Here is a 50,886-nt window from a genome sequence, read left to right on the forward strand (position 1 = left end):
TTTCCAGCGCAGGTCGAAGCGCAGCGCCTCCATCGCCTCGCGGTCGGAGAGGTTGTACAGGCGCTGGAGCACCATCACCGAGGCCACGACCTCGCCGGGCACACTCGGTCGTCCCCGCTGACTGGGGAACAGACCTTCGAAGAGCTCCGGTGGGAACAACCGCAACCGATGAGCGGCGAGGAACCCGAACACGGTGCCGGGGTCAATCAGATGCCCAGCCAGCGACTCCACGTCCAGCAGCTAACGCTGATCATCCGAGTGGCCCTGCACCAGACGAGGATCCCAGCCGCCAGCCAAGATCCCCGTCCGACACCCCGGCGCTTAATTCAGCAGTCTCCTAGGTGGGCGGAGCCCTCGTGAGCACTTTCCGGGGTCATAGCCCCGGAAAATGCTCACATGCCTCCGGCACCCAGCCCCCATCCGGCGATCCCCGCGGCGACCGTCGCGGCGCTCACCAGCACGATCCAGGCCGCGAACACCCGCCGCGAGCGGATGCGGTCCCGACGCCGGGCGTGGCGCTCGACGCGGTCGCCCACGCCGTCGACGTGCCCGCGGGCGCGCCCGCCGCCGCTCCCGGCGTCCTCCCGGTCGGCGCTCCCGGCGTCGTCGGCACCGTCGGTGTCGGCACCGTCGGCATCGGCCCCGACGTCGTCGAGGGCCCCGTCGTCGGGCTCGTCGACGACCTGGCGTGCCCGCGCCCCGTCGCCCGCGGGGCGGCGCGGGGTGGGACCGGTGAACCGTCGGGTCCCGGTGCGCGGCGGCGCCGCCGTGCCGACCCGGGCCCGCCGCGGCGGGGTGACCGGGGCGAACGGCAACGACTCCTCCTGGCGCGCCCGGCGCGCCGCGTCGAGGAACGCGGCCGCGGAGGCCAGCCGCTCGTCGGGGTCACGGCGGGTGGCCGCGACGACGAGCCGGTCCAGGGCGCGGGGCACGCCGGGCGCCTGGGTCGAGGGGGCCGGGACGTCCACGTTGACGTGGCGGTACGCGACGGCGAGCGCGGTGTCGCCGCCGTGCGGCGGGACGCCGGTGAGCAGCTCGAAGAGCACGATCCCGGCGGCGTAGACGTCGCTGCGCTCGTCGGTGCGCCCGTGCTCGACCTGCTCGGGCGCGAGGTAGGCCGCGGTGCCGAGGATGAGGTCGTCCGACGTCGAGCCGCCGGTGTCCAGCGAGCCGTCGGCGGCGCCGTCCCACGCGGCGGCGACGAGGCCGAAGTCGGCGACCTTGAGCTGCCCGGAGCGGGCCACCAGCACGTTCTCCGGTTTCACGTCGCGGTGGACCATCCCCTGCCGGTGGGCCACCCGCAACGCCGCGAGCACCTGCTCGACCACGGTGAGCGCCGTCGCCGGGGCCAGCCGCACCTGCTCGCGGATCACGTCGCGCAGGGTGCCGCCCTCGACGAGCTCGAGGACCAGGAAGACGGTGCCGTCGTCGTGGGTTCCCTGGTCGTGCACCGCGACGATGCCGGGGTGGGCGAGGCGGGCGGCCGCGCGGGCCTCGCGCTCGAAGCGGCGGACGAAGGTGGGGTCGGCCGCGAGCGACGGCTCCATGATCTTGATCGCGACCGGGCGGTCGAGGCGGGTGTCCGTGCCGCGGTGCACGGTCGACATGCCGCCTCGGGCGAGCACCTCGCCGATGCGGTAGCGGCCGTCGAGCACCGTCGCCGAGGCCGCCGGGTCCGGTGACGCCGGGCCCGACGCCCGGGCCGTCCCCCGCCTCGGGGCACCTGGGGCGTCGCGGGCCATGCCGTGATGCTACGAGCGGGCGACGCCGATCCCCCGCGGCGACGCGCGGACCCGACGTGGGCACGGCGCGCCTGCGCGGAGCGGTGATGTCCGGGCGTGTCCTCTGGCACAGTGCTGGGATGACCGCCGCGCTGACCGCTCTCGTGGGACGGGAGATCGAGGCACTCACCCTCGCCGAGGCCGCCGAGCGCCTCGACGTACCCCGCACCCGCATCAGCCAGATGATCAAGCAGGGACAGCTCCTCGGCGTCCGGGAGGCCGACCGGTGGATCGTCCCGGCGGCCTTCCTCGTCGACTCCGGGGTGGTGAAGGGCCTGCCGGGCCTGATCACGGTGCTGCGCGACGGCGGCTACAGCGACGGCGAGATCCTGCGGTGGCTCTTCCTGGAGGATCCGACGCTGCCGGGCGCGCCGATCGAGGCGCTGCGCTCCGACCGCGGCGGCGAGGTCAAGCGCCGCGCCCAGGCGATGGCGTTCTGACCCGCGTCCCCACCAGGGTCGCCAGCACCGGGGCCAGCGCCGCGGCGCGCCACGCGCCGAGGGTGGCGACGAGCCCGGCGGCGACCGCCGCGCCCGTCCACGCCCGCACGTGGTCGGTCCCGTCGGGTGCGACGGTGACGGCGAGCAGCGTCGGGGCGTGCGGCGGGTCGTCGCCGAGGGCCTCCCGCCGCCACGCCGCCACGCGGTAGTCCCGCAGCGGCAGCACCTCCAGCTCCGGGGCCCGCCCGGCGACGGCGGCCGCGACCGCCCGGCAGCGCCGGCAGTCCGCGTCGAAGGCGAGGACGAGCTCGTCGGGCACCCGGCCGCCGCGTCGCACCGCCAGGTCCCTACCGGCGTCGCAGCGACCGCGCCGCGACCGCCCGCGCCAGGCCGGGCCCCGCGACCGCGGCCCGCCGGGCCTCGGACACGACGACGCGGTGGGCGAGCACGTCGTAGTCGACGGCGACGATCTCGTCGAGGATGCGGCTGTAGAGCACCGCTGCGGTGCGAACGCACGGCCGGGATACCGGGTCGAGCAGGGCGATCCCGGCCTCGGCGCGCCGGTAGATCGCGCGGGTCCGCGCCACCAGGTGGGCCAGCGCCCGGCGCACCCGGGGATCGGTGCGCAGCCGCGCCCGGCACCACGCCAGGAGCTCGCGGTCCACGTCGAAGGCCGCGAGGTCCTCGCGAGGCAGGTAGACCCGGCCGCGGTCGAGGTCCTCGCCCACGTCGCGCAGGAAGTTGGTGAGCTGGAACGCCACCCCGAGCGCGGCCGCCGCGGGCTCGGCCTCGGCGCGCGGCACGACCGTGCCGAGCACCGGCAGCACCTGCAGCCCGATCACCGCCGCGGAGCCGTGGACGTACGTCCCGAGGTCGTCGAAGGTCTCGTAGCCGTCCACCACGAGGTCCATCGCCATCGAGTCCATGAAGTCCTCGAGGTGCCGGTGGTCGATGTCGTAGCGCTCGACAGTGTGGGCCAGCGCCGCGACCACCGGCTCCTCGGCCAGCAGCGCCGCGCCGTCCTCGGGGTCGGTCGGGCCCGCGAGCGCCACCCGCATCCGCGCCCGCACCTCCTCCAGGCGGGCCACCACCTCGTCCGGCCCGCCGGCCCCCGGGGTGTCCACGACGTCGTCGGCCATCCGCGCGAAGCCGTAGAGGGCGTGGATGGCGGGCCGCTGCGCGGGGGTCAGCAGACGCGTGGCGAGGAAGTAGGTGCGGCCGTGGGCGGCGTTGAGCGCCCGGCAGCGGGCGTAGGCCACGCGCAGGCCGGGCGCGGTGATGCCGGCCGCGTCGAGCTCGCCCGCGGCGCCCCGCGGCGGCGCCACCCCCGCCGTCACGCGGCGTCCCCGACGATGCGCTGCGCGGCGAGCTTCCCGGACACGACCACCGTCGGGACCCCGACACCCGGCGTCGTGCCGCAGCCCGCCAGCACCACGTTGTCGACGCCGCGGGGGAGGTTGCCGGACCGGAACGGCCCGGTCTGGGCGAAGGTGTGCGCCGCGGAGAACGGGGTGCCGGCCGCCATCCCCAGCCGCGCCCAGTCGGCGGGCGAGATGCGGTGCTCGGCGACGACGGCGCCGGGGTCGAGCGCGATCCCGCGCGCCGCGAGCACCGTGAGGAGCTCGTCGCGGTAGCGCGGCGCGACGCGGTCCCAGTCCAGGTCCGGGGCCCGATCGGTGTTGGGGCACGGGGCGAGCACCGAGACGTAGTCGCCGCCGGCCGGGGCCAGCGCGGGATCGGTGGCGGTCGGCCGCGTCACCAGCAGGGACGGGTCGCTCATCAGCCGGCCCTCGGTGATGATCTCGTCGAAGGTGGACGCCCACGCGTCACCGAACGAGATCGTGTGGTGCCCGAGGTCGGGCTGCGGCCGGTCCAGGCCGAGGTGCACGACGAACGCCGAGGGCGACCAGCGCAGCGGCACCCCGCGTCGCGGGGTCCGGCCGAGCAGGCGGTGCACGACGGGCAGGTCGGGGGTGAGGACGACGGCGTCGGCCGGGATCCGCTCGCCCTCGGCCACGACCGCGGTGACCCGGCTCCCGACCCACTCCAGCTCGGTGACCTCCGTCCCGAGCCGCAGCTCCACCCCGGCGTCGGCGGCGGCGTCCGCGTAGGCCTGCGGCAGCGCCCGGACCCCGCCCGGGGCACCGTCGCGGCCCCGCGGGAAGTACACGCCCGCGATGGTGTCCATGTAGGCGATCACGGCGTAGGCCGCGAGGGCGCGGGCCGGCGGGACCCCGGCGTAGAGCGCCTGGAAGGAGAAGATCCGGCGCAGTCGCTCGTCGTGGAGGAACCTCCCGATCCGCGGTCCGAGCCGCCCGAAGCCGCCCAGGACGCCGAGGCGGGCCAGGTCGCGGGAGAGGACGTCGAGCGGGGAGTCGAAGTTGGCGTCGATGAACGTCGCCATCTGCACCCGGTAGAGCTCTCCGAGCCAGTCGCGCAGCCGCCGGTACCCGGCGGCGTCGGCCGCCGAGACCTTCTCGCGGAGCTCCTGCTCCATGGCCTCGGCGTCGGTGTGGACGTCGATGGCGGAGCCGTCGGCGAAGCGGGCGTGGTAGGCCGGGTCGAGGCGCACGAGGTCCAGCCGGTCGCCGAGCTTCTCCCCGACGGCGGCCAGGGGCGCCTCGAGCAGGTCCGGCATCGTCAGGACGGTGGGCCCGGTGTCGAGGCGGTAGCCCCTGTCGGCGTGCTGCCCTTTCCCCGGGAGGTCGAGCCGGCCGGCCCGGCCGCCGGGGAAGGGCTCGCGCTCGACCACCGTGACCTCGCAGCCCGCGCCCCGCAGGTGCAGGGCGGCAGTCAGGCCGGCGAGACCGGCCCCGACGACGACCACGCGGTGCGACGGGGGGACGGTCCTGCGTGGTGTCCCCATCAGCAGGACCGGTGCGCGGCGGCGCCGGCCAGGGCGGTGAGCCGCTCGCGGGCGGTGAGGTCCAGGTCCGCCCCGGCGAGGGCGTCGAGGGCCGAGGCGGTCAGGGCGTCGATGCGCTCCTCGACCTCGGCCACCACCCCGAGGTCCTCGAGCGCCGCCCGGGCGGCGCCGACCTCCTCGGCGGTGAGGTCGGACTTGCCGAGGGCGTGCTCGACGGGGGCCGCGGCCGCGGCGTCGGGGTGCTGGCGGGCGAGGGCGACCAGCAGGGTCCGCTTGCCCTCGCGCAGGTCGTCGCCCGCGGGCTTCCCCGTGACCGCCGGGTCACCGAACACGCCGAGCAGGTCGTCGCGCAGCTGGAAGGCGATCCCGAGGTCGGTGCCGAACCGCCGGTAGGCGGACACGACGGCATCGTCGGCGCCGGCGAGGGCCGCGCCGAGGTGCAGCGGGCGCTCGATCGTGTAGGCGGCGGTCTTGTACCGGCTGATGCGCAGCACGCCCTCGGGGGTCGAGAGGTCCGTGGCGTGCCCGACGACGTCGAGGAACTGCCCGGTGAGCAGCTCGGTCCGCATCGCCTCCCATACCGGGGCCGCGCGGGCCAGGGCGGCGGGGTCGAGACCGGCGGCGCGGAGCATGTCGTCGGCCCAGGCCAGCGCGACGTCGCCGACCAGCACCGCGATCGCCGCGCCGAGGCGCTCGGACGAGCCGATCCACTCGCGCTCGCGGTGCCGCGCGGACCAGATCGCGTGCACCGTCGGGCGGCCGCGGCGCAGCGAGGAGTCGTCGATGAGGTCGTCGTGCACCAGGGCGCACGCCTGGATCAGCTCGAGGGCCGACACCGCGGTGACCACCACGTCCGGCGGCGGGCTGTCGGGGGCCGCGGGCCCGCCGGCGGCACGCCATCCCCACCACGCGAAGGTGGGCCTCAGCCGCTTCCCGCCCCCGAGCGCGAGCGCGGCGAGGTCGTCCACGGCGTCGACGAACTCCGGCGCCAGCGAGGCGCACGTCTCCCGCCGCGCGTCGAGGAAGTCCCGCAAGGCACCGGTGACCGCCGCGGGCAGGTCGGCGTCGACGGTGGCGAGCACGTCCACCGGATCGTCCCAGATCAGGGGGTCGCCCGGGGTCACGAGCGTCCGGCCACCGGTCATCCGAGCTCCTCTCGCCGGGCCGCCGACCACAGGGTAGGCAGGCCGGGATTAACCGGCCGGATGAGCGTCGAACCGGCGTCGACCGTCACACGAGTGCTCCCCGTTCGCGTGGTGACTGCGTATGGTCACCGGATGGCCACTGTCACGGAACGCATCCAACGTGGGACGCCGACGTTCTCGGTGGAGTTCTTCCCGCCCAAGAACGACGAGGGCGAGCGGACCCTGTGGAACACCATCCGGTCGCTCGAGCCGCTCGACCCGGCGTTCGTCTCGGTGACCTACGGCGCGGGCGGCTCGAGCCGGGACCGCACCGTGCGCACCACCGGCCGGATCGCCACCGAGACCACGCTGACGGCGATGGCCCACCTCACCGCGGTCGACGCCTCCATGGAGGACCTGCGTCACGTCATCGGCTCCTACGCCGAGGCCGGTATCTCCAACGTCCTCGCGATCCGGGGCGACCCGCCCAACGACAAGGACGCCGAGTGGGTGCCGCACCCCGCCGGCCTGCAGTACACCGACGAGCTGGTGCACATGGTGCGGCGGCTCGGGTCGTTCTGCGTGGGCGTGGCGGCGTTCCCCTACCTGCACCCGCGGTCGGCCGACGAGGACGCCGACACCCGCTTCTTCGTGCAGAAGGTGAAGGCGGGCGCCGAGTTCGCGATCACCCAGATGTTCTACGACGCCGACCAGTTCCTCCGGATGCGTGACCGCATCGCCGCGGCCGGCTGCGACATCCCGATCATGCCGGGGCTGATGCCGATCACCACGCCGAAGTCGGCCGAGCGCGGCGCGGACTTCTCCGGTGCGCCGCTGCCGCAGGCGATGACCGACCGGCTCGAGCCGTACACCGACGACGCCGACGGGTTCCGGAAGTGCGGCATCGACCTCTGCGTCGAGCTCTCGCAGCGGATGTACGACGAGGGTGTCGGCAACATCCACTACATCAGCATGAACCGGTCGCCCGCCGTCGTGGACGTGGTGCAGCGCCTCGGCACGGCGGCCCGCTCCGCCTCGGCCTGACGGGCGCCGGGCCGTCTCAGCGACGCGCCCGCCGGTCCACCCGCGGGCGCGTCGCGGCGGCCAGTGCGAACACGACCCCCGCGGCGATGAGCACGACCGCGACCAGCAGCAGCGCCCAGCCCACCCAGGACGGCGCGTTCGGGTCGGGGTACGAGGCGACGGCGTTGACCTCGCCGACCTCCCCGGGCGTGAAGGTCCACGACACGACGCCCTGCGAGACGCTGCCGTCGGTCTGGGTGATGGTGCCCGGGAACGCCATCTTGAGCGCGACGTCGGCGCTCTCCGGGGTCACGCGGGTCAGGTCGACCTGCCCGGAGAGGATCACCCGGTCGCCCGCCCGCCGCAGCTGCAGCCGGATCGCCGAGGACGTCGTCGGGCTGATCTGCGGCAGCAGCCGCGACACGTCGTCGAAGCTGAGGTCCTCGAAGGCCAGGTGGGAGCCGACGTAGCCGTCCTGCTCGTACCGGGTGACGGTCACGTCCCCCGAGAGGTCCGAGGGGACCTGCAGCGGCGGCCCGTTGCCGCCCGGGGCGCCGTCGGGCGTGCCGACGTCGATCGTCCCGGAGACGGTGTCCTGCGGGGAGACGGCCAGCCCGGCCCGCACCCGCACGCACCCCGTGCCGAGCAGGGCCACCACCGCGAGCATCGCGGCGAGCAGGACCAGCGACCGGCGGCGGGGGGCGGGCCGACGCGTCGCCGGACGGGCCGGACGGTCGGGCGCCGGACCCGGGACGGTCGGCCGGGCGGGGAGGGGCAGCGGCACGCGGCCATCGTGCCAGGCGGGTCCGACAGCGCCCGGCGACGTCGGGTGCGGGCGCGTCCCGCGCTCAGCGGCCGGGGGCCGGCTCGAGCGGCAGCGTCCGGCCGAGCACGGCGAAGGGCCGGGGGTCGCTGGAGAAACGGTGGTGGCGCAGCAGGTCGCGGAACCCGCAGCGGCGGTAGAGCACCCAGGCGCGGGTCGGCACCGGCGCCTCCGGGGTGGAGAGCAGCACGTGACCGGCCTCGGCCCGCTCGAGGAGCCGCTGCAGCAGGGCGCGCCCCAGTCCGTGGCCCTGGGCGTCGGTGCGGACGTGGAGCTCGGTGAGCTCGAAGTAGTCGGCGAGGTAGCGCTCCGGATCGTCGTCGAGGGGCCAGGGGTCGAGGTCGGAGGAGCCGGTCACGCCGGCCAGGACGCCCGCGTCGGGCGCCCCACCGGGGCCGGCCCCGTCACGACCGCCGCCGTCGCGCCCTCCGCCGTCGCCGAGCAGGCGCCCGAGCCCGGCGCCGAACAGCCCGCCCGCCGACGCGCGCGCCGGCCGCCCGGCCCGCCGCAGCCCGCGGCGCACCTCCTCGTACCACCACTGCCCGGGCGCTCCCGGGTAGCCGTAGGCGATGCCGTGCAGCGCGTCGTGCTCGTCGAGCGCGGCCACCGCCCGCCACCCGGGGCGCCGCGAGTGCTCGAGCCACATCGGGGCCCGCTGCCGCGCCGTGCCGGGCGGGTAGCCCATCGCCGCGACGTAGAGGTCGAGCGCCTCGTCGAGACGTCCGGGCAGCTCCGCGGGGTCGAGATCGACCAGGCGTGCCTCCTCCGGGGCGGCGGTCATCGCGGTCCGCCCGCCCGGCGCGCCACCGCCACCGGGATCCCCGGTGCCCGCGCCTGGGAGTCCATCGCGCCATCTCATCACGCCCGTCGAGACTCCTCCGCCGCGCGGCGTCGGCGACGATCCGACCGGCCGACTTGACGCGGCTCGGGCGGCGCGGTTCACTCGTGTCCGTCGAACACGTGTTCGACTCGGGTGCGGCGGTCCGCGGGGAAGCGTCCCGTCGCACCCGGCGCCGCCGGCTTCCCCACGGTGGCAGGCACAGGCCGTCCCGCGCCGGGTGGGTCGGCGACCGCGCCCCCGTGGAGGACGCATTGGTTGCAAGCCCTTCGCCGGTCGGGGTCCGGTGCGTCGACGGCGATCCCGTCGAGTTCCACCGTCGCCCGAACCGACGCGACAGCCACTACCTGGTCACCGAGATCCGGGAGCGCTGGATCGAACAGTCGCGGTGGCCGTTCCGCTCGATGATGCCCATCGGGGGAGACCGCTGCCGGTGCTGGCGGGTCCTCGCCCGCCGTTCCGACGAGCCGCACCTGCCCCCGGGGGAGTTCGTGCTCCGCATGCGCTCCGGTCCCGGGGTCTGGGACCTCCGCTGGCTGACCTGACCACCCCCGAGTCCGGGAGGACACCATGACGATCTCCACGCCGACGTTCCCGACGCCCCTGCCCGACGCCGAGGTGGGCGCGGCAGGCCTGTTCGACACCGGCCTGGTGCACGCCCCCGCCCCGCGCCGGGGTCACCGTGACCGGCCGAGCCGTGACCGGCGCCCGGCCCGACCCGCGGCGTCCGCGCCGCGCCCGCCCGGTCCACCGCCGTCCCGGTCGGTGGTGACGCTGCTCGAGGCGGCTCGGGACGGCCTGCGTGAGGCGCAGCGCGCCGACACCCCGGCGGAGCGGTTCCGGCTGGCGCACCTGTCCGCGCTGCGCTCCGCGGCGGCGGTGCTCGCGGCCCGGGCCCGCACCCGGCGCTCCGCCCGGCCCACCGACGCGTGGACGCTGCTCACCGCGGTCGCGCCCGAGTACGGCGAGTGGGCGGCGTTCTTCGCCGCGCACTCCGCGACCCGCTCCGCGGTGGAGGCGGGCGCCCGCAGCCGGGTCGGGCAGCGGGACGCCGACGACATGGTCCGCCAGGCCGACCTCTTCCTCGCCCTCGTGACGCGGACGGTGGCCGGCCGACGGGAGCCCTGAGTCGCTCAGCCCGTGCGGCGCGGGTCCCGCTGCTCGCGGGCTCGGTGCCCGGCCCGCACGATGCGCCCGAGGAGGTTGTCGAAGTGGCGGGAGATCTCCCGGGCGCCCGGGGTGTCCCACCGCTGGATCGGCACGCCGGCTCCCTGGGCCTGCTGCACCGCGGTGCGGTCGGGCAGCACGCTGGAGAGCACGAGCGGGCCGAACAGCTCGCGGAGCTCGTTCACCCGGAACTCGTGCTCGGCCGAGCGGGCCCGGTACCGGTTGATGAGCACGCCGAGGGGCTGGAGGCGCGGGTTGTGCGCGCGCTCGGCCTGCACCGCCTCGAAGGCGCGCTGCACGCCGGAGACGGCGAAGATCGTCGGCTCGGTGACGAGTACCGCGCGGTCCACGGCCACGAGCGCGGAGCGGGTCAGCTGGCCCAGCGAGGGCGGGCAGTCGATGAGGACGAGCTCGTAGGAGGGAAGGCGCGAGCCCGCCGACGAGCCCGGACCCTCGTCGGTCGTGCCGCGGGGGAGCGCGGCGAGCAGGCGGGAGAGCCGGCCGAGCCGCTGGGAGCCGGGGTCGGGATGGTTGTGCCGTTCGATGTCCTCGGAGCCGACGAGCACGTCGATCGCGTCGTCCCAGGCGCTCGGGGCGATCGAGGAGGCCAGGACGGCCGGGGACGGGTTCTCCAGCGCGTCGGCGATCGTGGTCTCGCTCTCGGCCGGCTCGAGGGCCGTCGTGGCGTTGCCCTGCGGGTCGAGATCGACCACCAGGGTGCGCAACCCCTGCCGCGCCGCCGACCCGGCGAGGCCGAGGGTGACGGTGGTCTTGCCGACCCCGCCCTTGAGGCTCAGCACACCCGTCACGTACACGGTGGCAACGTACCGGCTCGCGCGTGAATCCCGATGGGCGCGCACTACGGTGTGGCCGTGACCGCACGCCCGTCCGCACCCACGGCCGTCGACGCCGTGGCCCGCGCGCTGCGCGACGAGCTCGACGCCGTCCGCACGCGTGCCGGCGGGAGCGCCGCGCCGCGGGTGCTCGACGTCGGCGGTGGCAGCGGGACGTGGGCGGTCCCGCTCGCCGCGCAGGGCTGCGAGGTCACCGTCGTCGACTCGAGCGCGAACGCCCTGGCCGTGCTCCGCAGCCGGGCCCGCGACGCCGGGGTGGCCGACCGGGTCCGCGCGGTCCAGGGCGACGTCGACGCCCTCGCCGACATCGCCGACGGGAACGGCGGGGCCGATCTCGTGCTCGGCCACGGGCTCCTCGAGTACGTGGACGACCCGGTGGCCGCGGTCCGCGCCCTCGCCGGCGCCGCGGCCCCCGGGAGTGCGGTGTCGGTCCTCGTGGCGGGGCGGTGGGCCGCCGTGCTGGGCCGGGTGGTCGCCGGACGGGTGGCGGAGGCGCGGCGGCTGCTCGCCGACCCCCTGGGCCGCTGGGGGGCGGGCGACCCGCTCCTGCGCCGGATGGACACCGACGAGGTCCGCGCGCTGCTCGAGCGCGACGGCGGCCTCGTCGTCGAACAGGTGCGTGGGCACCGGGTGCTGGCCGACCTCGTCCCCGAGACCCCGGACGGCCCGTCGGGGGCCGCCGATCTCGCCGCGCTCGAGGAGCTGGCCGGGCAGACGCCGCCCCTGCGTGACCTCGCATCGCGCATCCACGTCGTGGCGCGCCGACCCGGCCCGCGGTGATCGTCCCGACCCGCCACGCTGCGCGCCGGGGAGATCGCGGCGCGTCGTGGCGTGGCCCTTCTCACCGGCCGAAAGAATGATCGTCGGGGCAACACCCCGGTCCGGGTAGTCGGAGTGCCGGACGGCTCGTACGATGAGGTCAGCCATCCCGATGATGTGCCGATCGTCCCACTGACCCGGGTCGATCACCGCTCTCTCGTTCCGGTGCCGGAGGAGAACCATGCCGCTCTCCGAGCACGAGCAGCGACTGCTCGACCAGATCGAGCGCGCGCTCTATGCCGAGGATCCGAAGTTCGCGTCGACGGTGCGTGGTGGCCGGCTGCGTCGCCCGTCCCGGCGCCGACGGATCCAGGGTGTGGTGCTCTTCGTCCTCGGCGTGGTCGCCCTGGTGCTCGGGCTCGTGTTCCAGTGGTTCGTGGCCGGGTTCCCGATCGTCAGCGTGGTCGGCTTCCTCCTGATGTTCGCCGGGGCCGTCCTGGCGATCACCGCCACGGGCGGCAAGAAGGGTGAAGCGGCCGCCGCCGAGGGGGACGGCAAGACGCCCCCGGCCGGCGACAAGAGCCGGTTCACCAGCCGGATGGAGGAGCGCTTCCGCAAGCGCTTCGAGCAGGAGTAGCCCTCCCTCGATCCCCCGAGCGCGCCGTCGACCCCTGGTCGGCGGCGCGTCGTCGTGTGTGGGGCGCCTCCGGCAACAGCAACGGCACGTTCCTGGCGTCCGACGTCAGGACGGCGCCGTGCACCCACGGGCCCTCGTCCCAACGGTGCCCCACCCCGCCCCACGAGCGCCCCCACCTCGCCCCACCCCGGGCCCCCGCGCCTCCCCACCACCCCCCACCGGACGCCCCACCACGCCCCACCGCGCCCTCGAGCAGGCAGAACGCGGCGTCCGAGCGGCCCGGGAAGCGTGTCGGAGCACCCTCGGACGCGCCGGTTCGGGCATCGTCGCCACCCGTTCCCCACCTCGCCCCACCGGCACTGACCTGCGCGAACTGCTCCCATCGGGGCACACTCGCCGATAGCCCGAGGTTGTGGGTGGAGCGTTGTGGGGTATTGTGGTGAGCAGTGGGGCGCACGGGGCCTCACCGGGGAGGTGGGGCCGTGTTCCTCGGCACCCACACCCCGCGGTTGGACGACAAGGGCAGGCTGACGCTGCCCGCCAGGTTCCGCGACGAGCTCGCAGGGGGGCTGATGATCACGAAGGGGCAGGACCACTGCCTGTACGTGTTCCCCCGTGACGAGTTCGAGCAGATGGCCCGGAAGGTGGCCGAGGCGCCGTTCACCGACGAGCGGGTGCGTGCGTACCAGCGCTACCTGTTCGCCGGCACCGACGAGCAGCGTCCCGACTCCCAGGGGCGCATCCCGATCGCCCCGGAACTGCGCCGCTACGCCGGGCTGGACCGGGACTGCACGGTCATCGGGGCCGTGAGCCGACTCGAGATCTGGGACTCCACGGCGTGGCAGCAGTACCAGGACGCCCACGAGGACAGCTACGCGCAGGCCCAGCAGGAGGTGCTCCCCGGGGTCTTCTAGACCCCGCACGAGCAGACGACGAGCCCACCGACGGTGCGGGTGCCGTGAGGCCCCGGCCCGCAGGGTGACGGCCCTGGCACACCTTCCCCGGTGCCAGGTCCGCCCGCCCTGCGGGCCGGGACGTGACGGCATCCGTTCCCCCGGCCCGGGGCACGATCGGACCCGCGACCCGACATCAGTGGGGCCCCGGCGAGAGCGGTGGAGGCGACGATGGGCCCGGAGCCACGGGGCGGCGGTGACGACGCCTCAGAAATCACCCACATGCGCACCACTGCGGAGGGTGACGAAGTCGCGGAGGACGCGGCCCGCCCCACCTCCGCGCGGCACGTCCCCGTCCTGCTGGCCCGGGTGCTCGAGCTGCTCGACCCCGCGCTCGCCGCGCCCGACGCCGTCGTCGTCGACGCCACCCTCGGTCTCGGCGGACACGCGGAGGCGCTGCTCGACCGCCACGAGCACCTGACCCTCGTCGGCCTCGACCGCGACCCCGAGGCGCTGCGCCTGGCGACCGAGCGGCTCGCGCGACACGCCGGCCGCGTCCACCTCGTGCGGGCCGTGTTCGACGAGCTCGCCGACGTCCTGGACGACCTGCGCCTGCGCCCGGTCCGCGGCGTGCTGTTCGACCTCGGGGTCTCCTCGCTGCAGCTCGACGAGGACGAGCGCGGGTTCTCCTACGCCCGCGACGCCCCCCTCGACATGCGCATGGACCCGACGACGGGGCCCAGCGCCGCCGACGTCCTCAACACCTACGCGCCCGGCGAGCTCGTCCGGGTGCTCCGTGACCACGGGGAGGAGCGACAGGCCCGGCGCATCGTCGAGGCCGTCGTGCGTGCCCGGCGGCGGGCTCCGCTGCGCACCAGCGCGGAGCTCGTCGCCCTCCTCGAGCAGGCCCTCCCCGCGGCGAGCCGCCGCACCGGCGGCAACCCCGCCAAGCGGACCTTCCAGGCGCTGCGCATCGAGGTCAACGGCGAGCTCGACGCGATCGCCACCGCGGTGCCCGACGCGATGGACGCGCTCGCCGTCGGCGGCCGGATCGTCGTCATGAGCTACCAGTCGCTCGAGGACCGGATCGTCAAGCGGGCGCTCGGGGCGCGCTCGCGGACCACGGCACCCCCGGACATGCCGGTGGTGCGCCCGGAGGACGAGCCCGAGCTCGCGCTGCTCACCCGCGGCGCGGAGAAGGCCGACGAGTCCGAGATCGCCGCGAACCCGCGGGCGGCCTCGGTGCGGCTGCGTGCCGCGGAACGTGTCCGGGAGGCGGCATGAGCTCGAGCACGCTCGAACGCGCGGCGCGGACCGCCGCCCGGTCGGGGAGCCCGCGCGGGAGCCGGGCGGGGGCGCCGGACACCCCCGCGACGACGCCGCGCGCCGGGTCGACCCGGGGGACCACGGCGTCCCGGACGACGACGGGTGCGACGACGACGGGTGCGACGACCGCCCCCCGCGCCACCACCACCCGGGGCGGGGCCAGGGCCTCGTCGGCCCGGGCGCGCGCCCGGGCCGAGCGCACGACGACCGCGGCCACCGACTCGACGGGCGGCACCGCGCCGTTCGTGCTGCTGATCATGGTGCTGCTGACGTCGGGTCTCGTCGCCACGCTGTGGCTCTCGACCGCCGCCGCCGCGGACTCCTACCGGCTCGACGCCGCCCGCCAGGCCACCCGGGACCGCTCCGAGGAGGTGGAGCGGCTGCACCGCGACGTCGCGGCCATGCAGTCCGCGCCCGCCCTCGCGGCGGCCGCCCAGCGGATCGGCATGGTGCCGGGCGGCGTGCCCGCGGTGGTCCTCGTGCACCCCGATGGCACGTCGCAGGTGGTCGGCACCCCCTCGAAGGCCCGGGCCGCCGCGCCGCCGCCCGCTCCGAAGCCCGCCGCCCTTGCGAGCCCCGTGGCCGACGCGAACCCCGCCACCCCGCCCGACCCCGAGGCGCTCGCCGGCGACCCGCGCTCCGGGGTGCAGGCCTCGACCGGCGGCGCCCCCGCCCCCGCGCCCGCCGGCGCCGGGGAGAGCGTCGCCGCCGGCGACCCCGCGCCGGCCGGTGCGGGCTCGATCACCACGGTCCCGGCCGCGCCGGCTGCGCCGGCGCGGGTCGGAGGCCGCTGATGGCGCGCCTGCCCGCGACCCTCACCCGCCCGCCGTCGCGCCAGGGCTCGCGCGGCGACCGCTGGGGACCACCGGCCCCCGGGCCCCGCCGACCCGTGCCCCCGCCCGGTCGCGGCGGCGCACGCCGTCCCGGTCCGCCGTCGGGGCCCCCGCCGAGGGCCCGGCGCGCGCCGTCCCCGCCGGACCCGCGCCGCCGGCTGCGCGTCGGGCGGCTCGTGCTCGTCGTGCTGCTGCTCGTCGCGGCGGGCAAGCTCGTCGAGGTCCAGGCGATCAGCGCGGGCTCGCTGGCCGCCGACGCCGCCAAGCAGCGCATGACCCGCCTGGTGATCCCCGCCGAGCGCGGCGCGATCCTCGACCGCAACGGCACCCCGCTGGCGTTCTCGGTCGAGGCGAAGGCGCTCACGGCGAACCCGCGGCGGATCACCGCGGACTGGTCCAAGCCCGAGGTCCGCGCCGTGCCCGGCACGGCGACCCCGGACCAGCGCAAGGTGCAGATCGCCCAGGGGATGGCCGCGATCCTGCATGCCGACCCGTTCGCGCTGTTCCAGGCGCTGGAGAGCGACAAGAGCTACGTCGTGCTCGCCCCGCTGGTCGACCCGACTGCGGCCCGCACCATCCAGGCGCAGTTCCCGGAGATCGCCGCGGAGGACCGCGAGTCCCGGCAGTACCCGGCGGGCGACGTCGGCGGCTCGGTGGTGGGCAGCGCGTCCTGGAGCCTGGACAAGGGACGTGTCAGCGGCAACGTCGGCCTCGAGAGCGCCCAGGACCCCACCCTCGCCGGCCAGGACGGCTTCCGGATCGTCGACACCGCCGAGGGCAGCGACGCCGTCATCCCCGGCAGCACGCGGGCCGAGCAGCCCGCCCAGGCCGGTCGCGACGTCGTGCTGACGCTCGACTCGGACCTCCAGTACACGGTGCAGCAGGACCTGTCCGCCTACGTGGGGCGCACCGGCGCCAAGGACGGCAGCGCGGTGGTCCTCGACGCGAAGACCGGGCAGGTCCTCTCGCTGGCCAACAGCGCGGCGGGCGGGGCGCCCGCGTCGGGCGACGCCGCCGTGACGACGCCCTTCGAGCCCGGCTCGGTGAACAAGGTGGTGACCTTCGCCGGGGCGCTGGACGCCGGGCTGATCAGGCCCGAGGACGTGGTCACGGTGCCGGGCAGCATCAAGGTCGCCGACCGGACGATCAACGATGCCTGGTCGCACGGCCCGGTCCGGATGACGATGAACGGCGTCCTCGGCAAGTCGTCCAACGTCGGCACCCTCATGACCGCCCAGCGCCTCGGCCCGGACCGCTTCGCGCAGATGCTGTCCGGCCTCGGCGTCGGGACCCGGACCGGGGTGGAGCTCCCCGGCGAGAGCCCGGGGTCGGTGCCGCCGCGCGCGGACTGGTCGGGCTCGACGTTCGGCAACCTGCCCATCGGGCAGGGGCTGTCGATGACGACGCTGCAGATGGCCAGCATCTACCAGGCCGTCGCCAACGACGGGGTGCGCGTCCCGCCGCGGGTGATCTCGGCGACCGTCGGGCCGGACGGGGTCCGCAGCCCGACCCCGCAGCCCGCGGGGATCCGGGCGATGTCACCGCAGACGGCGCAGACGCTGCGCCAGATGCTGCAGTCGGTGACCCAGGGCGGGAAGAGCCCGAACGAGGGCACCGGCGCGAAGGCCGCGATGGACGGCTACCCGGTGGCGGGGAAGACGGGCACCGCGCAGCAGGTCGACCCGAGCTGTGGCTGCTACGCGAAGTCGACGTACTGGATCACGTTCGCCGGCATGTTCCCGGCCGCGGATCCGCGTTACGTGGTGGCGCTCATGCTCGACGCCCCACCGGGCGGGGACTCGGCCGCGCCGCTCTTCCACGACATCTCGACCTACCTCGCCGCGCACGGGAACGTGCCGGTCTCCACGGCGCCGCCGCGCATGGTGCCGCTCCAGCTGCCCTAGGTGCGCTCCGCGCCCGTGAGCACTTTCCGGGGTCATGACCCCGGAAAGTGCTCACAGGCGAAGCACATAGGACTGCCCGAGCAACACCTCCCCGAACTCGGTGTGGATCTCCTCGCCCTCGCGCACGAACCCCGCGGCCAGGTAGATCCCCCGCGCGGCGGCGAGCGGCTCGTTGGTCCACAGCACCAGCCGGGCGTAGCCGGCGTCGCGCGCGAAGGACACGCAGCGCTCCACCAGGGCCCGCCCGACGCCGAGCCCGCGGACGTCCGTCTCGACCAGCAGCAGGCGCAGCCGCGCGGTGGTCGCGTCCTCGCGCACGCAGAACACCGAGCCGACCCGGCGGCCGTCGAGGTCGGCCACCCACGCCGCGTCGCGGCCCGGGACCGCGTCGGCGGCGAAATCGGCCACGATCCGCGCCGTCACGGCCTCGACCGCCCACCCGTACTCGGCCGCGTAGCGCTCGCCGTGGGCCATGAGCACCCACCCGAGGTCACCGGGCCGGTCGGCGTCCCGCAGCACGACGTCCCCCACGAGAACACGCCCCCTTCACTGAAACGACTGTTTCAGTGAAGCACACTGTGCTCCGTGACCGCGACCGATTCCGCGACGCCGGGGGTGGACGAGGGTTCCGCCCGGCGGCGGGAACTGCTCGACGCCGCCTACGGCTGGGTGCTCGCGCACGGGCTCTCCGACATGTCGCTGCGCCCGCTCGCCGAGGCGATCGGGTCGAGCCCCCGGGTGCTGCTCTACCTGTTCGGGAGCAAGGACGGCCTGGTGCGCGCGCTCCTGGGCCGCTCCCGGGCCGACCAGCTCCGGGTGCTCGAGGACCTGCCCGACGACGCCGGGCTCGCGACCGTGACCGAGCGGGTGTGGCGCTGGCTCGCCGCGGAGGAGCACCGGCCGCTGCTGCGGCTCTGGCTGGAGGCCTACAGCCGCTCGGTCACCGGAGAGCCGGGCCCGTGGCGGGGGTTCGCCCGCGACACCGTCACCGACTGGGACCTCCTGCTCGCCGCGCACCAGCCCTCCGCGGTGGTCGGCACGCCCGGGGGGGCCGCCGAGCGCGCGCTGGTCCTCGCGGTGCTGCGCGGGGCCCTGCTCGACCTGCTCGCGACCGGCAACGCCGTCCGCACCGGGGCCGCCGTGGCGGCCCACGTGCGCGCCCTGTCCGACGGCGTCCGGGGTGCCGCACGCACGGAGGGCGCGGGCGGGTCCGCGCGGGACGGTGAGTAGCCTTTCGCCCGTGCCCGCGCCGAGTCGGACCGCCGTGGAGCCCTCCGGGGACACCGTCCCGCCGGGCCCCGACGTGATCCGCCCGCGGCACGTCGTCCCGACCTCCGTGGACGCGCTCGCCGCGCGCATCGCCGAGGCCACCGGCACCCCGCCCGACCTGCGCGGGGACCCGTCGGCCACAGTCACCGGAGCCTCGCTGCGGGCCCACGAGGTCGCGCCGGGCGAGCTCTTCGCCGCCGTCCCCGGGGCCCGCGCCCACGGCGCCGACTTCGCCGCACAGGCCCTCGGGCGCGGCGCGGCGGCGGTGCTCACCGACCCCGACGGCGCCACCCGTCCCGCGCTCGCGAGCGCCGCCGTCCCGGTCCTGGTCCACCCGCGCCCCCGGGAGGCGCTCGGCCCGGCGTCGGCGCTGGTCTTCGGCGACCCGTCGCACCGGCTCGCGCTGCTCGGCGTCACCGGCACGAGCGGCAAGACGACGACGGTCTATCTGCTCGAGGCGGCGCTGGCCGCGGCGGGCGCGACCACGGGCCTGATCGGCACCGTCGAGACCCGCATGCACGGGCGCCACGTGCCGAGCGCGTTCACCACCCCGGAGGCCCCCGACCTACAGGCGCTGCTGGCCGCGATGGTCGAGGACGGGGTGAGCCACACCGCGATGGAGGTGTCCAGCCACGCGCTCGCGCAGGGCCGGGTCGACGGCTCCGCGTACGCCGTCGGGGCCTTCACCAACCTCTCGGCCGAGCACCTGGACTTCCACCCGACGATGGAGGACTACTTCGCCGCCAAGCGGCGCCTCTTCGACGGCCGGTCCGCGGCGCACGTGGTGTGCGTCGACGACGCCTGGGGCCGCCGCCTGGCCGACGAGCGGCACGACCGGCCGCTGACCACCGTCAGTGCCACCGGCCAGGACGCCGACTGGACCGCCGCCGACGTCGTCGCCCACCCCGACGGCACCCAGACCTTCCGCGCGCTGGGCCCCGGCGACGCCGACCTCCCGGTGACGCTGCGACTGCCGGGGGCGTTCAACGTCGCCAACGCCCTCGTCGCGCTCGGCTGCGGGCAGGCCGCGGGCCTGGACCCGGCGCGGCTCGCGCCGGGGTTCGCGCAGGTCGCGGTGCCCGGGCGGATGCAGCGCGTGCAGGCCGGCCAGCCCTTCCTCGCCGTCATCGACTACGCCCACAAGCCGGCCGCCGTCGAGGCGCTGCTGACGACGCTGCGGGCGCAGGTCGTCCAGGGCGAGCGGAGCGACGGGGGTGGGTCGGGGCGGGTCCTGACGGTGCTCGGCTGCGGCGGCGACCGCGACCGCGAGAAGCGCCCCGTGATGGGCGCCCTGGCCGCGGATCTCTCGGACCTGGTCTGGATCACCGACGACAACCCGCGGACCGAGGACCCGGCGGCGATCCGTGCCGCCATGCTGGACGGGGCGCGGGCCTCCGCGCACGCCCGTGCGATCGTGGCCGAGGAGGGCGACCGCCGGGCCGCGATCCGGGCCGCCGTCGCCGCGGCGCGGCCGGGAGACGTCGTCGTGGTCGCCGGGAAGGGCCACGAGCCCGGCCAGAAGGTCGGTGCGGAGACCCTGCCCTTCTCCGACGTCGAGGAGCTCGACGCCGCGCTGCGCGCGAGCCCGACCGATCCCACCCCGGAGGACCCTGCGTGATCGATCTGACCCTCGCCGAGCTCGCGCGCCTCGTCGGCGGGCGGCTGCACCGGGCGACCGGGGACGAGCGCATCACCGGCACGGTCGAGTTCGACAGCCGCGCCGTGGGACCCGGGGGGCTGTTCGTGGCCCTGCCCGGGGAGCGGGTCGACGGTCACGCCTACGCCGCCACCGCGGCCGCCCAGGGCGCCGCGGGCGTCCTGGCCGCGCGGGAGGTGGACGCCCCGGCGGTGGTCGTGGACCCGACGCCGGGCACCCACGCCGGCTACGTGCTCGAGGCCGACCACGACGGGTCCGGCGCCGCGGTGCTCACCGCGCTGCAGCGCCTCGCCCGGCACGTGGTGGACACCCTGGTCGCGACGACGGGCCTGGCGGTCGTCGGCATCACCGGCTCGTCGGGCAAGACCTCGACCAAGGACCTCGTCGCCGCGCTGCTCGAGCGCGACGGGCCCACGGTCGCTCCGCCCGGCAGCTTCAACAACGAGCTCGGGCACCCCTGGACGGCGCTGCGCGCCATGACCACGACGCGCCACCTCGTTCTCGAGCTCTCCGCCCGCGGGCCCGGCCACATCGCCGCGCTGTGCCGCGTGGCGCCGCCGCGGGTCGGCGCGGTGCTCAACGTCGGGTCCGCGCACCTGGGGGAGTTCGGGTCCCGCGAGGCGATCGCCGACGCCAAGGGCGAAGTGGTCGAGGCGCTGCCGCCGGCGGCCGACGGCGGCGTCGCCGTCCTCGGCGCCGACGACCCGGTGGTGGCCGCGATGGCCGACCGCACCACGGCCCGCGTCGTGCACGCCGGGCGTTCCGCGGCGGCCCACGTCCGCGCCGTCGACGAGACGCTCGGCGACGACGGCCGCGCCCGCTTCCGCCTGGTCACCGCGGCCGGCGAGGCCGACGTGGCGCTGCGGCTGCGCGGCGCCCACCAGGTCGACAACGCCCTGGTCGCCGCGGCGATCGCGCTGGAGACCACCGGCCTCTCGGTCGCGCAGGTCGCCGACGCACTCGGCGCAGCCGAGCCGCGCAGCCGCTGGCGCATGGAGGTCGGCGAGCGCCCCGACGGGCTGACCGTCCTCAACGACGCCTACAACGCCAACCCGGAGTCGATGCGCGCCGCCCTGACGACCCTCGCCGCCATGAAGGGTCGCCACACCGCGGTGCTGGGCGCCATGGCGGAGCTCGGCCCCGACGCCGAGTCGGCGCACGCCGAGCTGGGCCGGCTGGCCGCGAGCACCGGGCTCGACCGCCTCGTCGTCGTCGGGGAGGCCGCGCGGCGCACGCACGAGGCCGCCCGCGACGCCGGGCTCGCCTCCCACCTGGTGCCGGACGCCGCGTCCGCCGTCGAGGCGGTGCACGCCGGCCCCGGCGACGTCGTGCTGGTCAAGGCCAGCCGCTCGGCCGGGCTGGAGACGGTGGCCGAGGCGCTGCTGGCCGGGGAGGCGACCCGATGAAGGGGGTGCTGGTCGCGGCCGGGATCGCGCTCGCGGTGTCGATCCTGCTGACGCCGTACGTGATCCGGCTGTTCATCAAGCAGGGCTTCGGGCAGGAGATCCGCGAGGAGGGCCCGCAGAGCCACCAGGGCAAGCGCGGCACCCCGACGATGGGCGGGGTCGCGATCCTCGCCGCCATCTGGATCGGCTATCTGGTCTCCCACCTCGCGGTGGACGTCTCGATCTCGGTCTCCGGGCTGCTGGTGCTGCTGCTCATGACCTCGCTGGGCGTCGTGGGCTTCCTCGACGACTTCATCAAGATCCGGCGGCAGCGCAACCTGGGGCTCAACAAGACCGCGAAGCTCATCGGGCAGCTCGTCACCGCGGTGATCTTCGGGGCGCTCGCCCTGCGGTTCGCCGACGAGCAGGGCCTCACCCCGGCCTCGACGAACCTGTCGTTCGTCCGCGACATCGCCGTCGTCGGCTTCGGCAGCGTCGGGTTCATCCTGTTCTGCTACCTCATCGTCACGGCGGCCTCGAACGCGGTGAACCTCACCGACGGGCTCGACGGGCTCGCCGCGGGCATCTCGGCGATGGTGCTCGCGACCTACCTCATCGTCTCGTTCTGGCAGTTCCGCAACTCCTGCGCCACGAGCATCGCGTCCGGCTGCTACCAGGTCCGCGACCCGCTGGACATCACGCTCGTCGCGGCCGCCGGGATGGGGGCGTGCATCGGGTTCCTGTGGTGGAACGCGGCACCCGCCCGCATCTTCATGGGCGACACCGGCTCGCTCGCGCTCGGCGGGCTGTTCGCGGGGCTCGCGATGGTCACCCGCACCGAGCTGCTGCTCGTCGTGCTCGGCGGGGTGTTCGTCGTCGAGGCGCTCTCGGTGGTGCTGCAGGTCGCGGTGTTCCGCACCACGCGACGGCGGCTGTTCCGGATGGCGCCCTTCCACCACCACTTCGAGCTGGCCGGGTGGGCGGAGACGACCGTCATCATCCGGTTCTGGCTGCTCGCGGCCATCTGCTGCGCGCTGGGCCTCGGGCTGTTCTACAGCGAGTGGCTCGCCGCGTCGGGCGGCTGAGGCGGATGAGCGAACTGGGCCGACCGGCAGGACTCACCGGCAAGCACGTGCTGGTGGCGGGCGCCCGGCGCACCGGGGCCTCGGTGGTCGACGTGCTGCTCGGCCTCGGCGCCCGGGTGACGGTCGCGGACGCGGACCCCGCACAGCTGGCCTCGCTCGAGGACCGCAAGACCGAGCTGACCACCGACCTGGCCTCGCTGCCCGCCGGCTGCGACCTCGTCGTCACCAGCCCCGGCTTCCGCCCCGACTCGCCGCTCGCGCTGGCCGCCCGGGCGGGCGGCGTCGAGATGATCGGCGAGCCCGAGCTGGCATGGCGGCTCGGCCAGGACCCGGCGGTGTGCCCCGACGGCCCGCCCCGCTGGCTCGCGGTCACCGGCACCAACGGCAAGACGACGACGACGGGCATGCTCGAGGCGATCCTGCTCGCCGCGGGTGAGGACGCCGTGGCCTGCGGGAACATCGGCCTGCCGATCGTGGACGCGCTGCGCGCCGGGCACCGCGTGCTCGCCGTCGAGCTCTCCAGCTTCCAGCTCGAGTGGTCGCCCTCGGTGGCGCCCTCCGCGGGCGCGGTGCTCAACGTCGCCGACGACCACCTCGACTGGCACGGTTCGATGGCCGCCTACGCGGCGGCGAAGGCGCGGGTGCTGCGCGGCGGGGTCGCGATCGCGGGTCTCGACGACGAGCGCGCGGCCGCGCTGCTGCGCGCGGCACCGGCCCGCGTCCACGTCGGGTTCACCCGCGGCGAGCCGGACCCGGGGCAGCTCGGCGTGCGCCGCGACGCGGGGATCCTGCTCGACCGGGCGTTCCCCGACGAGGGCGACCGGCGCGGCACCGGGCTCGCCGCGCTCGCCGACATCGCCCCGGCCGGGCCGCCGGGGGAGGCCAACGCACTGGCCGCGGCGGCCCTCGCCCGGGCCCACGGCGTCCCCGCCGAGGCGGTGGCGGCCGGTCTGCGGGCCTACGCGCCGGGCGCGCACCGCGGCGCCGTCGTCGCCGAGTCGAACGGCGTGCGGTGGCTCGACGACTCGAAGGCGACCAACCCCCACGCGGCGGCCGCCTCGCTGGCCGCGCACGACCGCGTGGTGTGGGTTGCGGGGGGCATCCTCAAGGGCGCCCACGTCGACGACCTGGTGCTCGCCCACCGCGGCCGGCTGGCCGGCGTGGTGGTGCTCGGCGTCGACCGCGCGGCGTTCCTGGACGCCTTGGCCCGACACGCGCCGGAGGTGCCGGTCGTCGACGTCGGCGGGGGTGACGATGGCCCGATGGATCCCGATCCCATGACGGCGGCCGCGACCGCGGCGGCGTCCCTGGCCCACCCCGGCGACGTCGTGCTGCTGGCCCCGGCGGCGGCGTCGATGGACATGTTCCGCGACTACGCCGCCCGCGGGGACGCGTTCGCGGCGGCCGCCCAGCGGGTCGCGGGGGTCCGCGAGCCGGTCGCCGATCCCGGCGCCGGGTCGTGACCGCCCCAGCGCGGGTGCGCGCCGTCGGCGGGACGGTGGCGCAGTGGCTCGGCCGGCCGCTGACCTCGCTGCACCTGGTGCTCGCCGTGTTCGGGCTGCTCACCGCGCTGGGCCTGGTGATGGTGCTCTCGGCGTCGTCGGTGAACGCCTACGCGGCCGGGGGCTCGGCCTACGGGGTGTTCTTCCGCCAGCTGCTCTTCGCGGGCCTGGGCGCGGTGCTGTTCTGGCTGGGCCTGCGGGTGCCGCCGCGGCGGTGGCGGGCGCTCAGCCCCTGGCTGCTCGCGGGCTGCCTGGTGCTGCTGGTGCTGGTCCTCGTGCCCGGTCTCGGCGCGCAGGTCAACGGGTCGCGCTCCTGGTTCCGCGTGGCCGGGGTGTCCCTGCAGCCCTCCGAGATCACCAAGGTCGCCCTCGCGCTGTGGGGCGCGCACGTGCTGGTCCGGCACCGGCCCGCGCCGCGCCGCTGGCGGCAGGCGCTGATGCCCGTGGTCCCGGTGGCCCTGCTGATCCTCACCCTCGTCGTCGCGCAGCCCGACCTCGGCACCACGATCTCGCTGGCCGTCGTCGTCGCTGGCCTGCTGTGGTTCGCGTGCGCGCCGGCCGGGCTGCTGGTGCTGCTCGGGACGGCGGGCGTGATCGGGGCCGTGGTGCTCGGCGTCGTCGCGTCCTACCGGCAGAGCCGGATCGCCGCGTTCCTCGACCCCTCGGGCGCCGACCCGCTGGGTCCGGCCTACCAGGCCCGGCAGGCGCTGTACTCGCTGGCCGACGGCGGGCTGTTCGGGCAGGGTCTGGGACAGGGCCGCTCGAAGTGGAGCTATCTGCCCAACGCCGACAACGACTTCATCTTCGCGATCATCGGCGAGGAGCTCGGCATCCTCGGCGCGGCGGCGGTCATCGCACTGTTCGTCACGCTCGCCTACACCGGGCTGCGCATCGCCGCGCGAACGGTCGACCCGTGGATCCGGGTCGTCGCGGGGACCCTGACGGTGTGGCTCGTCGTGCAGGCGGCGATCAACATCGGCTACGTCGTGGGGCTCCTGCCCGTCACCGGCATCCCGCTGCCGCTGGTGTCCTCCGGGGGCACCTCGCTCGCGCTCGCGCTGTTCGCCGGCGGCCTGCTCGCGAACTTCGCGCGGCACGAGTCCGACGCCGCGGCGGTGCTGCGCACCCACGGGCAGGGCCGCCTCGCGCGGGCCCTGCGCCTGCCACCACCCGAACCCGTGCGGGCCCGCGCCCGCACCCCCTGACCGCCCGAGGAGGCACCGCGTGCCCGACCGGTCCCGTCCCGCCCCCCTGTCCGTCGTCGTCGCCGGTGGCGGCACCGCCGGCCACATCGAGCCGGCGCTCGCGCTGGCCGACGCGGTCCGGCGGCTGCGTCCGGACGCGACGGTGACTGCCCTGGGCACCGAGCGGGGGCTGGAGAAGACCCTCGTGCCGAAGCGGGGGTACGCGCTGGAGCTGGTCCCACCGGTCCCGCTGCCGCGCAAGCCGTCGAAGGACCTCCTCGCGCTGCCGTGGCGCGTGCTGCGCTCGGTCCGGCGGACCCGGCAGGTCCTGCGCCGGGTCGAGGCGGACGTCGTCGTGGGCTTCGGCGGCTACGTGGCGCTGCCGGCCTACCTCGCCGCCCGGCTGCCGGGCTCGCGGATTCCGGTGGTGGTGCACGAGGCCAACGCGAGCGCCGGGCTCGCCAACAAGGTGGGCGCCCGGCACGCGGCCGCGGTGGCCGCGGCGGTGCCGGGCAGCGGCCTCGACGGCCCGGTGATCGGGATGCCGCTGCGCCGGGCGATCACGACGCTGGACCGGGGCGCGCTGCGGGCGAAGGCGCGCGCCCACTTCGGGCTCGACCCGGACGCCCCGACGGTCCTGGTGTTCGGTGGCTCGCAGGGCGCCCGCTCGCTCAACGAGGCGGTGGCCGGGGCGGCGTCCGCGCTGGGTCGAGCCGGCATCGGGGTGCTGCACGCGCACGGGCCGAAGAACACCGTGGAGGTCGAGCGGGTGCCCGGGGCGCCGCCGTACGTCACGGTGCCCTACCTGGAGCGGATGGACCTCGCCTACGCCGCCGCCGACGTCGCGATCTGCCGCGCCGGCGCGATGACGGTGGCCGAGGTGTCCGCGGTCGGCCTGCCGGCGATCTACGTGCCGCTGCCGCACGGCAACGGCGAGCAGCGGCTCAACGCGCTGCCCGTGGTGGAGCACGGCGGCGGGGAGCTCGTGGAGGACGCCGACCTCACCCCGGAGAAGGTCGCCGAGCTGGTCGTCCCCCTGCTGACCAGCGGTGAGCGGCTCTCGGCGATGAGCGTCGCGGCCCGGCGGACCGGGCACGCGGACGCGGACGAGACACTGGCGCGGATGGTCCTCGACGTGGTGGAGGGCGCCGAGAGCCCGGGGGGCACCATGGGGGGCGTGGTGCGGCACGAGGGGAACGAGCGGTGAGCGAGGACCAGGTCATCGAGCCGGGAGACGGAGCGCAGCAGCGGAGCTCGACCATCGAGCCGGGCGAGCAGGCGGTCATCCCGGAGCTGCCGCGGCTGCTGTCGCGGGTGCACTTCATCGGCGCCGGCGGCGCGGCGATGAGCGGGATCGCGCGCATCCTGCTGGCCCGCGGCGCGATGGTGTCCGGCTCCGATGCCAAGGACTCCCGCGCGGTGCTCGCGCTGCGCACGCTCGGGGCGGAGGTCGCCGTCGGGCACGACGCGTCCAACCTCGACCTGCTGCCCGGCGGGCCCACCGCGCTCGTCACCACCAAGGCCGTGCACCAGGCCGACCCGGACAACCCGGAGCTGCTCGAGGCCGCGGCCCGCGGCATCCCGGTGCTGCACCGCTCCGCCGTGCTCGCCGAGCTCATGGCCGACCACCGCGCCGCCTGCGTCTCGGGCAGCGCGGGCAAGACCTCGACGACGTCGATGCTGGTCGTCGCGCTGCAGGCCTGCGGCGCCGACCCGTCGTTCATGATCGGCGGCGACCTCCTCGCCTCCGGGTCGAGCGCCCACCACGGGCACGGCGACGTGTTCGTCGCCGAGGCCGACGAGAGCGACGGCTCGTTCCTCGCGTATTCGCCCGCGGTCGCGATCGTCACCAACGTCGAGCCCGACCACCTCGACCACCACGGCACCGCCGAGGCCTACGTCGCGGTGTTCGACGCCTTCGCCGCGCGGATCGAGCCGGGCGGGTGCCTCGTGGTGTGCGCCGACGACGCCGGGTCCGCCGCGCTCGGCGACCGCGCCGAGGCCGCCGGGGTGCGGGTGCGCCGCTACGGCCGGGGGGCGGACCCCGACGACAGCGCCGATCTCGTCGTGCTCGACTACCGCGCGGAGGCCTCCACCGGCCTGCTGCACCTGCGGGTGGGCGATTCCGAGCACCACGTCCGGCTCGGGGTGGCGGGGGAGCACCAGGCGCTCAACGCGTGCGCCGCGCTGCTCGCCGGCCTCGACCTGGGGGCGCCGCTGTCGCGGCTGCTGGCCGGGCTCTCCTCGTTCAGCGGGGTCCGCCGGCGGTTCGAGCTGCGGGGCCAGGCGGCCGGGGTGCGGGTGTACGACGACTACGCGCACGCCCCGACGAAGGTCGCCGCGCAGCTGCGGGCGGCGCGCCCGGTGGTGGGGGAGCGGGGCCGGCTGCTGGTGGCATTCCAGCCGCACCTCTACTCGCGCACCCGGGACTTCGCGGTCCAGTTCGGGGAGGCGCTGTCGCTGGCCGACGAGGTCGTCGTGCTCGACGTCTACGGCGCCCGCGAGCAGCCCGAGCCCGGCGTCAGCGGGCAGCTGATCGCCGATCGGATCGACCTGCCGCCCGACCGAGTGCACTACGAGCCGTCGTGGGCCTCGGTGCCGGGCCGCCTCGCCGACCTCGCCCGCCCCGGGGACCTCGTCATCACCATGGGCGCCGGGGACGTCACGGTGCTCGGCCCGGAGGTGCTCGCCGAGCTCGAGCGCCGCGAGGCCCCTGCCCGGCCCGACACCGTCGGCGCCGCCAGCCCGGGGAGCTGACCCCCTGCCCGCCTCCCCGCGTCGGCGCGCCCCCCGCTCCGGCGGCGCCCCGGGCACCACGGGCCGTCAGGAGGACTCGGGGGCCCGACGGGGCGGCCCGGAGCGCGGCGGCGGCCCGGCCCGCGGAGCGCGGGGCGGCCCGGAACGTCGCGGCGCCGAGCGCTCCCGACGGCGTCCGTCGAACCGTCCGCCGCGGGATCGTGGTCCCCGGGACCACGCCGCCCTCGAGGCCCGCGCCGCGCGCCGCCGGACGCTGCTGCATCGCGGGATCGCGGGGCTGGTCGCGGCGGCCGTGGTGGCCGGGGTGGTGTGGCTGCTCGGCTTCTCCTCGGCGTTCGACGTGACCGACGTCGAGGTCGGCGGCGCCTCGCCCGAGACTCTGCCCGCAGTCCGCACGGCCGCCGAGGTGCCCCCGGACACGTCGCTGCTCTGGCTCGACACCGCGGACCTCGACGCCCGGGTGCAGACGATCCCGCGGGTGGCGACGGTGGACGTGCGCCGTTCGCTGCCGCACACGGTGACGGTGAGCGTGACGGAGCGGGAGCCGGTCGCGGCGGTGCCGCTGGGCTCCGGGGTGGCGCTGATCGACGGCACCGGGTTCGCCTACCGCACCATGCCGGCCGCCCCGGCGGGGATTCCCCGCCTCGTGCTGGGGCCGGGCCTCGCCGCGTCGCCGTCGGACCCGACGACGGTGGCCGCCGTCCGCGTCCTCGGGGCGCTGCCGGCCGACCTGCGCGGCCGCGTCGTCGAGATGGCCGCCCGGAGCCCCTACGACGTGTCCTTCACCCTCGACGGGGACCGCACCGTGCGGTGGGGCGCGGACGCCGACGACGCCCGCAAGGCGGCCGTGCTCGGCCCGCTGCTCACCCAGCCCGGGTCGACCTACGACGTCTCGACCCCGGACCTGCCCGTCGTCTCCTGAGCCTCCTCACCCGCCCCAGGTGACCTGACGGAGCCCGTGGCGGTCGGGCGGCCCGGGCTCGGCGGCCGAGGACCGGTCCACGGGGGAGCCGTGCGCGGTGCCCGTGGTCTCCGGGTGCACGTCGCCCTGGTCGCCGCCGGAGGGCGTGGCGCCGTCCTCGAGCTCCTGGCGCCGCGTGCGCAGCACCTCGAGGACCGGGAGCCGGTCCCCGTGCGCCTGCTCGTGGGCGATGAGCTCGTCCAGCCCGGCGAGGTCGAGCGAGCGGATCCGCTGGGCCACCGCGGGCAGCGGCAGGTGGTCGAAGTCGGGGATCGGGGTCATGCGGCCCTCCTCGTCGTCGGGGCGGTCGGGAGCGCGGGGTTACCCGGTGCCGCGGCGACTCCTACCGTCCGCCGCAGCGCCCCGTCGGCCGTGGCGAGAGGAAGCACACGTGGGGTCGCGGGCGGGCGCACCGCGCGACGGCGTCCGGGCCGGGCTCCCCCGATCGGTGACCCACCGTCACCGTTCTCGGGGTGCAGGCGGTCGCAGCGCGTGCCCGCGCGGGCCCGGAACGCTCGTCCGGGGCCCACGGTGTCCTCGTCCGAGTGACCTTCACAGCCCATTGACCTGCGCAGACGAATGTCACCCGGCTGGCTATCACTCACGTGCACACCTCCTGTCGCTCTTGACCCACCGGTGTCACGGAGCGTCAACTCTGCGGCGTTCCGGGAGCGGGGCGCGCGGCGTTCGGGGCCGCGCCGCGCCCGGGGACGGCGGAGGCGAGGGCGATGACCAGGACGACCGCGCGGGCGGGGCGCGACCGGGGGCCCGGAGGGCGGGCACCGCGGGGCGGGGGGACGGCGCGGGCCGCCCTCGGCGCGGTGCTCGCGGCGGGGCTCACGGTGCTCGCGCTCCTCGCCGGGCCCCTCTCGGCCCCGGCGCGCGCGGCCGCGGCAGCGTCGTCCCCGGGGGACACGTGGATCGCCGAGCTCGCCGTCGAGGGGGGCGACGACACCAACGTCGTCGCCGCCGCCGGGGCCGTCCGCCTCGCCGGCACCACCGTGCGCGCCCAGAGCGCCCGCTCGCCGCTGGCCGAGGGCGAGCTGCTGCTGGCCCCGCGCCGGACGGCCACCCCGGTGGACCGGGTGGCCGCGGACGTCACCGCCGACCTGCCCCCGGGCGCCGAGGTCCTCGTCGACGTGCGCGGGCTGCGCGCCGACGGCACCTGGAGCGGGTGGGTGACCACGGGCCCCGGCCCGGCGGTGCTCCCCGAGGCGACCACCCAGGTCCAGGTCCGCGCCACCCTCGTCGCCGGCCCGGCCGGCAGCGGCCCGGCGCTGCAGCGTCTCTGGCTCGCCGCCGACCGCACCCGCGCGGCCGCCCCCGCCGTCCCGACGACGATCCCGATCCCGGCGGTGAGCACCCGGGTGTTCGCGACGCGGGAGGGGCTGGTCGGCGGCACCACCGCCAACGGCCACGTGATCACCCCCCGCGACCACTTCGTCGCCCTGCCCTCGCGCCGCGGTCTCTCGCCGCGCAACACCGGCGACTACACCGCCAAGGTCTGCGCCCCCAACGGACGGTGCGCCTGGTCACCGGTGTGGGACGTCGGGCCGTGGAACACCACCGACGACTACTGGAACCCCTCGGCCGTCCGCCAGAGCTGGAAGGGCCTCCCGCACGGCACCCCGGAGGCGCAGGCCGCCCACCAGCAGCGCTACAACGGCGGCAAGGACGGTTTCGGGCGCACCGTCGCCAACCCGGCGGGCATCGACCTGGCCGACGGCACCTTCTCCGACGACCTGGCCCTGACGGACAACAGCTGGGTCACCGTGACCTACCTCTGGACCGCGACCGGGCCCTCCGGCCTGGCGAGGCCGACCGGCGCGCCGACGCTCGTCGTCCGCTCCGCCCCGACCGACACCTCGTCGGCGGTGGGCGCCGTCGCGGCAGGCGCGCGCGTCGCCGTCGCCTGCAGCGCCGCCGGCCGGCTGCGCTCCGGCACCCAGGGCACGAGCAGCAGCTGGCTGCGCATCGGCCCGAACCAGTACGTCCCCGCCGCCGGTGTGGAGGCCCCCCGTGTCGCGTCCTGCTGACCTCGTCGACGACCTGTTCTCCGAGACCCCCACCGTCGAGGTGACCGTCCGCCCGGCCGTCGCCACGCCGACCCGTCGGGCGGCCCCCGTCCGCCACGAGCCGCTCGCGCCGCGCCCGTTGTCCCCGCACGCCGGGACGGGTGCGCGACCCGTCACGCCGCCGGACCCCCGACGCGGCCGGCGCCGGCGGCGGGCCGCGCTGCTCGCGGGCGCCGGGGTGCTGCTGGCGGGGGTCGTTGGGCTGGCCGCTTCGGCCACCGCGGTCCCGGGCGGCGAGAGCTGGGGCGCCGAGCTGTCGGTCTCCGGCGGCGACGACGTCAACGTGCGGCTCGCCGACGGTGCGGTGCGCCTCGTGACGCCGGCGAGGGCCGGGCAGCGCTCGGAGGGGGTCATGGTGCTCGCACCCCGGCGCCCCGCCGCGCCCGCCAACACGATCACGACCGACCTCACCGCCGACCTCCCGCCCGGGACGACGGCCCGCGTGGACGTCCGCGGCATCCTGCCGACCGGCGCGTGGAGCCGGTGGATCCCGACCCGCGACGGCGCCCGCACCGTCCTGCCGGCGACGACGACCCAGGTGCAGGCCCGCATCGTGCTGCTCGGCGGCTCGGGCGCGGTGAGCCCGGCGGTCCAGCGGCTGTGGCTGACGACCTCGAGCACGTCGTCTGCCCCGTCCCCGGCGACGGCCCCGGTCGCGCCGAGCACCACCGCCGCGGCGCCGCCGGCGCCGCGACCGACCCAGCCGACCCAGCCGGCGCCGACGCACACCCCGGCGGCGCAGGTCGCGGTGCCGGGCGTCGGCGGGCTCTCGGTCCTCTCCGCGCCCGACGCGAGCACGCCCTCGACCGCGGTGAGCACCGTCCCGACGAAGTCGCCGGGGGCTCAGAAGCCCACGACCACGACGAAGCCGACGTCCACCCCGAGCACGCCGGCCGCGGCCGCCCCGAAGGCGCTGTGGGACTCGGACATCACCGCGCAGGCGCTGGGGATGTTCAAGGACACGCCGTGGAACTTCGTCGGGGCCAAGCAGCCGACCGTCGTCCCGGCGACCGGCCTGCCCGGCCAGAAGGCGCTGCGGTTCACGATGCCGGGCGGGGCCAAGCGCGCCGAGATCGAGCCCAACGTCGACAACTTCACCGAGGGCCAGGACCGCTACATCCGCCTGACCGTGCGGCTCGCGCCCGACTTCCCGGTCGACACGAACACCTGGCAGCTCATCACGCAGTTCAAGAACGAGGGCCAGGGCAGCCCGCCGCTGGAGCTGCGCATCGGCAAGGGGAACTTCATCCTCTCCGGCGGCGCGGACGCCCCCGGCGGCTCGAAGAACTTCGACCAGACGATCGCGCCGGCCGTCGTCGGGAAGGTCACGACGCTGGTGCTGCACGTGAAGTTCTCCAGCAACAGGAGCACCGGGCTCGTCGACGCCTGGGTGGACGGCCAGCAGAAGGTCAAGGCCTTCCACCCGCCGGCCGGCACGCTCTACTCCGGCGACTACAGCTACTGGAAGCTCGGCCTCTACCGCGACACGTCGATCGACCGGACCGCGACCTACGAGCTCTCCGACGCCCGCCTCGGCGACTCGTACGCCTCGGTCGCCGGCTGACACCCGGTTTCGACCGAAGGGCCCCTCCGCACGTATAGATCGGCAAGGGGCGCCCTTCGCCGGAACGGAGGGCCGGCACAACTCTCGACCTCACATCGAGAGTTCGGCGAACGGGTGATGCCGACCAGGACACGCCCGGCGCGCCTGCTGGAAAAGGCGCGCGTCGGCTGCCTACGGTCGCGCCCGACGCCGGCGGGGCGGCCCTGAAGCATAGACCTCCACATGAGGTCGAAGGTTGAGGGTTCGTATGCGTGTCGGGCCGGTGTCACCCCGAGCGCTCCCGTGGTGAAAGGCGGACCCATGACGCCCCCGCACAACTACCTGGCCGTGATCAAGGTCGTCGGCATCGGTGGCGGCGGCGTCAACGCCGTCAACCGCATGATCGAGGTCGGCCTCAAGGGCGTCGAGTTCATCGCGGTGAACACCGACGCCCAGGCCCTGCTGATGTCCGACGCCGACGTCAAGCTCGACGTCGGGCGCGAGCTCACCCGCGGTCTCGGCGCCGGCGCGGCCCCCGACGTGGGCCGCCGCGCGGCCGAGGACCACGCCGAGGAGATCGAGGAGGTCCTCAAGGGGGCCGACATGGTCTTCGTGACGGCGGGCGAGGGCGGGGGCACCGGCACCGGTGGGGCACCCGTGGTCGCGGGCATCGCGCGCAAGCTCGGCGCGCTGACGATCGGCGTCGTCACCCGCCCGTTCTCCTTCGAGGGCAAGCGCCGCGCGGCGCAGGCCGAGAACGGGATCCAGGAGCTGCGTAACGAGTGCGACACGCTCATCGTCATCCCGAACGACCGCCTCCTCCAGCTCGGCGACGTGTCCCTGAGCCTCATGGACGCCTTCCGTTCCGCCGACGAGGTGCTCCTCTCCGGTGTCCAGGGCATCACCGACCTCATCACCACCCCGGGTCTGATCAACCTCGACTTCGCCGACGTCAAGAGCGTCATGTCGGGGGCGGGCAGCGCCCTCATGGGCATCGGCTCGGCGCGCGGGGACGGGCGCAGCGTCGAGGCCGCGGGGAAGGCGATCAACTCCCCGCTGCTCGAGGCGTCGATGGACGGCGCCTACGGCGTGCTGCTCTCGATCGCCGGCGGCTCCGACCTCGGGCTGTTCGAGATCAACGAGGCCGCCTCGCTGGTGCAGGAGGCCGCGCACCCGGACGCGAACATCATCTTCGGCACCGTCATCGACGACTCCCTCGGCGACGAGGTCCGCGTCACCGTCATCGCGGCGGGCTTCGACTCCGGCGCGCCGACGCACAAGAAGCTGCCCGGCGAGATGCTCGGCGCGGGTGGGCCGGGCCGGCCGTCCCACGCCACCGCGTCGGCGCAGGCGGGTCAGGTCCGGCAGTCGTCCCCGCAGCCCCCGATCCCGCCGGCCGTCGCCGCGGCCCCGACGATGCCGACCACGCCCGCCGTCTCCCGGGAGGAGGCGGCGGCCTCGGGCTCGTCCGGCGCCGCCCCGTCCGACACCGCGTCGCCCGCCGCCGGGAGCACGGAGGGCGCGGCCGCGGCCCCGGCCGCGAAGACCCGCGGCGACGACGACGAGGTCGACGTCCCGTCGTTCATGCGCTGAGCGGGGCCACGGCGAGGGGGCGCGGGCACCCGGGCGCCGCGCGGGATGATGGTGGCGTGCGGGTCCGTCGTGTACTGACCACTCGTGCGGGCGGCCGGTCCCGGCCCCCGTACGACTCGTTCAACCTCGGTGACCACGTGGGCGACGATCCCGCGGCGGTCGCCGCCAACCGGGACCGGCTCGCCCGCGAGATCGGCCTCGACCCGTCCCGGGTGGCCTGGATGAACCAGGTCCACGGCACCGGGGTCGCCGTCGTCGAGGGCCCCCAGACCGAGGTCCCGACGGCGGACGCCCTCGTCACCGACCGCCCGCGCCAGGCGCTGGCCGTCGTCGTCGCCGACTGCGTCCCGGTCCTGCTCGCCGATCCCGAGGCCGGCGTGGTCGCGGCCGCCCACGCCGGGCGGACGGGGGCGGCCGCCGGGGTCCTGCCCGCCACGCTCGGGGTCATGGAACGCCTCGGCGCGGAGCGGGACCGGATCGAGGTGCTGCTCGGCCCGAGCGTCTGCGGCCGCTGCTACGAGGTGCCGGCGCAGATGCGCGACGAGGTGGACACGGTGCTGCCCGGCAGCGCGGCGACGACCCGGATCGGGACGCCGTCGCTGGACCTGCACGCCGGGCTCGTCCGCCAGCTCGAGGGCCTCGGGATCGCCAAGATCGACGCCGACTCCCGCTGCACCCTCGAGGACGACCAGCTCTTCAGTCACCGCCGCACCCGCCCGACCGGTCGCTTCGCCGGGGTGACGTGGTGGGAGTACGACCGGCCGTGACAGCTCCCGACGACCTCCGGGCCGCCGACGACCGCCGGGCGGCGCTCGCGCGGTCCCTCGCGGAGGTGCGCGCCCGCATCGACGCCGCGGCCCGCGCGGCGGGGCGCGACCCGGGGGAGGTGTCGTTGCTGGCGGTCACCAAGACCTGGCCGGCCTCGGACGTCGCCCACCTCGTCGACCTCGGCCTGTCCGACTTCGGGGAGAACAAGGAGCAGGAGGGCGCGGTCAAGGCCGCGGAGCTCGCCGCGCTGCGCCCCGACGCGATAGTGCGGTGGCGCGTCGTCGGACGGCTGCAGCGCAACAAGGCCCGCAACCTGGTCCGGTGGGCCCACGCCGTGGACTCGGTGGACTCCGGCCGCCTGGTCGACGCGCTGGACCGCGCGGCGGGCACCGCGGTCGAGGCGGGGGACCGCTCGGGTCCGCTGTCGGTGCTGGTCCAGGTCAGTCTCGACGACGCACCGGGGCGCGGCGGGGCCTCCATCCCGGACGTCCCGGCCCTCGCCGACCGTGTCGCGCAGAGCGAGCACCTCTCACTCGACGGCGTGATGACCGTGGCCCCGCAGCACGCCGACCCCTCCGAGGCGTTCGCCACGTTTGCCGAGCTCGCCCGGCGGGTCCTGGCCGCTCATCCCGGTGCCACGACGCTCTCATCAGGCATGTCGGGCGATCTGGAAGCCGCGATCGAGCACGGTTCGACCTGTGTGCGTGTCGGTACGGCCCTCCTCGGCGCCCGGTAGCTAGCGTTCCGTGTGAGTGAATGACACGGATGTAGTCCGCCGCCGCACCGGGGTCCGCGCACGTCCCTCCCGGCTGGTCGACGTTGAAGGGGAGAGGGCTGCCATGACCGCACTGCACCGCGTGAAGGCGTATTTCGGCATGGTGCCCGCGGACGAGCTGGACTCCTACGACGGGTACGGCGACTACTCCGACGCCGACCGGTACGACGAGGACCGCCGTGACCCGGACCGGTACGCGCGACGGGCGCGGATCGACCGCTACGACTCCTACGGCGGCGTCGGCGACGACGGGCACGCCGCGTCCCGCTACGACGACGCGCGGCACTCGTCGGACCGGTACTCCTCGGACCGTTACGGCAGCGAGCGGTCCGGCACCGGTCGCTACGGCGCCGACCGGTACGGCTCGGACCGCGACGACGACTACGAGGACCGCTACGCGGCCTCGCGGCACGACCGTCTCGACGCCGAGCGCTCCGGGGACCGCCACGGCTCCGACCACGACCGGGCCGGCCGCGGCGACGCCCGCACCGCGCACGCCCCCAAGCCCCGCGACCCCGAGCACGAGGTCCGCGCCGAGCGCGCGGGAGCAGCCCACGACCGGACGACGTCCGGCGACCGCGACGAGGAGGCCGACGTGTCCGTCCGCTCGAGCACCCGGGGCCGCAGCTGGGAGCACAACACCGGCCCCAACCACACCTCGCGCAGCCGCTCGGGGTCGCTGACGTCGGTCGGGTCGGGCTCCTCCCTGTCCGGGGCACTCGGCGCCTCGGGAGCGGCGGCCCTCGCCCTCGACGAGCCGGTGCGGCGCCCGGTGGCCGACGTGGCGCCGGTTCCGGACACCCCGGCGGTCCCGGAGATCACCACGCTGCAGCCCACCAGCTACAACGAGGCCCGGGTGATCGGCGAGCGCTACCGGGACGGCATTCCGGTGATCATGAACCTCACCGAGATGGACGACGTCGCGGCCAAGCGCCTCGTCGACTTCGCGGCCGGTCTCGCCTTCGCCCTGCGCGGCTCGATCGAGAAGGTCACCAACCGCGTGTTCCTTCTCTCACCGCCCAACGTCGAGGTCTCCGCGTCCGACCGACGCAAGCTCGCCGAGAAGTCCTTCTCCACGGCTCCCTGAGCCGAATCTGAGAGGCGGCAAGACCTCCGGGGCTGATTGCGGTGGGTGGTCGAACAGCGTCGCTGAGCGTCCGGTCGAGTCCCTCGCGGGCCGTGGAGAAGGAGAAGTGCCGGGGTCACGACGCGTGGGGATCGGTGAGCGGTTCCTCCCCGTCCGGCCGATCGCTCTCCGGCGTGTCGCGAGGTACGCGTGTGGGTGGTCAACCCGGTCACGGTGGCGCTCCGTCACCGATCAGGCATCGTGCGCAGCGCACCACTGGACCCGTCCACTATGGTTCACCTGCTCGCAGAGGTCATACTCTGCGTGTCGCGGAGCTCGAAGAGCCCGAGGTACCTGGGGTTCCGCAGCCGAGGAGTGCTTGAGGAGATCCGGTGCCGCTGACCCCTGCCGACGTCCACAACGTCGCGTTCAGCAAGCCGCCGATCGGCAAAAGGGGCTACAACGAGGACGAGGTGGACGCCTTCCTCGACCTCGTGGAGGCCGAGCTGGGGCGTCTCATCGAGGAGAACAACGATCTCCGCGAGCAGGTCGAGCAGCTCGAGCAGCAGCTCTCGAGCGCCCACTCCGACCTGGACGACGCCAGGACGAAGGCCGCCCAGGCCCAGTCCTCCGGCTCGCAGTCCCCGCCGCCGTCGGCCGCCCAGACCACCATGGTCGCGCCGCACCAGCAGCAGCGTCCCGTCGAGGACGCCCCGCGCACGGTGCAGCAGCCCATGCCCGTCCCGCAGCAGCCGCAGCCGCCGCAGACCCAGCAGGCGTCGGGCATCGTCCCGCCGCCCTTCGCCGGCGACTCCTCGCCGATGAACGGGAGCGGCGACCACCACGTGCAGGCCGCGAAGGTCCTCGGGCTCGCGCAGGAGATGGCCGACCGGCTCACGGCCGAGGCGAAGTCCGAGGCGGACGGGATGCTCTCCGACGCGCGGACCAAGTCCGAGCAGCTCCTCTCGGAGGCGCGGACGAAGGCCGACAGCATGGTGAACGAGGCCCGCAGTCGGGCCGAGACCATGCTGAACGACGCCCGCACCCGCGCCGAGACGCTCGAGCGCCAGGCCCGGGACAAGGCGTCCACCCTCGAGCGGGACGCGCAGCGCAAGCACAACGAGACGATCACCCTCATCGAGCAGCAGAAGACCGGCCTCGAGAAGAAGATCGACGAGTTGCGCACCTTCGAGCGCGAGTACCGCACCCGGCTCAAGACCTACCTCGAGTCCCAGTTGCGGGACCTGGAGGGCCGCGGGTCGGCCGCGCCTGCCGACGGCAGTCGCAACGGCTCCGGGGGATACGCGACCAGCGGTTACGGCTCCCGGGCCGAAGCCGGCAGCTGAGTCGGGCGATCCGGTCGGGGCAGGGGAAGGCTTCCGTCCGGTGACCCGGCGCGGTACGTGAGGGGTCGACCGTGCTTCTGCTCGTCCTGCTCTGCGTCGTCATAGCCTTCGGGCTGCTCGTCGTGGCCGTCGTCACGACGACGGCGGCGTGGGCCTGGGGGTCCGTGGTCGCGAGCGCGGTCGCCGCGATCCTGCTGGCCGCGGACTTCATGCGTCGGCGCCGAGCCGCCGCGGCGTCGGCGGAGTCCGGCAGCGCGCCCGCGACGGGTGAGGAGGCCTGGCAGAACGCGCCGGGCGCCTCCCAGCCCCAGCCGGTGCAGGCCGGGCCCGGTGGCGGCGCTCCCGAGTCGGCGGGCGCCCCGCGGGCCTTCGCCGGAGCGAGTGGGGGTCCGGGCGGACCCGCCGGCAACACCGGCAACGGGGGCCCGGTGGGTTCCGGTGGTCAGCCGGCCAACGGCCCGGCGGCACCTCACGGACCCGGGGCACCCAACGGTCAGGCGGGCAACGGTGGCCCGGGCGGTCCCGGGGGACCGGGAGGCCCCGGCGGGCCTGGTGGGCCGGGGCAGGGCCCCGGGCGTCCGCCGATGGCTCCGCCCCCGATGCGCCCGCGCGGCATCCCGCCGGGTCTTCGCGCCACGACGTCGACCCGGGTCGGCAACGACCCCTCCCGCGTGCCCAACGCCCCGGAGGGCTCGCGCTTCGTCGGGCTCGTCCCGCTCCCGAACACGCCCGCGGCCGCCCCGTTCGCGCCGTCGGGACGGCCCTACGGCCCGCCTTCCGGCGGGCGCGCCCCCCAGGGCCAAGGCCCCGGTCAGCAGGGACAACAGGGTCAGCAGGGCCAGCCGGGACAGGGGCAGCAGCCCCCGGCCGACCGGACGTCCGCGACCACCCAGTCCGCCCCGACGAGCTCCGCCCCGACGAACCAGGTCCCGGGCGCCCAGGCGCCCACCGGCCGCCCGCCCCAGGAGTACGACGGCCGGGGCGCGGCAGTGGCCGGGGCCGGCGCCGCTGCGGGAGCGGCCGCCTTCGGGGCCGCCGCCGCACGCGGCGACCACGACGACGAGGACGATGCCACCTCGCGGCTGCCCGCCGAGAGCCTCGAGCGCATGCGGGCCGACGCGGGCGCCGACGGCCGGACCGGCACCTCCCAGACCGGAACCTCCCAGACCGGCACCCCCCAGAGCGCCGCGATCGGGACGGACGCCGCGTCGCAGCAGGCGCCCGCCGGCCAGGGAGCGGGCCCGTCGGGCCCGCCCCCGCACACCCCGGACGGCGACGGCCGAGGCCACCCGGAGCAGGCCGCGCAGGCCGTCGGCGGCAACGGCAGCGCCGCGGGCCACGGCGGACCGCCGCGCGGTGGGCCGCCGCCGCGTGCCCCGCAGCCCGAGGACGAGAACCCGGACCAGGCGACCCTCGACGCCGTCGTGACGCGGGTGGACGAGGTGCTCGTCATCGACGAGGAGCCGCACTTCCACCTCGGCCGGTGCGGCTATCTGTTCGGCCGCGAGGTGATCCCGCTCCCGGTCTCGGAGGCCCTCGAGCTCGGCTTCGCCGGCTGCTCCTGGTGCGAGCCGGTGCGTGGTCTCGCCGAGCAGCACGCCGACAGCCGACGCTGACCGGCGCCCGCCGGGCGTGATCAGATGGTCGACGTGGAGACGACCGGGACCGACACCGCCGCCGCACGCTGGACGACGATGATGAATGCCCGGCGGGTGCCGGAGGAGATCCTCGCCCACGCCCCGGCGAGCCCGTACCGCCAGGATCCCGAGCGGTTCCGGGCCGCCACCGAACCGCCGGACACGCCGTCGCGGCGCGCCGCCCTGGCGCTGCTCGCCGAGACGCCGCAGGACCGCCGGGTGCTCGACGTCGGGTGCGGGGCGGGCGCCGCGTCCCTGGCGCTCGCCGGGGAGATCGACCACGTCGTGGGGGTCGACCCGGCCTCGGACATGCTCGCCGCCTTCGCCGCGGCCTGCCTGGACCGGGGCGTGCCCTACCAGGCGGTGCTCGGGACCTGGCCGGACGTCACCGCCGACGCCGGCGACGCCCCGCTCGTGCTCTGCCACCACGTCGGCTACGACACCGCCGACCTCGCCGGCTTCGCGACCGGCCTCACCGCCGCCGCGCGCACCGGGGTGGTGCTGGAGCTGCACGCCGAGCACCCCCAGGCCTGGCTCGACCCTCTGTGGCGCCGCTTCCACGGCCTCGTCCGCCGGGCGCCGCCCACCGCCGACGACGCGCTCGCCGTCCTCGCCGAGCTCGGGATCGAACCGCGGGTCGAGCGGTGGACGGCGGGCCCCCGGCCGGCCGAGGACCCCCAGGCCCGGGCCGTGCGCGTCGCGCGCCGGCTGTGCCTGCCGCCCGAGCGCGTGCCGGAGGTCGCCGAGGTGCTGGCGGACGAGCCGTCGCTGGCCGGGTCGCCCCGGGAGCGGGTGACGGTCACCTGGCGGCCGTGACCCCGGTCGGCCGTGCGCGAACGGCGCGGGCGCGCGTCCGGTGCCGGGAACGCGCCGTTGCTCGCGCCGCTGCTCGCGGCCCGGGACCGGGGCCACCAGGGCGCCGGTAGGATCGAATCCTCCGGTTCGAGGGCGGGGGACAGGAGGGTCGCGAGCGCGTGGACCGGCTGCCGGTGCTGCTGGGGATCGGCTCCGGAGTCGTGCTGCTCGCGGTCGTCGCGGTCCGGCTCTCCACCCGGCTCGGGCTGCCCTCGCTGCTGCTCTACCTCGCGATCGGGGTCCTCATCGGCGAGTCCGGCCTCGGGATCCGGTTCGACGACGCCCAGCTCACGCAGATGCTCGGCCTCGCCGCCCTCGTGCTCATCCTCGCCGACGGCGGTCTGTCCACCCGTTGGTCGACGGTGCGGCCGGCGCTGGGGCTCGGGATCGCCCTCTCCACGATCTCGGTGGCGGTCAGCATCGTCACCACCGGGTTCGCGCTGCACTGGCTGCTCGGGCTCGACCTGCGGGTCGGGTTCCTGTGGGGGGCGGTGCTCTCCTCCACCGACGCGGCCGCGGTCTTCAGCGTGCTGCGCGGGCTGGGGCTGCGCGGACGGCTCGTCGGGGCCCTCGAGCTGGAGTCCGGGCTCAACGACGCGCCCGTCTTCCTCGCCGTGGTCCTGCTCGCCTCCACCGCGGACCTCTCCTGGGCCGACCCGCTGCTCGTCGTCTACGAGCTCGCCGCCGGGGCGATGCTCGGCGCGGTCCTCGGGCGCCTCGGGGCCGCCGGGCTCTCCCGCGCCGCGCTCCCGGCGACCGGGCTCTACCCCCTCGCCACGCTGGCGGTCTGCGTCGGGGCCTACGCCCTGGTCCAGTTGCTGCACGCCTCGGGCCTGCTCGCCTGCTACGTCGCGGCGCTCGTCCTGGGCAACGCTGCCCTCCCGCACCGCGAGGGCACCCGGTCGTTCGCCGAGGGGCTGGGCTGGCTGGCCCAGATCGGCCTGTTCGTGCTCCTCGGGCTCTACGTCTCGCCGGACCGGCTGCTCGCCGCCGTCGTCCCCGCCGTCATCGCCGCCGCGGTCCTGCTCGTCGTGGCCCGCCCGCTCTCGGTCGTCGCGGCCGCGATCTGGTTCCGGGTGCCGTGGCGGGAGCAGGCGTTCCTGTCCTGGGCCGGGCTGCGGGGCGCGGTGCCGATCGTGCTCGCCCTCGTCCCGCTGACCACCGGGCTGCAGGGCGCGCGGGAGCTCGTCGACGCCGTGTTCGTGCTCGTCCTGGTGCTGACGCTCGTGCAGGGCACCACGCTGCCCGTCGTCGCGCGGGCGCTCGGCCTCGCCGCCCCGCCGGTGCAGGAGATCGAGGTCGACGCCGCGCCGCTGGAGTCCGCGCGTGCCGACCTGCTGCAGATGACGGTGCCCCGCGGCTCGAAGATGCACGGGGTCTACGTCCGTGAGCTGCGCCTGCCCGAGGGCACCGGGCTCTCGCTGGTGGTCCGGGACGGCGCGAGCTTCACCCCGCAGGGCGAGACCCGCATCCAGGAGGGCGACCAGCTCCTCGTCGTCGCCACGACGACCGCGCGGGAGGCCGCGGAGCGGCGGCTGCGCGCCGTCGACCGCTCCGGGCGGCTGGCCCGCTGGCGCGGCGACGAGGGCGGGACGCCGCCGGTGCGACCGCGGGGCGAGCCCTCCGACGCCTAGACCGGGGCGGTGCCCGGGCCGGAGGATGATCCCGGCCGACCCGGTGAGGAGCAGCCATGGACGACGACCTCGACCGACACCTCCCACCCGTCACCGCGGACGTCGCGCGGGCCCGGCGGCAGAGCATCGGGTCGCTGCTGGCCCGCAGTGCGCTCAAGTACGGCGCGAAGACCGCGGTGGTGCACCGCGACACCCGCCGGACCTTCGCCGAACTGGACGCCGACGCCAACCGGGTCGCGAACGCCCTCGCCGAGCGCGGGGTGGTCCGCCACCAGCGGGTGGCGATCCACTCGCACAACTCCTACGCCTTCGTGGTGGCCTACTTCGCGCTGGCCCGGCTCGGGGCGATCTCGGTGCCGGTCAACTTGGACATCATCATCACCGGCGGCGAGAACGTCGCGCCCAAGAACCCCAGCGGCAAGATCCTCAAGCGCGAGCTGCGGGACACCTACGCCGGTCTCGCGGGCGACGCGCCCTGACCCCGGGGTCCCCTCACACCGGCCCGGTGGCCGTGCGGGGAGGATGGGGGCGTGCAGAGCGCTTCCCCCGAGGGCGAGCCGGCCGCCCCGGCGGAGCCCACCGACCCCGGTCTGCGGCCCGATCACCAGCCCGACCAGCAGCCCCGCCGGCGCCTCGTCACGCTGATCGTCACGGCGGTCCTGGTGCTGGTGCTCGACGTCGCGACCAAGGCCGTCGTCGTCGCCACCATGACCGACGGCCAGCGGATCCCCGTACTCGGCGACACCGTGAGCCTCTACCTCATCCGCAACTCCGGGGCAGCGTTCTCGCTGGCCACCGGCATGACCTGGGTGCTCACCCTGGTGGCGGTCGCCGTCGTCGTCGGCATCGCGCGGTTCGCCCGCCGGCTGCGCTCGGCCGGCTGGGCCATCGCGCTGGGGCTGGTGCTCGGCGGCGCGCTGGGCAACCTCGCCGACCGCTTCTTCCGGGGCCCCGGCCCGCTGGAGGGCCACGTCGTCGACTTCGTCTCGGTCGGGTGGTGGCCGGTGTTCAACGCGGCCGATTCGGCGATCTGCTGCGGCGGCGCGCTGCTGGTGGTCCTCGCGCTCTGGGGCATCGAGATCGACGGCCGCCTCTCGCCGCGGGCCGGGGAGTCCCCGGGGACCGGTGGGGCCCGGTGAGCGTGCGGACGCTGCCCGTCCCCGACGGGCTGGACGGGATGCGTCTCGACGCCGGCCTCTCCCGGATGCTCGGGCTCTCGCGCACCGTCGTCGCCACCCTCGCCGAGGACGGCGCGGTCCGCCTCGACGGGGCCACCGCTGGCAAGTCGGACCGGCTCGTGGCCGGCAGCTGGCTCGAGGTCGACCTCCCCGAGCCCGAGCGCGAGCCCTCCGAGCGGATCGTCACCGCGGAGGCCGTCGAGGGCCTCGTCGTGCTCCACGAGGACGACGAGATCGTCGTCGTCGACAAGCCCGTCGGGGTCGCCGTGCACCCCAGCCCCGGCTGGAGCGGGCCGACGGTCGTCGCCGGGCTGGCCGCGCTCGGCGTCTCGATCGCCACCAGCGGCGCCGCCGAACGGCAGGGCATCGTCCACCGGCTCGACGCGGGCACCACCGGCGTCATGGTCGTGGCGAAGTCCGAGCGGGCGTACGCGGTGCTCAAGGAGGCGTTCCGCGAGCGGACCGTCTCCAAGACCTACCTCGCCCTCGTGCAGGGCCACCCCGACCCCAGCGAGGGCACGATCGACGCCCCCATCGACCGCCACCCCCGCCACGAGTGGCGCTTCGCGGTGATGACCGACGGCAAGCCCTCGGTCACCCACTACCGCACGCTCGAGGCGTTCCCGGCGGCGTCGCTGCTCGAGGTCGAGCTGGAGACGGGGCGCACCCACCAGATCCGGGTGCACTTCTCCGCGCTGCGCCACCCGTGCGTCGGCGACACCGGCTACGGCGCCGATCCGACGCTATCGAAGCGGCTCGGCCTGACCCGCCAGTGGCTGCACGCCCACCGGCTCGGGCTGCACCACCCCGCGGACGGCCGCTGGGTCGAGTTCACCAGTGAACCGCCGCCCGACCTGGCGCACGCCCTCGACGTCCTGCGGGCGGCGGCCTGACCACCCCGGAGGCGCCGGAGGAGCCGGGCGGGCCGCGCGAGCCGGAGGCGCCGCTGCGCTGGCCCCGCTACGCGGTCGCCGTGGCAGTGCTGCTCGTCGTGGTCCTGGTGACGGCGTGGGCCGCGGGGAGCCAGCTCTCGCCGCCCGCGCCCGACGCCGCGTCGACCGACGCCGTCCGGCTCGGGCCCGCCGCGGGACAGGACGTGGACGCGTACCTGGCCGGCACCCGCACGGTCCCCGCTCCCGAGGACCCGACGACCCGGCTGGCCCTGGTGCAGTTCGACACCTCCCTGACCGCCGACGCCGCGGCCGCGGCCCTGGGGCACACCACCGACACCACCCTGCTGCAGGCCGTGGTGCGCGTCCCGTTCCCCCGGGTGCAGACCGCCCTGCACCGGGTCGACGCCCCGCCGGCGCCGCCACCCGCGGCGCTGACCGCCGCGCTCACGACGGCGGGCGGCGAGGCCGCCGCGGACGCCGGGCGCGGCGGGTCGTCCTCACCCGCCGACGCCCGCCGCGTCGCCGTCGCCCGCGCCGAGGCCGCGGCGCTCGGCCGGCCGGGCTGCGCGTGCCTGGTCGCCGCCGTGGTCCAGGTCGCCCCGACCGCCGCCCCCGCGCTCCGGGCGGCCCCGGGGGTGCGGGCGGTGCAGGTCGCGCCGCCGGGCACGAGCCGCGCCCGGATCGCGGTGTCGCCGCTGCTGCCCGAGCAGGGACCGGGACGTCCCGACGGTGCCGTGATGGGCCCGGTCCCCGACGACGGACCGGTGCCCCCCGGGTGATCCACACCGGCGGGCCGATCGTGACGCGTCACACGACGTGACATGGACGGCACGGTCCGGATACCTCATCCGTGGCGTGACGGAGGACCATGAGGGGTACGCGAAGGGCAATCACGCGTGGCCGTTCTCGATCGATTCCGTGCTGGCGCGGGGATCGGTCGCCGGAGGCGGCCGGCGCGACCCGTGAGAGGAGAAGCCGGATGAGTGCCGCGGTAACCGCGGGGGCGGAGACGGACACCCGTCCCCATGTCGTCGTCGTGGGAGCGGGATTCGCGGGACTATCCGCCGTGCGGTCGCTGCGCAAGGCGCCGGTCCGGGTCACCCTGATCGACCGCCACAGCTACAGCACGTTCCAGCCGTTGCTCTACCAGGTCGCGACGGGGGCGCTGAACCCCGGCGACATCACCTATGGCGCGCGCTCCTTCACGGCGTCGGTGAGCCGCGAGGGCGAGACCTGGGCGACCTTCCGCAAGGGTGTCGTCACCGAGATCGACCCCGAGGCGAAGGTCCTCACCCTCGACGTCGGGCCGTCGATGACCTACGACTACCTGATCCTGGCCAACGGCGTCACCACGAACTACTTCGGGGTGCCGGGGGCCCGGGAGCACGCCTACCCGATCTACACCCGCGCCGAGGCGTTGGCCGTGCGGGACCGGATGACCGGCTACCTCGACCACATCTCGGCCACCGGCGAGACCGACGGCGCCTCCGTGGTCGTCGTCGGCGGGGGCGCCACCGGCGTCGAGATGGCGGGCACGCTGGCCGAGCTGCGCAACTCGGTGCTGCCGACGCGCTTCCCGGAACTCGACCCCGACCACGTCAAGGTCATCCTGCTCGAGATGACCGACAAGGTCCTCGCGCCGTTCGACCCGAAGCTGCGCGCCTACGCCGCGGAGCAGCTGCGTGCCCGCGGGGTGGAGCTGCGCCTCGGCGCGGCCGTCGCCGAGGTGAAGGAGGACCGGGTGGTCCTCAAGGACGGCTCGGAGCTCCCCGCCCAGATGACGATCTGGGCCACCGGGGTCGCCGCGCACGACGTGGTGAAGAAGTGGGGCCTCACCCAGGGCCCCGGCGGGCGCATCGTCGTCGGGCCGGACCTGCGCGTGCCCGAGCACCCGGACGTCTTCGTCGCCGGCGACATCGGCATCATCGACGGCGACCCGCTCCCGCAGCTCGCCCAGCCCGCCATCCAGACCGGCGCGAAGGCGGGGAAGAACCTGCTCGCCCTGCTCGAGGGTCGGCCGACGTCGACCTTCAAGTACTTCGACAAGGGCACGATGGCCACCATCGGCCGTCGTTCCGCGGTCGCCGAGATCGCGCACGGGCCGAAGCTGACCGGCACCCTGGCTTGGCTGACCTGGATGTTCGTGCACATCTTCGCCCTGCTCGGCAACCGCAACCGGATCATGGTGTCGCTCGCGCTGATGTTCCGGTACCTCGGGCAGCGGCGCAGCGTGCTCGTCGTCGGCGACTGACCCCGGACCGTCCCGCGGGGTGACCCGCCTCGCCGCGTCGCCGTGGGCGGGACGTGGGAGGCTCCGCGGCAGAGAGAGAACGATCAGCTCGCAGCTTGGAGAAGCAATGGCCTCGCCCGTCAACGTCGTCGTCACCGGAGCCGCCGGACAGATCGGCTACGCGCTGCTCTTCCGGATCGCCTCGGGCCAGCTGCTCGGGGAGGACACCCCGGTGCGGCTGCGCCTGCTCGAGATCCCGCAGGCCGTGAAGGCCGCCGAGGGCACCGCTCTGGAGCTCGAGGACGGCGCGTTCGAACTGCTCGACGGCGTCGACGTGTTCGACGACGCGACCAAGGCCTTCGACGGCGCCAACGTCGGCCTGCTCGTCGGGGCCCGGCCGCGCACCAAGGGCATGGAGCGCGCCGACCTGCTCGAGGCCAACGGCGGGATCTTCAAGCCGCAGGGCGAGGCGCTCAACGGCGCGGCGGACGACGTGAAGGTCCTCGTCGTCGGCAACCCGGCGAACACGAACGCGCTCATCGCGGCGTCCAACTCGGACGTCCCGAAGGACCGCTTCACCGCGATGACGCGCCTGGACCACAACCGCGCGCTGGCCCAGCTCGCCAACAAGTTCGGGGTCGGCATCGGCCAGATCTCGCGGATGACGATCTGGGGCAACCACTCCGCCTCGCAGTACCCCGACGTCTCCAACGTGCTCATCGACGGCAAGCCGGTCGCCGACCAGATCGACCAGGCGTGGCTCACCGACGAGTTCATCCCGCGCGTGGCCAAGCGCGGCGCCGAGATCATCGACGTGCGCGGCGCCTCCTCGGCGGCATCCGCGGCCGCGGCCGCGATCGACCACGTCTACACCTGGGTCAACGGCACCCGCGAGGGCGACTGGACCTCCGCCGCGATCGTCTCCGACGGCTCCTACGACGTGCCCGAGGGCCTCGTGTCGTCCTTCCCGGTGACGGCCTCGAACGGCAAGTGGGAGATCGTCCAGGGCCTGGAGATCAGCGACTTCTCCCGCGAGCGCATCGACGCCTCGGTCGCCGAGCTGGGGGAGGAGCGCGAGGCCGTCAGGAAGCTCGGCCTGGTCTGATCTTCCGGTCGACCCGGACGGCGCGCGAGGATCGTCGCCATGAGCGAACCCGTGCGCGTCGTCCGGGAGTCCGATCTCGTCGACGGCGACCCCACCCCCGGCATGCACCGGCAGGTCGCGTTCGAGGCCCCGTCGCTGTGGGCGGGCCTGGTGCACACCGAGCCCGGCGCGTCGTCGGGGTGGCACCACCACGGTGACCACGAGACCAGCCTGTACGTGGTCGCCGGGACGATGCGCCTCGAGTTCGGCGCGGGTGGCTCCGAGCAGGCCGACGCCGGGGAGGGCGAGTTCATCCACGTGCCGGCGTGGACGGTGCACCGGGAGTCCAACCCGGGCGGCGACCGCTCCACCGCCGTCATCGCCCGCGCCGGCGACGGCCCGCCCACGGTGAACGTGGACGGCCCGGACGCCGAGGCCCCCTGAGCCAGTCCCGGTCCGGCAGCAACGGCACGTTCCTGGCATCTGACGCCAGGACGGCGCCGCTCACCCTGCCCGGGCAGCTCCCGGTCCGGCAGCAACGGCACGTTCCTGGCATCTGACGCCAGGACGGCGCCGCTCACCCGTCCTTGGGCACCTGGCCGAGGACGCGCGACCCGTTGCCGGACTCGACGCGCCGCACCCCGACAAGGCAACCTGTCCCCGTGTCGCTCGGAACCGTCCTCACCGCCATCGTCACCCCCTTCGACGACCGCGGGGCCGTCGACGAGAAGGCGTTCGTCGACCTCATGGGGTACCTGTGCACCCACGGGACCGACGGCATCGTCGTGTGCGGGACGACGGGGGAGTCCCCGACGCTGTCCACCGAGGAGCACCTGCGCCTGGTCGAGCTGGCCTGCTCGGAGCGGCCGGCCGGGACGACGATCGTCGCCTCCACCGGGTCGAACGACACCCGCCACGCCGTCGAGATGACCGAGCGGGCCACCGAGGCGGGCGCCGACGCGATCCTCTCGGTGACCCCGTACTACAACCGCCCGAACCGCCGCGGCGTCCACGCCCACTACACCGAGATCAGCCTGGCCACGGACAAGCCGATCGTGCTCTACAACATCCCCTCGCGGGTGTCGCTGGACCTGCCCAACGACCAGCTGGCCGAGCTCGCGCAGATCGAGCACGTCGAGTACGTCAAGCAGGCCAACAACGCCAACCTCGCCCCGGTCGACGGGCTCGGGATCTACGCGGGGAACGACGACCTCTTCGCGTCCGTGCTCGACATGGGCGGCTGCGGCGGGATCCTCGTCGCGAGCCACGTGGTGGGCCCGCAGATGCGCCGCATGGTCGACGAGCCGGAGAACCGCGCCGAGATCGAGGCGTCGCTCAAGCCGGTGTTCGACGCCCTCGGAGTCACCACCAACCCGATCCCGGTCAAGGCTGCGCTGGCGATGGAGGGCCGCCCGGTCGGCGGGCTGCGCCTGCCCCTGGTCGAGGCCGACGACGCCGAGCGCGAGGTCATCCGGGCAGCGCTGCAGGGCGCCGGCGTGCTGTAGCCCCGACACTGTCGGACCCCCCTGCCACCGTCGGCTCACCGACGAGGTGAGGAGGGTCGCCATGAGGCGGGACGAGCGGCGGATCGAGGGGCTCACGGCCTGGGACATCGCCCTGGTACGGCGGGTCGCGCGCGGCGGGAGGGTCGCCCCGGACGAGTGGCTCCGGTTCGCGAGCGGGGTCGACGACCTGGACGGATGGCTCGGCGAGGACGACGACGAGGACGGGCTCGACGAGGACCTCCCGCCGATCAGGTGCGACGGCTCGGTGTGCTGCCCGTGCGGCCGTTGCGACGGCCTCGAGCGCTGTCGAGGTACCGACACGCCGTCGCGGGGCGGTGAGCAGCGCCGACGTCCCACCGCCCCGGCGAGCGGCCAGGCTGTCGGACCCGAGAGGTAGCGTGACTCCCGTCCCGACGGCCGTTCCTGCGGGGAGGTTCCTGGCGTGTCCGACGACTCGTTCGTCCACCTCCACACCCACACCGAGTTCTCCATGCTCGACGGGGCGGCGCGGCTCGACGACCTGTTCTCCGAGGCCGCCCGCATGGGCATGCCGGCGTTGGCGATGACCGACCACGGCAACACCTACGGCGCCTACGAGTTCTGGAAGAAGTCGAAGGCGCACGGGGTGAAGCCGATCATCGGCATGGAGGGCTACCTCGCGCCGGGCTCGCGCCACGAGCGCAAGCGCGCCTCCATCGGGCAGAACGTCAACGGCAGCGACAACCCCGACCTCATGTACACCCACATGACGCTGCTCGCGGAGAACACGGAGGGGATGCACAACCTCTTCCGGCTGTCCAGCCTGGCCAGCCTCGAGGGGTACTACTACAAGCCGCGCATGGACCGCGAGCTGCTCGAGACCTACGGCAAGGGGATCATCGCCACCACCGGCTGCCCCTCGGGCGAGGTGGCGCGCCTGCTCCAGCAGGGCGACCGCGACGGCGCGATGCAGGCCGCGAGCGACTACCGCGACATCTTCGGCAGGGACAACTTCTTCTGCGAGCTGATGGACCACGGCATCGAGATCGAGCGCCGGGTCCGGGACGACCTCTACGACCTCAAGAAGAAGCTCGACCTGCCGGGCCTCGCGACGAACGACCTGCACTACACGTACGCGAAGGACGCCAAGCCCCACGAGGTGCTGCTCTGCGTCCAGACCGGCAAGACGATGAACGACCCGAACCGCTTCCGGTTCGACGCGCAGGACTTCTACCTCAAGAGCGCCCGCGAGATGCGCGACCAGTGGGACCCGATCTTCCCCGAGGCGTGCGACAACACCCTCGCGATCGCCGAGCGCGTCGACGTCGGCTTCACCGAGGGCCGGGACCTGCAGCCGGTGGCGCCGGTGCCCGAGGGCGAGACCGAGGGCAGCTGGCTGGTCAAGGAGGTCGAGCGGGGCCTGCACTGGCGGTTCCCGAACGGCATCCCGGACAACTACCGCAAGCAGGCCGAGTACGAGGTCTCGGTCATCATGCAGATGGGCTACCCGGGCTACTTCCTGGTGACGGCCGATCTCATCAACCACGCGCGCGAGGTCAACCTGCGCGTCGGGCCGGGCCGCGGCTCCGCGGCCGGCAGCCTCGTCGCCTACGTCCTCGGGATCACCGAGCTCGACCCGATCCACCACAAGCTGATC

Annotated in this window: 49 protein-coding genes and 1 pseudogene; 39 read left to right on the forward strand and 11 right to left on the reverse strand. The window is 75.5% G+C overall.

Features of this window, described 5'->3' with window-relative positions; all coding sequences use genetic code 11:
* Together VGH76_RS10935 and VGH76_RS10940 are read right to left on the reverse strand one after the other, a co-directional pair.
* The coding region (locus tag VGH76_RS10935; protein WP_331556756.1) for a transposase at positions 1-240 on the reverse strand (240 nt) is incomplete at its 3' end.
* Between the two features lie 152 nt (positions 241-392).
* Positions 393-1,742, reverse strand: a complete 1,350-nt coding sequence (locus VGH76_RS10940; RefSeq protein ID WP_414637706.1) for a protein kinase domain-containing protein — start codon at positions 1,740-1,742, stop codon at positions 393-395.
* A gap of 119 nt (positions 1,743-1,861) precedes the next feature.
* On the opposite strand from VGH76_RS10940, the gene VGH76_RS10945 reads away from it, so the two are divergent.
* Positions 1,862-2,221: an Rv2175c family DNA-binding protein gene (locus VGH76_RS10945; RefSeq protein WP_331556710.1), complete on the forward strand. Its 360-nt coding sequence runs from the start codon at positions 1,862-1,864 to the stop codon at positions 2,219-2,221.
* Here VGH76_RS10945 and VGH76_RS10950 read toward each other — a convergent pair.
* From VGH76_RS10950 to VGH76_RS10965, 4 genes are read right to left on the reverse strand one after another with little or no spacing between them, the layout of a single operon-like run.
* Positions 2,190-2,558 (reverse strand): hypothetical protein, encoded by a 369-nt coding sequence (locus tag VGH76_RS10950; protein ID WP_331556711.1) that lies wholly within the window; start codon positions 2,556-2,558, stop codon positions 2,190-2,192. The two genes, VGH76_RS10945 and VGH76_RS10950, sit on opposite strands and share 32 nt — an antisense overlap.
* Positions 2,559-2,568: 10 nt before the next feature.
* Positions 2,569-3,558 (reverse strand): phytoene/squalene synthase family protein, encoded by a 990-nt coding sequence (locus tag VGH76_RS10955; protein WP_331556712.1) that lies wholly within the window; start codon positions 3,556-3,558, stop codon positions 2,569-2,571.
* Positions 3,555-5,087, reverse strand: coding sequence for a phytoene desaturase family protein (crtI, locus tag VGH76_RS10960; protein WP_331556713.1), 1,533 nt, complete (start codon positions 5,085-5,087; stop codon positions 3,555-3,557). The genes VGH76_RS10955 and crtI overlap by 4 nt, the downstream gene beginning before the upstream one ends.
* Positions 5,087-6,232, reverse strand: a complete 1,146-nt coding sequence (locus VGH76_RS10965) for a polyprenyl synthetase family protein (RefSeq protein WP_331556714.1) — start codon at positions 6,230-6,232, stop codon at positions 5,087-5,089. The genes crtI and VGH76_RS10965 overlap by 1 nt, the downstream gene beginning before the upstream one ends.
* Before the next feature lie 132 nt (positions 6,233-6,364).
* Here VGH76_RS10965 and metF point away from each other — a divergent pair, with 132 nt between their 5' ends.
* A complete protein-coding gene (gene metF / locus VGH76_RS10970) occupies positions 6,365-7,255 on the forward strand; it encodes a methylenetetrahydrofolate reductase [NAD(P)H] (RefSeq protein WP_331556715.1) in 891 nt (296 codons plus the stop codon).
* A gap of 16 nt (positions 7,256-7,271) precedes the next feature.
* On the opposite strand, the gene VGH76_RS10975 is transcribed toward metF, so the two are convergent.
* Both VGH76_RS10975 and VGH76_RS10980 read right to left on the reverse strand, forming a co-directional pair.
* The gene (locus tag VGH76_RS10975; protein WP_331556716.1) at positions 7,272-8,018 is read right to left on the reverse strand and encodes an LppM family (lipo)protein; all 747 of its coding nucleotides are present in this window, start codon (positions 8,016-8,018) and stop codon (positions 7,272-7,274) included.
* Positions 8,019-8,082: 64 nt separating this feature from the next.
* Positions 8,083-8,838: a GNAT family N-acetyltransferase gene (locus VGH76_RS10980; RefSeq protein WP_331556717.1), complete on the reverse strand. Its 756-nt coding sequence runs from the start codon at positions 8,836-8,838 to the stop codon at positions 8,083-8,085.
* Between the two features lie 299 nt (positions 8,839-9,137).
* On the opposite strand from VGH76_RS10980, the gene VGH76_RS10985 reads away from it, so the two are divergent.
* Positions 9,138-9,440, forward strand: coding sequence for a hypothetical protein (locus VGH76_RS10985; protein ID WP_331556718.1), 303 nt, complete (start codon positions 9,138-9,140; stop codon positions 9,438-9,440).
* 25 nt (positions 9,441-9,465) lie between these two features.
* Entirely contained in the window at positions 9,466-10,023 is a 558-nt protein-coding gene (locus VGH76_RS10990; protein ID WP_331556719.1) for an SAV_6107 family HEPN domain-containing protein, read from the forward strand.
* Positions 10,024-10,028: 5 nt separating this feature from the next.
* Here VGH76_RS10990 and VGH76_RS10995 read toward each other — a convergent pair whose 3' ends face one another.
* A complete protein-coding gene (locus VGH76_RS10995; RefSeq protein WP_331556720.1) occupies positions 10,029-10,877 on the reverse strand; it encodes a ParA family protein in 849 nt (282 codons plus the stop codon).
* Between the two features lie 57 nt (positions 10,878-10,934).
* Between VGH76_RS10995 and VGH76_RS11000 the strand changes: the two genes are divergently transcribed.
* From VGH76_RS11000 to VGH76_RS11025, 6 genes are all read left to right on the forward strand, one after another.
* On the forward strand, positions 10,935-11,696 hold the full coding sequence (locus tag VGH76_RS11000; protein ID WP_331556721.1) for a methyltransferase domain-containing protein: 762 nt from the start codon (positions 10,935-10,937) through the stop codon (positions 11,694-11,696).
* Positions 11,697-11,916: 220 nt separating this feature from the next.
* Positions 11,917-12,312, forward strand: a complete 396-nt coding sequence (locus VGH76_RS11005; protein WP_331556722.1) for a DUF3040 domain-containing protein — start codon at positions 11,917-11,919, stop codon at positions 12,310-12,312.
* Positions 12,313-12,794: 482 nt separating this feature from the next.
* Positions 12,795-13,226 (forward strand): division/cell wall cluster transcriptional repressor MraZ, encoded by a 432-nt coding sequence (mraZ, locus tag VGH76_RS11010; RefSeq protein ID WP_331556723.1) that lies wholly within the window; start codon positions 12,795-12,797, stop codon positions 13,224-13,226.
* A gap of 261 nt (positions 13,227-13,487) precedes the next feature.
* Complete coding sequence (rsmH, locus tag VGH76_RS11015; RefSeq protein ID WP_331556724.1) at positions 13,488-14,489, forward strand: 16S rRNA (cytosine(1402)-N(4))-methyltransferase RsmH; 1,002 nt, start codon at positions 13,488-13,490, stop codon at positions 14,487-14,489.
* Positions 14,486-15,325, forward strand: coding sequence for a hypothetical protein (locus VGH76_RS11020; protein WP_331556725.1), 840 nt, complete (start codon positions 14,486-14,488; stop codon positions 15,323-15,325). The genes rsmH and VGH76_RS11020 overlap by 4 nt, the downstream gene beginning before the upstream one ends.
* Positions 15,325-17,268: a penicillin-binding protein 2 gene (locus VGH76_RS11025; protein ID WP_331556726.1), complete on the forward strand. Its 1,944-nt coding sequence runs from the start codon at positions 15,325-15,327 to the stop codon at positions 17,266-17,268. The genes VGH76_RS11020 and VGH76_RS11025 overlap by 1 nt, the downstream gene beginning before the upstream one ends.
* Before the next feature lie 51 nt (positions 17,269-17,319).
* Here VGH76_RS11025 and VGH76_RS11030 read toward each other — a convergent pair whose 3' ends face one another.
* Positions 17,320-17,799, reverse strand: coding sequence for a GNAT family N-acetyltransferase (locus VGH76_RS11030; RefSeq protein WP_331556727.1), 480 nt, complete (start codon positions 17,797-17,799; stop codon positions 17,320-17,322).
* A gap of 54 nt (positions 17,800-17,853) precedes the next feature.
* Here VGH76_RS11030 and VGH76_RS11035 point away from each other — a divergent pair, with 54 nt between their 5' ends.
* The 9 genes from VGH76_RS11035 to VGH76_RS11075 all read left to right on the forward strand — a co-directional run bounded on the left by VGH76_RS11035 (position 17,854) and on the right by VGH76_RS11075 (position 29,029).
* On the forward strand, positions 17,854-18,498 hold the full coding sequence (locus VGH76_RS11035; protein ID WP_331556728.1) for a TetR/AcrR family transcriptional regulator: 645 nt from the start codon (positions 17,854-17,856) through the stop codon (positions 18,496-18,498).
* A gap of 10 nt (positions 18,499-18,508) precedes the next feature.
* Positions 18,509-20,155 (forward strand): UDP-N-acetylmuramoyl-L-alanyl-D-glutamate--2,6-diaminopimelate ligase, encoded by a 1,647-nt coding sequence (locus VGH76_RS11040; RefSeq protein WP_331556729.1) that lies wholly within the window; start codon positions 18,509-18,511, stop codon positions 20,153-20,155.
* The gene (locus VGH76_RS11045; RefSeq protein ID WP_331556730.1) at positions 20,152-21,600 is read left to right on the forward strand and encodes a UDP-N-acetylmuramoyl-tripeptide--D-alanyl-D-alanine ligase; all 1,449 of its coding nucleotides are present in this window, start codon (positions 20,152-20,154) and stop codon (positions 21,598-21,600) included. Before VGH76_RS11040 ends, VGH76_RS11045 begins: the two co-directional genes overlap by 4 nt.
* A complete protein-coding gene (gene mraY / locus VGH76_RS11050) occupies positions 21,597-22,664 on the forward strand; it encodes a phospho-N-acetylmuramoyl-pentapeptide-transferase (protein WP_331556731.1) in 1,068 nt (355 codons plus the stop codon). The genes VGH76_RS11045 and mraY overlap by 4 nt, the downstream gene beginning before the upstream one ends.
* Before the next feature lie 5 nt (positions 22,665-22,669).
* The gene (gene murD, locus VGH76_RS11055; protein WP_331556732.1) at positions 22,670-24,127 is read left to right on the forward strand and encodes a UDP-N-acetylmuramoyl-L-alanine--D-glutamate ligase; all 1,458 of its coding nucleotides are present in this window, start codon (positions 22,670-22,672) and stop codon (positions 24,125-24,127) included.
* Entirely contained in the window at positions 24,124-25,371 is a 1,248-nt protein-coding gene (gene ftsW, locus VGH76_RS11060; RefSeq protein WP_331556733.1) for a putative lipid II flippase FtsW, read from the forward strand. Before murD ends, ftsW begins: the two co-directional genes overlap by 4 nt.
* A 19-nt stretch (positions 25,372-25,390) precedes the next feature.
* Entirely contained in the window at positions 25,391-26,557 is a 1,167-nt protein-coding gene (gene murG / locus VGH76_RS11065) for an undecaprenyldiphospho-muramoylpentapeptide beta-N-acetylglucosaminyltransferase (protein WP_331556734.1), read from the forward strand.
* A gap of 137 nt (positions 26,558-26,694) precedes the next feature.
* Complete coding sequence (murC, locus tag VGH76_RS11070; RefSeq protein ID WP_414637707.1) at positions 26,695-28,107, forward strand: UDP-N-acetylmuramate--L-alanine ligase; 1,413 nt, start codon at positions 26,695-26,697, stop codon at positions 28,105-28,107.
* A 304-nt stretch (positions 28,108-28,411) separates the two neighbouring features.
* A complete protein-coding gene (locus VGH76_RS11075; protein WP_331556735.1) occupies positions 28,412-29,029 on the forward strand; it encodes a cell division protein FtsQ/DivIB in 618 nt (205 codons plus the stop codon).
* A 6-nt stretch (positions 29,030-29,035) separates the two neighbouring features.
* Here VGH76_RS11075 and VGH76_RS11080 read toward each other — a convergent pair whose 3' ends face one another.
* Positions 29,036-29,350, reverse strand: coding sequence for a hypothetical protein (locus tag VGH76_RS11080; protein WP_331556736.1), 315 nt, complete (start codon positions 29,348-29,350; stop codon positions 29,036-29,038).
* 446 nt (positions 29,351-29,796) lie between these two features.
* On the opposite strand from VGH76_RS11080, the gene VGH76_RS11085 reads away from it, so the two are divergent.
* From VGH76_RS11085 to dnaE, 20 genes and pseudogenes are all read left to right on the forward strand, one after another.
* Positions 29,797-31,104 carry a hypothetical protein gene (locus VGH76_RS11085; protein ID WP_331556737.1) on the forward strand — a complete coding sequence of 436 codons (1,308 nt, stop codon included), beginning with the start codon at positions 29,797-29,799 and terminating at the stop codon, positions 31,102-31,104.
* On the forward strand, positions 31,088-32,707 hold the full coding sequence (locus VGH76_RS11090) for a polysaccharide lyase (RefSeq protein ID WP_331556738.1): 1,620 nt from the start codon (positions 31,088-31,090) through the stop codon (positions 32,705-32,707). Before VGH76_RS11085 ends, VGH76_RS11090 begins: the two co-directional genes overlap by 17 nt.
* Before the next feature lie 300 nt (positions 32,708-33,007).
* Positions 33,008-34,279, forward strand: a complete 1,272-nt coding sequence (ftsZ, locus tag VGH76_RS11095) for a cell division protein FtsZ (RefSeq protein WP_331556739.1) — start codon at positions 33,008-33,010, stop codon at positions 34,277-34,279.
* Between the two features lie 56 nt (positions 34,280-34,335).
* Positions 34,336-35,046 carry a peptidoglycan editing factor PgeF gene (pgeF, locus tag VGH76_RS11100; RefSeq protein WP_331556740.1) on the forward strand — a complete coding sequence of 237 codons (711 nt, stop codon included), beginning with the start codon at positions 34,336-34,338 and terminating at the stop codon, positions 35,044-35,046.
* Positions 35,043-35,783, forward strand: a complete 741-nt coding sequence (locus VGH76_RS11105; protein WP_331556741.1) for a YggS family pyridoxal phosphate-dependent enzyme — start codon at positions 35,043-35,045, stop codon at positions 35,781-35,783. Before pgeF ends, VGH76_RS11105 begins: the two co-directional genes overlap by 4 nt.
* Before the next feature lie 856 nt (positions 35,784-36,639).
* Positions 36,640-36,909 (forward strand): annotated as a pseudogene (locus VGH76_RS11110) (cell division protein SepF); the annotation flags it as partial.
* A gap of 371 nt (positions 36,910-37,280) precedes the next feature.
* The gene (locus VGH76_RS11115) at positions 37,281-38,234 is read left to right on the forward strand and encodes a DivIVA domain-containing protein (RefSeq protein ID WP_331556742.1); all 954 of its coding nucleotides are present in this window, start codon (positions 37,281-37,283) and stop codon (positions 38,232-38,234) included.
* A 71-nt stretch (positions 38,235-38,305) separates the two neighbouring features.
* Positions 38,306-39,850: a hypothetical protein gene (locus VGH76_RS11120; protein ID WP_331556743.1), complete on the forward strand. Its 1,545-nt coding sequence runs from the start codon at positions 38,306-38,308 to the stop codon at positions 39,848-39,850.
* 33 nt (positions 39,851-39,883) lie between these two features.
* Positions 39,884-40,687: a methyltransferase domain-containing protein gene (locus VGH76_RS11125; protein ID WP_331556744.1), complete on the forward strand. Its 804-nt coding sequence runs from the start codon at positions 39,884-39,886 to the stop codon at positions 40,685-40,687.
* 158 nt (positions 40,688-40,845) lie between these two features.
* Positions 40,846-42,360, forward strand: coding sequence for a potassium/proton antiporter (locus VGH76_RS11130; RefSeq protein ID WP_331556745.1), 1,515 nt, complete (start codon positions 40,846-40,848; stop codon positions 42,358-42,360).
* A 56-nt stretch (positions 42,361-42,416) separates the two neighbouring features.
* Positions 42,417-42,839, forward strand: a complete 423-nt coding sequence (locus tag VGH76_RS11135) for an AMP-binding protein (RefSeq protein WP_331556746.1) — start codon at positions 42,417-42,419, stop codon at positions 42,837-42,839.
* 51 nt (positions 42,840-42,890) lie between these two features.
* Positions 42,891-43,499 carry a signal peptidase II gene (lspA, locus tag VGH76_RS11140; protein ID WP_331556747.1) on the forward strand — a complete coding sequence of 203 codons (609 nt, stop codon included), beginning with the start codon at positions 42,891-42,893 and terminating at the stop codon, positions 43,497-43,499.
* Positions 43,496-44,431 carry an RluA family pseudouridine synthase gene (locus VGH76_RS11145; RefSeq protein WP_331556748.1) on the forward strand — a complete coding sequence of 312 codons (936 nt, stop codon included), beginning with the start codon at positions 43,496-43,498 and terminating at the stop codon, positions 44,429-44,431. Before lspA ends, VGH76_RS11145 begins: the two co-directional genes overlap by 4 nt.
* A gap of 80 nt (positions 44,432-44,511) precedes the next feature.
* On the forward strand, positions 44,512-45,210 hold the full coding sequence (locus VGH76_RS11150; protein ID WP_331556749.1) for a hypothetical protein: 699 nt from the start codon (positions 44,512-44,514) through the stop codon (positions 45,208-45,210).
* Between the two features lie 200 nt (positions 45,211-45,410).
* The gene (locus tag VGH76_RS11155) at positions 45,411-46,682 is read left to right on the forward strand and encodes an NAD(P)/FAD-dependent oxidoreductase (protein ID WP_331556750.1); all 1,272 of its coding nucleotides are present in this window, start codon (positions 45,411-45,413) and stop codon (positions 46,680-46,682) included.
* A 106-nt stretch (positions 46,683-46,788) separates the two neighbouring features.
* Positions 46,789-47,766, forward strand: coding sequence for a malate dehydrogenase (locus VGH76_RS11160; RefSeq protein WP_331556751.1), 978 nt, complete (start codon positions 46,789-46,791; stop codon positions 47,764-47,766).
* A 39-nt stretch (positions 47,767-47,805) separates the two neighbouring features.
* A complete protein-coding gene (locus tag VGH76_RS11165) occupies positions 47,806-48,189 on the forward strand; it encodes a cupin domain-containing protein (protein ID WP_331556752.1) in 384 nt (127 codons plus the stop codon).
* A 218-nt stretch (positions 48,190-48,407) separates the two neighbouring features.
* The gene (gene dapA, locus VGH76_RS11170) at positions 48,408-49,250 is read left to right on the forward strand and encodes a 4-hydroxy-tetrahydrodipicolinate synthase (protein ID WP_331556753.1); all 843 of its coding nucleotides are present in this window, start codon (positions 48,408-48,410) and stop codon (positions 49,248-49,250) included.
* 61 nt (positions 49,251-49,311) lie between these two features.
* Positions 49,312-49,647, forward strand: a complete 336-nt coding sequence (locus tag VGH76_RS11175) for a hypothetical protein (protein WP_331556754.1) — start codon at positions 49,312-49,314, stop codon at positions 49,645-49,647.
* A 45-nt stretch (positions 49,648-49,692) separates the two neighbouring features.
* The coding region (gene dnaE / locus VGH76_RS11180; RefSeq protein ID WP_331556755.1) for a DNA polymerase III subunit alpha at positions 49,693-50,886 on the forward strand (1,194 nt) is incomplete at its 3' end.

Source organism: Actinomycetospora sp., assembly GCF_036497585.1.
Classification (GTDB): Bacteria; Actinomycetota; Actinomycetes; order Mycobacteriales; family Pseudonocardiaceae; genus Actinomycetospora.

What these genes read in the sequence shown, in the direction of transcription:
- VGH76_RS10940 (WP_414637706.1), bottom strand. Translation starts at nt 1,742, where the DNA reads ATGGCCCGCGACGCCCCAGGTGCCCCGAGGCGGGGGACGGCCCGGGCG.
- VGH76_RS10945 (WP_331556710.1), top strand. Translation starts at nt 1,862, where the DNA reads ATGACCGCCGCGCTGACCGCTCTCGTGGGACGGGAGATCGAGGCACTC.
- crtI (WP_331556713.1), bottom strand. Translation starts at nt 5,087, where the DNA reads ATGGGGACACCACGCAGGACCGTCCCCCCGTCGCACCGCGTGGTCGTC.
- VGH76_RS10965 (WP_331556714.1), bottom strand. Translation starts at nt 6,232, where the DNA reads ATGACCGGTGGCCGGACGCTCGTGACCCCGGGCGACCCCCTGATCTGG.
- metF (WP_331556715.1), top strand. Translation starts at nt 6,365, where the DNA reads ATGGCCACTGTCACGGAACGCATCCAACGTGGGACGCCGACGTTCTCG.
- VGH76_RS10980 (WP_331556717.1), bottom strand. Translation starts at nt 8,838, where the DNA reads ATGACCGCCGCCCCGGAGGAGGCACGCCTGGTCGATCTCGACCCCGCG.
- VGH76_RS10990 (WP_331556719.1), top strand. Translation starts at nt 9,466, where the DNA reads ATGACGATCTCCACGCCGACGTTCCCGACGCCCCTGCCCGACGCCGAG.
- VGH76_RS11005 (WP_331556722.1), top strand. Translation starts at nt 11,917, where the DNA reads ATGCCGCTCTCCGAGCACGAGCAGCGACTGCTCGACCAGATCGAGCGC.
- rsmH (WP_331556724.1), top strand. Translation starts at nt 13,488, where the DNA reads ATGCGCACCACTGCGGAGGGTGACGAAGTCGCGGAGGACGCGGCCCGC.
- VGH76_RS11020 (WP_331556725.1), top strand. Translation starts at nt 14,486, where the DNA reads ATGAGCTCGAGCACGCTCGAACGCGCGGCGCGGACCGCCGCCCGGTCG.
- VGH76_RS11025 (WP_331556726.1), top strand. Translation starts at nt 15,325, where the DNA reads ATGGCGCGCCTGCCCGCGACCCTCACCCGCCCGCCGTCGCGCCAGGGC.
- mraY (WP_331556731.1), top strand. Translation starts at nt 21,597, where the DNA reads ATGAAGGGGGTGCTGGTCGCGGCCGGGATCGCGCTCGCGGTGTCGATC.
- murD (WP_331556732.1), top strand. Translation starts at nt 22,670, where the DNA reads ATGAGCGAACTGGGCCGACCGGCAGGACTCACCGGCAAGCACGTGCTG.
- murC (WP_414637707.1), top strand. Translation starts at nt 26,695, where the DNA reads ATGAGCGGGATCGCGCGCATCCTGCTGGCCCGCGGCGCGATGGTGTCC.
- VGH76_RS11080 (WP_331556736.1), bottom strand. Translation starts at nt 29,350, where the DNA reads ATGACCCCGATCCCCGACTTCGACCACCTGCCGCTGCCCGCGGTGGCC.
- VGH76_RS11085 (WP_331556737.1), top strand. Translation starts at nt 29,797, where the DNA reads ATGACCAGGACGACCGCGCGGGCGGGGCGCGACCGGGGGCCCGGAGGG.
- ftsZ (WP_331556739.1), top strand. Translation starts at nt 33,008, where the DNA reads ATGACGCCCCCGCACAACTACCTGGCCGTGATCAAGGTCGTCGGCATC.
- VGH76_RS11135 (WP_331556746.1), top strand. Translation starts at nt 42,417, where the DNA reads ATGGACGACGACCTCGACCGACACCTCCCACCCGTCACCGCGGACGTC.
- VGH76_RS11155 (WP_331556750.1), top strand. Translation starts at nt 45,411, where the DNA reads ATGAGTGCCGCGGTAACCGCGGGGGCGGAGACGGACACCCGTCCCCAT.
- VGH76_RS11160 (WP_331556751.1), top strand. Translation starts at nt 46,789, where the DNA reads ATGGCCTCGCCCGTCAACGTCGTCGTCACCGGAGCCGCCGGACAGATC.
- VGH76_RS11165 (WP_331556752.1), top strand. Translation starts at nt 47,806, where the DNA reads ATGAGCGAACCCGTGCGCGTCGTCCGGGAGTCCGATCTCGTCGACGGC.
- VGH76_RS11175 (WP_331556754.1), top strand. Translation starts at nt 49,312, where the DNA reads ATGAGGCGGGACGAGCGGCGGATCGAGGGGCTCACGGCCTGGGACATC.